This window comes from Pedobacter agri PB92 (genome assembly GCF_000258495.1).
Taxonomy (GTDB): Bacteria; Bacteroidota; Bacteroidia; order Sphingobacteriales; family Sphingobacteriaceae; genus Pedobacter; species Pedobacter agri.
Map to the genome: position 1 here is coordinate 1 of NZ_AJLG01000012.1, position 44383 is coordinate 44383.

The 44383-nt window shown below is 39.1% G+C and carries 44 protein-coding genes, 1 tRNA gene and 1 pseudogene; 30 read left to right on the forward strand and 16 right to left on the reverse strand.

Annotated elements, in window-relative coordinates:
• The 15 genes from ON09_RS03105 to ON09_RS03175 all read left to right on the forward strand — a co-directional run.
• The coding region (locus ON09_RS03105) for a hypothetical protein (protein ID WP_010599603.1) at positions 1-578 on the forward strand (578 nt) is incomplete at its 5' end.
• A gap of 4 nt (positions 579-582) precedes the next feature.
• The gene (locus ON09_RS03110; RefSeq protein ID WP_010599604.1) at positions 583-1713 is read left to right on the forward strand and encodes a plasmid transfer protein; all 1131 of its coding nucleotides are present in this window, start codon (positions 583-585) and stop codon (positions 1711-1713) included.
• 1 nt (position 1714) lies between these two features.
• Positions 1715-2338: a conjugative transposon protein TraK gene (gene traK / locus ON09_RS03115; RefSeq protein WP_010599605.1), complete on the forward strand. Its 624-nt coding sequence runs from the start codon at positions 1715-1717 to the stop codon at positions 2336-2338.
• Positions 2335-2721, forward strand: coding sequence for a hypothetical protein (locus ON09_RS03120; protein ID WP_010599606.1), 387 nt, complete (start codon positions 2335-2337; stop codon positions 2719-2721). Before traK ends, ON09_RS03120 begins: the two co-directional genes overlap by 4 nt.
• Positions 2722-2727: 6 nt before the next feature.
• Complete coding sequence (gene traM / locus ON09_RS03125; RefSeq protein ID WP_010599607.1) at positions 2728-3951, forward strand: conjugative transposon protein TraM; 1224 nt, start codon at positions 2728-2730, stop codon at positions 3949-3951.
• Positions 3952-3956: 5 nt separating this feature from the next.
• Complete coding sequence (locus ON09_RS03130; protein ID WP_010599608.1) at positions 3957-4796, forward strand: DUF4138 domain-containing protein; 840 nt, start codon at positions 3957-3959, stop codon at positions 4794-4796.
• A 6-nt stretch (positions 4797-4802) separates the two neighbouring features.
• Positions 4803-6842, forward strand: a complete 2040-nt coding sequence (locus tag ON09_RS03135) for a type IV secretory system conjugative DNA transfer family protein (protein ID WP_238533593.1) — start codon at positions 4803-4805, stop codon at positions 6840-6842.
• Between the two features lie 29 nt (positions 6843-6871).
• The gene (locus ON09_RS03140) at positions 6872-7294 is read left to right on the forward strand and encodes a hypothetical protein (protein WP_010599610.1); all 423 of its coding nucleotides are present in this window, start codon (positions 6872-6874) and stop codon (positions 7292-7294) included.
• Between the two features lie 79 nt (positions 7295-7373).
• A complete protein-coding gene (locus tag ON09_RS03145) occupies positions 7374-7898 on the forward strand; it encodes a M23 family metallopeptidase (protein WP_157258820.1) in 525 nt (174 codons plus the stop codon).
• On the forward strand, positions 7867-9102 hold the full coding sequence (locus ON09_RS03150) for an ArdC family protein (protein WP_162097931.1): 1236 nt from the start codon (positions 7867-7869) through the stop codon (positions 9100-9102). Before ON09_RS03145 ends, ON09_RS03150 begins: the two co-directional genes overlap by 32 nt.
• Before the next feature lie 7 nt (positions 9103-9109).
• Positions 9110-9910, forward strand: coding sequence for a DUF4099 domain-containing protein (locus tag ON09_RS03155; RefSeq protein WP_010599613.1), 801 nt, complete (start codon positions 9110-9112; stop codon positions 9908-9910).
• Positions 9911-9919: 9 nt separating this feature from the next.
• Positions 9920-10354, forward strand: a complete 435-nt coding sequence (locus ON09_RS03160) for a hypothetical protein (RefSeq protein ID WP_010599614.1) — start codon at positions 9920-9922, stop codon at positions 10352-10354.
• 359 nt (positions 10355-10713) lie between these two features.
• Entirely contained in the window at positions 10714-11574 is an 861-nt protein-coding gene (locus ON09_RS03165) for a hypothetical protein (RefSeq protein ID WP_010599615.1), read from the forward strand.
• A 278-nt stretch (positions 11575-11852) separates the two neighbouring features.
• Positions 11853-12134, forward strand: coding sequence for a helix-turn-helix domain-containing protein (locus tag ON09_RS03170; protein ID WP_029204074.1), 282 nt, complete (start codon positions 11853-11855; stop codon positions 12132-12134).
• Positions 12127-12408 carry a hypothetical protein gene (locus tag ON09_RS03175; protein WP_010599617.1) on the forward strand — a complete coding sequence of 94 codons (282 nt, stop codon included), beginning with the start codon at positions 12127-12129 and terminating at the stop codon, positions 12406-12408. The genes ON09_RS03170 and ON09_RS03175 overlap by 8 nt, the downstream gene beginning before the upstream one ends.
• Before the next feature lie 56 nt (positions 12409-12464).
• Here ON09_RS03175 and ON09_RS03180 read toward each other — a convergent pair whose 3' ends face one another.
• From ON09_RS03180 to ON09_RS03200, 5 genes and pseudogenes are all read right to left on the reverse strand, one after another.
• Positions 12465-13832 carry a site-specific integrase gene (locus ON09_RS03180; RefSeq protein WP_010599618.1) on the reverse strand — a complete coding sequence of 456 codons (1368 nt, stop codon included), beginning with the start codon at positions 13830-13832 and terminating at the stop codon, positions 12465-12467.
• Positions 13833-14160: 328 nt separating this feature from the next.
• Positions 14161-14245 (reverse strand) — tRNA-Ser (locus ON09_RS03185).
• Positions 14246-14286: 41 nt separating this feature from the next.
• Positions 14287-14493: a GIY-YIG nuclease family protein gene (locus ON09_RS03190; RefSeq protein ID WP_010599619.1), complete on the reverse strand. Its 207-nt coding sequence runs from the start codon at positions 14491-14493 to the stop codon at positions 14287-14289.
• A 194-nt stretch (positions 14494-14687) separates the two neighbouring features.
• Positions 14688-16117 (reverse strand): annotated as a pseudogene (gene pyk, locus ON09_RS03195) (pyruvate kinase).
• Positions 16118-16268: 151 nt separating this feature from the next.
• Positions 16269-16688, reverse strand: coding sequence for an IPExxxVDY family protein (locus ON09_RS03200; RefSeq protein WP_010599620.1), 420 nt, complete (start codon positions 16686-16688; stop codon positions 16269-16271).
• Between the two features lie 158 nt (positions 16689-16846).
• Here ON09_RS03200 and ON09_RS03205 point away from each other — a divergent pair, with 158 nt between their 5' ends.
• The 3 genes from ON09_RS03205 to rnc all read left to right on the forward strand — a co-directional run bounded on the left by ON09_RS03205 (position 16847) and on the right by rnc (position 19181).
• Positions 16847-17083, forward strand: a complete 237-nt coding sequence (locus ON09_RS03205) for an acyl carrier protein (protein ID WP_008508386.1) — start codon at positions 16847-16849, stop codon at positions 17081-17083.
• A 21-nt stretch (positions 17084-17104) separates the two neighbouring features.
• Positions 17105-18358, forward strand: a complete 1254-nt coding sequence (gene fabF / locus ON09_RS03210) for a beta-ketoacyl-ACP synthase II (RefSeq protein ID WP_010599621.1) — start codon at positions 17105-17107, stop codon at positions 18356-18358.
• A gap of 94 nt (positions 18359-18452) precedes the next feature.
• The gene (rnc, locus tag ON09_RS03215) at positions 18453-19181 is read left to right on the forward strand and encodes a ribonuclease III (protein ID WP_010599622.1); all 729 of its coding nucleotides are present in this window, start codon (positions 18453-18455) and stop codon (positions 19179-19181) included.
• Positions 19182-19286: 105 nt separating this feature from the next.
• Here rnc and ON09_RS03220 read toward each other — a convergent pair whose 3' ends face one another.
• Both ON09_RS03220 and ON09_RS03225 read right to left on the reverse strand, forming a co-directional pair.
• Positions 19287-19997 carry a hypothetical protein gene (locus tag ON09_RS03220; protein ID WP_010599623.1) on the reverse strand — a complete coding sequence of 237 codons (711 nt, stop codon included), beginning with the start codon at positions 19995-19997 and terminating at the stop codon, positions 19287-19289.
• A 5-nt stretch (positions 19998-20002) separates the two neighbouring features.
• A complete protein-coding gene (locus ON09_RS03225) occupies positions 20003-20677 on the reverse strand; it encodes a hypothetical protein (protein WP_157258821.1) in 675 nt (224 codons plus the stop codon).
• A gap of 203 nt (positions 20678-20880) precedes the next feature.
• Between ON09_RS03225 and ON09_RS03230 the strand changes: the two genes are divergently transcribed.
• The 3 genes from ON09_RS03230 to nadD all read left to right on the forward strand — a co-directional run bounded on the left by ON09_RS03230 (position 20881) and on the right by nadD (position 23084).
• Complete coding sequence (locus ON09_RS03230; RefSeq protein WP_010599625.1) at positions 20881-21744, forward strand: YicC/YloC family endoribonuclease; 864 nt, start codon at positions 20881-20883, stop codon at positions 21742-21744.
• 69 nt (positions 21745-21813) lie between these two features.
• The gene (gmk, locus tag ON09_RS03235) at positions 21814-22383 is read left to right on the forward strand and encodes a guanylate kinase (protein ID WP_010599626.1); all 570 of its coding nucleotides are present in this window, start codon (positions 21814-21816) and stop codon (positions 22381-22383) included.
• Between the two features lie 128 nt (positions 22384-22511).
• Positions 22512-23084, forward strand: a complete 573-nt coding sequence (gene nadD, locus ON09_RS03240; protein WP_029204076.1) for a nicotinate (nicotinamide) nucleotide adenylyltransferase — start codon at positions 22512-22514, stop codon at positions 23082-23084.
• A gap of 98 nt (positions 23085-23182) precedes the next feature.
• Here the strand turns inward: nadD and ON09_RS03245 are convergent, their stop codons facing one another.
• From ON09_RS03245 to dapF, 4 genes are all read right to left on the reverse strand, one after another.
• On the reverse strand, positions 23183-24583 hold the full coding sequence (locus ON09_RS03245) for an efflux transporter outer membrane subunit (protein ID WP_010599628.1): 1401 nt from the start codon (positions 24581-24583) through the stop codon (positions 23183-23185).
• Positions 24584-24594: 11 nt separating this feature from the next.
• The gene (locus ON09_RS03250; protein WP_010599629.1) at positions 24595-27774 is read right to left on the reverse strand and encodes an efflux RND transporter permease subunit; all 3180 of its coding nucleotides are present in this window, start codon (positions 27772-27774) and stop codon (positions 24595-24597) included.
• 49 nt (positions 27775-27823) lie between these two features.
• Complete coding sequence (locus ON09_RS03255) at positions 27824-28993, reverse strand: efflux RND transporter periplasmic adaptor subunit (RefSeq protein ID WP_029204078.1); 1170 nt, start codon at positions 28991-28993, stop codon at positions 27824-27826.
• 449 nt (positions 28994-29442) lie between these two features.
• Positions 29443-30222, reverse strand: a complete 780-nt coding sequence (gene dapF / locus ON09_RS03260; protein WP_010599631.1) for a diaminopimelate epimerase — start codon at positions 30220-30222, stop codon at positions 29443-29445.
• A 391-nt stretch (positions 30223-30613) separates the two neighbouring features.
• Between dapF and ON09_RS03265 the strand changes: the two genes are divergently transcribed.
• The gene (locus tag ON09_RS03265) at positions 30614-32167 is read left to right on the forward strand and encodes a trypsin-like peptidase domain-containing protein (protein WP_010599632.1); all 1554 of its coding nucleotides are present in this window, start codon (positions 30614-30616) and stop codon (positions 32165-32167) included.
• Positions 32168-32223: 56 nt separating this feature from the next.
• Here ON09_RS03265 and ON09_RS03270 read toward each other — a convergent pair whose 3' ends face one another.
• Positions 32224-32571, reverse strand: a complete 348-nt coding sequence (locus ON09_RS03270) for a four-helix bundle copper-binding protein (protein ID WP_010599633.1) — start codon at positions 32569-32571, stop codon at positions 32224-32226.
• A gap of 506 nt (positions 32572-33077) precedes the next feature.
• Here ON09_RS03270 and ON09_RS03275 point away from each other — a divergent pair.
• The 8 genes from ON09_RS03275 to ON09_RS03310 all read left to right on the forward strand — a co-directional run bounded on the left by ON09_RS03275 (position 33078) and on the right by ON09_RS03310 (position 40404).
• Positions 33078-33587 carry a hypothetical protein gene (locus tag ON09_RS03275; protein WP_010599634.1) on the forward strand — a complete coding sequence of 170 codons (510 nt, stop codon included), beginning with the start codon at positions 33078-33080 and terminating at the stop codon, positions 33585-33587.
• A 44-nt stretch (positions 33588-33631) separates the two neighbouring features.
• Positions 33632-34819, forward strand: coding sequence for a sensor histidine kinase (locus ON09_RS24030; protein ID WP_010599635.1), 1188 nt, complete (start codon positions 33632-33634; stop codon positions 34817-34819).
• Positions 34820-34826: 7 nt separating this feature from the next.
• Complete coding sequence (locus ON09_RS03285; protein ID WP_202947110.1) at positions 34827-35537, forward strand: LytR/AlgR family response regulator transcription factor; 711 nt, start codon at positions 34827-34829, stop codon at positions 35535-35537.
• A 183-nt stretch (positions 35538-35720) separates the two neighbouring features.
• A complete protein-coding gene (locus ON09_RS03290) occupies positions 35721-36344 on the forward strand; it encodes a tetratricopeptide repeat protein (protein ID WP_010599637.1) in 624 nt (207 codons plus the stop codon).
• A 112-nt stretch (positions 36345-36456) separates the two neighbouring features.
• Complete coding sequence (locus tag ON09_RS03295) at positions 36457-36648, forward strand: cold-shock protein (protein ID WP_010599638.1); 192 nt, start codon at positions 36457-36459, stop codon at positions 36646-36648.
• Positions 36649-36888: 240 nt separating this feature from the next.
• A complete protein-coding gene (locus tag ON09_RS03300; RefSeq protein ID WP_010599639.1) occupies positions 36889-37569 on the forward strand; it encodes a succinate dehydrogenase cytochrome b subunit in 681 nt (226 codons plus the stop codon).
• A gap of 19 nt (positions 37570-37588) precedes the next feature.
• Positions 37589-39568, forward strand: coding sequence for a fumarate reductase/succinate dehydrogenase flavoprotein subunit (locus tag ON09_RS03305; protein WP_010599640.1), 1980 nt, complete (start codon positions 37589-37591; stop codon positions 39566-39568).
• A gap of 65 nt (positions 39569-39633) precedes the next feature.
• Complete coding sequence (locus ON09_RS03310; protein ID WP_029204080.1) at positions 39634-40404, forward strand: succinate dehydrogenase/fumarate reductase iron-sulfur subunit; 771 nt, start codon at positions 39634-39636, stop codon at positions 40402-40404.
• Between the two features lie 367 nt (positions 40405-40771).
• Here the strand turns inward: ON09_RS03310 and ON09_RS03315 are convergent, their stop codons facing one another.
• From ON09_RS03315 to ON09_RS24715, 4 genes are all read right to left on the reverse strand, one after another.
• The gene (locus ON09_RS03315) at positions 40772-41203 is read right to left on the reverse strand and encodes an energy transducer TonB (protein WP_010599642.1); all 432 of its coding nucleotides are present in this window, start codon (positions 41201-41203) and stop codon (positions 40772-40774) included.
• 103 nt (positions 41204-41306) lie between these two features.
• Positions 41307-42023, reverse strand: coding sequence for an energy transducer TonB (locus ON09_RS25845; protein WP_010599643.1), 717 nt, complete (start codon positions 42021-42023; stop codon positions 41307-41309).
• Positions 42024-42047: 24 nt separating this feature from the next.
• Positions 42048-42707: a TonB-dependent receptor plug domain-containing protein gene (locus ON09_RS03330; RefSeq protein ID WP_010599644.1), complete on the reverse strand. Its 660-nt coding sequence runs from the start codon at positions 42705-42707 to the stop codon at positions 42048-42050.
• A gap of 10 nt (positions 42708-42717) precedes the next feature.
• Positions 42718-44383: TonB family protein (locus tag ON09_RS24715; RefSeq protein ID WP_010599645.1), on the reverse strand; the 1666-nt coding region annotated here is incomplete at its 5' end.

Below are 44383 nucleotides of genomic sequence, written 5' to 3' on the forward strand. Positions count from 1 at the left end.
CGAATTATCCCAAGACAGATCTAAGGCCACTTGGTCCTGTAGGGCCGCAAACTCAGCGGCTCCTTTTTGCTGCAGCCATGCAAAATTCAGACAATAGCTATAAAGTCCATGCTGATACTCTGCGCAATACTGCCCTTAGCGAGGCGGTAAACTATTCAGCGGCGCTGAGCGCTATAGACCCACTTTGGCAGATTTATTATAGAAAGGAGTTTGAAGAGCTGCTGAACCTTTCAGATGCTGATCTGCTTTCGGGGCTTTCTTCAGGAGAAAAGAAATATTTTGTCTCTAATGGTCTATACGATTGGTATTTGGAGGAAAGCAAAGCGTTACTGGAAAGACTCCAGCTGGCGAGAACAACAAGCGTTGACCGTGGCTCCAGGATAATGGCCTATCACAGGATGCTGGCGGAGTACCGCAAACTGAGGGCCGGATGGGAGATGAAAAAGTCGAGGGTAAAAACTTACCTGAATACTAAAGGCGTCGCGGAAAAGCTCAGGAATAGCGAAACCAGTTCCCCCGTGACTTCCAGAAGCGATATCCAGATTGCAAACGACATCCTGAAAAAATCAAAACTCTAATTTTATGGGCTTAACAAATGTTATGACCGGCACTGCCGGTTTTTTTGTGCAGTCTTCGCCCGATTCGTTTAAAGATACCTTCAATTTCCTGCAGGGAAATGGGGTATATGAAGAAGGGATGATGCATTTTTTGCATGAAATGAAAAATACAATCTGGACGCATTACGATGCATTTATCGCAGATGCGCAAGCACTGGCCGCCATTTTCATGCTTATTTTTTTTGCTATCAAGAGCTATGAAATGATTTCGGGCGATAAGCAGTTGGAGATTATGCCGCTGCTTCGCCCATTTGGCTTAACTATGGTTATTCTGTGGTGGAGCATATTCACCAGAATTCTTGCTTATCCTACTGATGTTGTCGAACAGAAGACCTCTGCGATGTTCGATGGCAGCCAGTCAGAGATAAATGATCTCAGGCTGCAAAGGGCAAAGCTGATGATGGAGGTCTCTGATCAGTTATTGAAGGTCCAGGCAGAGACCGAGACAGCAAAGACTGAAGCAGATACCTGGTATGAAAATGCCTGGGAATCTGTCAGGTCCTCTGTAAAAGAAGGATTTTCTGAGGTCTGGAATCCAATCGTAGAGATGAGAAACCGCCTGCAGGTAAGCCTTCAGCTGCTGGCGACTTCGCTCCTGGAAACCCTTGCCATCTGGATTTTGAGGATTTGTACCTATATCATCTTTATCATTCAGATTATATTTTCAACCATACTAATTATTCTGGGCCCTTTTTCCGTTGCAGTATCTATTTTACCTGCATTCAGGGATTCGTTTTCGACTTGGCTAGCAAGGTTCATATCGGTCAACCTGTATTCGGGCATCGCCTACTTAGTGATGTATGTTGCTTCACTTTTTCAGCATTATGCCCTGGAAGCAGAGATCACCAGGTATCAGGAGCTTGTTGGTACAGGCGGAGCGAGCCTGGAAAAACTGGGCTGGTTTGCAGGTAACGGCGTGCTTTCCTTTGGAATGGTGATTGTAACCTTTGTCATAGGCGCACTCACCATGCTCACTGTACCCAGCATATCCACCTGGATTGTATCAACCTCAGGGGTTTCTTCAGCAGCAAGTTCAATGGGTAGGGGCGCATCGAGTATGACCCGCGTCGCCGGACAAATGATGGGAGGGGTATAAGATGATGATAAAAAATATAGAATCAAAAATTCGCCTGGCGACTTTTATTTCCCTGGGCAGCTTCATTCTTTGCCTCTGTGTGGTGGCTACTGTTTCATTTTTTGCCTATGGCTATGTGAGCGATTCCAGAAAGCGCATTTATATCCTTGACCCCTCCGGAACACCGGTTATGGCAAAGCAAACTGATGTGCAGCTGAACCGGGCGGCAGAATACCGGGCACATATTGCAAGGTTCCATTCACTTTTCTTTTCACTCGTCCCGGATGATAAGTTCATAGAGTACCAGATGAAACAGGCCATGTATCTGATTGATGAAAGTGGTGCACTGCAGTACAATAATTTGAAGGAGAAAGGTTTTTTTACCTCCGTTCTTTCTTCATCCGCAGTATTGACCCTACGCACGGATTCCATTTTTTTAGATGAGAAAAAAATGTACTTCCGTTTTTACGGTACACAGAAGATTGACCGGCGCAGTTCTACAATAACCAGATCCCTAGTCACTGAAGGCACCCTAAAGGATCTGGAGACGCGTTCGGAAAACAATCCTCATGCCGTGCTCATCACGCGTTGGAAGACGCTGGAGAACCAGGATATTTTTACTACTGAAAAAAATGCTTTCCAATGAAAAAGGTAACGGTATTATCTGCGCTCAGGTCGGAGTTCTCTGGATTGATTGAGCGCATGCAAAGAGTTGTTGCTGCATTCACTATAAAAAATCCAAAGCCAGTTTTCTGCGTAATGGTAGCGCTGATGCTCTGCTCGCTTGTATTGTGCTTTACCCTGCTCAGGCTGGAGAGCCCAGCGCTACCCAAACAAAACAAATTTTTCAGCAAGATAGAGGGGAATCTTGGCGCAATCGGGAAAACGGCAGGCAAACTCCAAAGAGTCATCGAAATCAGGTCGGCTTTGGAAGTCCTACTTGCAAAAGATTCACTGGATAAAAAGGATTCCCTATTGATGGAGCAGTTGCTGGGAGAAATTGATAGCTCGGTGACCACCAAAAAATAATAAATTATGAAAAAAATAGATTTCAGAAAGCCGCGTTATGCGTTGCCATTAATCTGCCTCCCATTTTTAATGCTTTTTTTTTATGTCTATAAAAGCAGCTATGGCAAAGAGGGCGCTCAGGTCGTGGGGAAGGATTCTTTGCAGACCCAGGTGGCAGGCGTTTCAGCCCAGGTTCGCGAGCAGGCGATTTCGGGCAAGCTTGATGCCTTTAGAAGTAAATTCAAACAGGCCGATGGGTATACTGCAGTTGGTATCATTGGAGAAGAAAATATGCAGCCCGCAGAAGTGACTTCTTCCTACAACTCAAGGGAAAAGCGGATGCTGGATTCCATCGATCAGGTGATGAAGGCAAAATATGGGGTGCAGGGATCCGAAAGTTCTAAAGCAACCAGCCGTTTTTATTCCAGCGCAACGTATACCGGTGAGGGGACATCATCCAGCGCCCGGCAGGACAAAGCGCTAGCCGATGCGCTCTCAAAGATAAAACAGGGGAAAAAAGATGTCCAGGAACAAAGGTCTTCAAAGCAGGAGCCGGATCCCATGCAACTCTTTCGCCAGCAGATGGCGCTTGTCGACAGTATGGGAAAAGCAAACGATCCGGCTCTTGCTGAAAAGCGGGAGCAGGAAAGCCAAAGCAGGTTGGCTGAAATGGAAGAGAAGGGTAAAATAGTCATCCCGGTCAGGCGTTCTATTTCAGCATCAGGCGCTTTTAATACAATCGTTTCCTCCGAGCAGCAGCGGCCAATATCAGCAATTATCGATCAGGATATTACCGGTTTTTCCGGTTCACGTTTACGCATCCGCCTAACCGATGAAGTATTGGCAGGAAAATTCCTCATCAGAAAAGGTACTTATCTCTACGCCACGATTTCGGGCTTTTCGGCACAACGGGTTACACTACTAATCTCAAGTGTATTTCATGAAGGAGAGATCCTGCCGGTAAACCTGCAGGTTTATGACAACGACGGCCTTCCCGGAATTTATGTTCCCTCATCAGCATTTCGGGAGTTCACCAGGGATTTAGGCGCTTCCAGCTCGCAGGGGATTACCATTCAACAGATGGCTGAGAATAACAATCAGCTGGTGATGGGGGTGCTTTCCAAGATGTTCCAGTCCACCACAACCGCGGTTAATAAACTCATCCGGTCTAACAAAGTAAAGGTTAAGTACAATACCCAGATTTTTCTTGTTGATCCAGCTGAGCTAAAAAGAAAACAACAATCCTATTGAATTATATGAAAACATTATTATTAATTGCCCAGATGCTTCTGCTGAGCGCAAGTCTTCGGGCGCAGCAAACTGATGCGGTAAATCTCAGCCAGGTTCCAACAGTGGGAATTTCTGGCTCGGTTTCACTACATTTTATTTCTCCAGAAAAAATCTCTTATGTTGATCTGTCCAGTGCGGCGATGATTGGCGATCTTCCCGAAAAGAATATACTAAGGGTCAAGGCAGTTCCGGATTCAATATCCTCACTGCTGTCCGGCAACGATGCCGGCCTGGTGACAATAGTCGGGGAAAGTTTTATTGCCCAATATAAGCTGGTTTTTCTCAAGGCTTCCGATTCCGGGCAAATATCCACCCAGGTAAATATTTTGCCCTCAGCTATCCGGCCACTGGATATTTCTGGCATTAGTCTTACCCAAAATGATTTCAGGATGAATGCCTTACGGTTATTAAACGAGCCAAACAAGAAGCCGATTAGCATGCAATCGATGTTTGGGATTTCAATAACGGTGAACCAGATACGCGCTCTGGGGGATTTTGTGCTGCTTGATCTTGGCTTCAGCAATGAAACTAATTTACCATTTGATGTAGATGAACTCAGGTTTAAAATTGAAGACAGGAAAATCAATAAGTCTACCAATGTTCAGTCAGTGGAGGTCAGCCCGGTTTATAAGCTTTATCCTTTTGAAAGGTTCAAAAAATCCTACAGGAATATCTATGTGCTGAAGAAGGCAACTTTTCCCGGTGACAAGATATTCAATATTGAGCTTTCCGAAAAGCAGATTTCAGGTCGAAACCTTCGCGTGGCGCTCAGATACTCGGATATGCTGGAGGCGGATACTTTTTAGGGATGCATGATGGAAGAAAGCAAAGAGCAACAAAGTTTGCACCACTTCCTCCAGTTCGCGATTTATCTGGCAGTATTGCTTGACATATTGATGTTCGTTTATGCGCCGAAATTGTTGGTGGATAAAGTCAATTTCCTTAATGGCTTGTCAGGGTTACTGTTTCGCATGTCACGGATAGCGATATATGAAAATCCCTTCTATAGCCGCTTTTTCCTTTTGCTGCTTATTTCCTTGGTATCTATTGGAACCTTAAGTAAAAAGGAAAAAGATTTAAAACCTACGAGAGCCATTATTTATCCTCTGACAGCTGGACTTCTATTGATGGGATCCAGCATCTTTTTCTTTGGCGAGGCTGGTAGGGAGATTTATTACCGTACAAGCTTTTGTGACCTGGGCTATATTGTGAGCTTGCTCGCAGGAACTGTTCTGGTGCACCTCGCGATGGATAATGTTTCCAAGATCATCAGTTCCTCTTTTGGAAAGGATAAATGGAATACCGAGGAAGAGTCATTCATGCAGGCTCGGAAACCGGTGAAAGGACCATTCGCGGTAACCATTCCTTCCCTTTTTTATTACCGAAAGAAAATTCATTCAGGGTTTATCAATATTGAGAATATCTTCAGGGGTACCCTGCTCATTGGCACACCTGGCTCTGGAAAAAGTTTTGGGATTGTGATGCCTTTTATCAGACAGCTCGTCGCCAAGCAGTTTTGCATATGCTGTTACGATTATAAGTTTCCCGATCTTGGCCAGATAGCATATTATCATTACCTGCTCGGAAAGAAACAGGGAAGGTTATCTGTTTTTGGTTTTCATGTAATCAATCTGACCCAGGTTGAGCGAAGCAGAAGAATAAATGTACTCCGGCCAGACTATATCCTAACCCTGGCCGATGCCGGAGAGACAGCGGAAGCACTTGTGGAGGCACTCAAGAAAGGCGATAAATCAGGGGGAAGCGATCAGTTCTTTACACAGAGTGCGGTCAACTTTCTTTCCTCCTGTATCTACTTTTTTTCGCAGTACGAACACGGTAAATATTCAACCTTTCCCCATGTGCTTTCCTTTTTGAACTGCAGCTATGAGCAGATCTTTTCGGTGCTTTTCTCAAACCCTGAACTTAAAAGCCTGCTTTCGCCATTTGCAACGGCCTGGCAGGCAAAGGCTTTTAACCAATTGGAGGGACAGATTGGAACACTAAAGGTATTTATATCCAGGCTTGCCACTAAAGAAACGTTTTGGGTTTTCTCCGGTGATGACTTTAATCTAAAGATTTCTTCAAAGGAAGAACCCTCAATTTTAGTACTGGCCAATGATCCCAATACCCAAAATATCAATTCTGCATGTTATTCTGTGGTACTCAACAGGCTCACCAGGCTCATCAATTCCAAAGGCAACCTTCCTTCCGCGCTGATCATTGATGAACTGCCGACGCTATTTGTGCATCGAATTGAAAATCTCATTGCAACGGCAAGATCAAACAAGGTAGCGGTTTTAATGGGACTTCAGGAATTGCCCCAGTTTCAGCAGCAATATGGAAAAGATACCGCTACTACGATTATTTCTGTGGTTGGAAACGTGCTATCCGGTTCGGTAAGAAACAAGGACACCCTGGAATGGCTGGAGCGGCTTTTTGGTAAAGTTAAGCAGCAATCGGAAAGCCTTTCTATCGACCGGGCCAAGACGTCAGTATCGCTTTCAGAAAAACTGGAATCATTAATTCCGGCAGGAAAAATTGCCTCGCTAAAAGCAGGTGAGCTCGTTGGGATGCTCGCAGCGGATGCTGTTGAGGATTATACGGGGAAATATGAAACCTCGGCCATCAATTGCAGGGTAAACCTGGACATGGATGAGATCGCCAGGGAAGAAAAGTCCTATGTGCAGATGCCGGTCTATTACGATTTTGGCGGTAAGAAGGATCAAGTCTTAAAAGAGAATTTTACACGTATCAATGAAGAGGTCAGCCAGCTCATAAAGCAGTTCAAATCTGAAGGAAGTAAAGTTGCTGAGACGCCAAAATCCTCCATGGCCGGGGGAATAAAAAGGTAACCAATCAATAATTTTTAAATCCTATTACCATGGAACAACTAACAGGTAAGCTCGTGGCCATTAGCCCCGCGCTTGCCAATGATCCTATCTTTAAGCAGGGCCAAATTGGAATTATCGCGATGGCCGATTTGAAATCTGGCACCGCTAACGTTGTCTTTTCATCCGGCGAATTGGGCCGGTATTCTTCAGATGCGCTACTGGTCCTCAAGGATAAAAGGGACCTCTATCAGGATATTATGACCGGGGTGAGGGAAATGGATGGCGATACATTCAGGCAATTGCTGGACATCAATATGAAGCAGGAACACGCTGATTACCTTCATCAGTCTGCAGCAATGAAGATTGCGCTCAGCAATCCCGAAGTGCTAAAGCATAGCACAGTCTCTCTGGAAGAGCATCTTTCTATAGACCTCGGCAAAGATATCAATCATGACAAGGTTTTTGAACGCTAGCGGTCGTATCCCGTTAGTTTTTGTGTTATCGGTTCTGGTATTGAAGGCGAACGCACAGCTAGCGATGCCGCTGAATGCCATGAGGATAAATAGCGGTTTTGGAAAAAGAATCCACCCGGTTACGCATAAGCAGGATTTTCACAGGGGAATTGACCTTCAGGCGAGAAATGAGCCTGTGTATGCGTTTTTTGCGGGAAGGATATCAGAGGTAGGTTATAACCCAATCCTGGGAAAATTTATCAGGATCGAAAAAGACGGACTGGAGTGCATCTATGGGCATCTGTCGATTTTGCTGGTCTCCAAGGGCGAGCAGGTTGGATCCGGCGAGTTTGTAGCTGTTACGGGAAGTACCGGGCGGGTAACAGGGGAGCACCTTCATTTCTCACTTAAATCAAATGGTACTTATCTAGACCCGGTTTCTTTCATCCAGCGCTATTACCAGGCCAGTATCAATAAAGAAAATATTATGGAAAACTCGACTTACCTAAACTTGCGGCAAAAACTAGAACTGCTCGTGATGATGGAAGAAGTTGCGCTAAACGAGCAGGAATCTATTCTGTACGGGGTTGACTTTGCGGACCGGGAGGATCCAGAGGATGAATAAGAAGGAGGTCACTAAGCCAATGCACGTTCAGGTTGCGCAAAGAGTTGTAGAAGCTTTAAAGGCTGGTACCGCCCCATGGCAGATTCCCTGGGATGCAGGCGGACTGCCCTTTGAATTGCCTTATAATCTGCAGAGTGGAAAGCGATACCGGGGCATAAATTCAATATCATTATTGATGAGCGGTAGGGAAGATCCAAGATGGATGACTTATAAGCAGGCCGAGGAAGGCGGGTTTCAGGTTCGCAAGGGGGAAAAATCGATGATGATTCAGTTCGTTAAAACCACCGACGAACGGACCAAGCGTGATGCATCAGGTAAGGTGTTACATGATGAACTTGGTAAACCAATCACAGAAAAAATGCAGCTTTCCCATGCGATAGTGCGCAATGCCTATGTTTTTAATGCGGACCAGATTGAAGGAATGCCAAAGCTTGAACTTGAAAAGGCAGGCAGACAATGGGAGCCACTTGAGCGTGCTGAAAAGCTGATTTCCTCCTCGGCGGCGGTTATCAACCACCAAAACTTAGGCAATGCTTTCTATGATCCCAGAAACGATGCTATAACCCTTCCTCATCAGGACTGGTTTTCTGCGGGGGACAAATATTATGCTACGTTGTTGCATGAGCTTGGTCATTGGACGGGGCATCCCGAGAGGCTAAACCGCGATATGGGTGAAGGATTTGGAAGTGAAAGTTATGCCAGGGAAGAACTCAAGGCAGAGATTGCATCCATGCTCTTGGGTCAGGAACTGGGTATCGGGCATGATCCTGGGCAGCACTATGCCTATGTGGAAAGCTGGATATCAATTTTGGAGAATAACCCATTTGAAATATTTTCCGCCTCAATGGATGCTGAGCGGATTTTCGGTTACGTAATTGGCCTGGAGAAAGGAAAAGAACTTTCGAAAGAGGATCATTCATTGAGCGCTTTAAACGCCCCGCCCTCAAAACCAATTAATTATTTAACCACCGGAGATAAAATTCAGTACAATGGATCAGTTTACGAAGTGCTCGGACACTTAAAGCAAGGAAGGCTTAAGATGGTAGAAAGCCTGAACGGTCATGCTTTCACCTTGTCCCAGCAGGACAAGCTTTATAGTGCCCTTTCCTTTTTAAAAACGCAGATGGGCAGAGAAGAATCTCAGGTCCACCAGCACGCTTTTCCTGAAAGGTCCGATGACCACTCTTCTGAAATAAATAGATAAATGTGTTATGGAAAAAATGAATATCCTGGAAGCTTTGCCAGTGGCAGAGCTCTCCAGACTTGGGCTTTATGAGGATGGCAAGCATTTGCTATCCGTGGAAGATATTACTGCCTTGCTCGCAGGGAGACGTACTTCGCTGGTCAACTTAAAAAACCTGATTGGTGAGGCTTTCACTATTGAAAGCCTGGATGTGAAACTTTCCCTCCACCAGAGTGAGCGTTGGGGTGATGAGCTCATGCTCCATCCGATCTATAAAGAAATTACAATGGCTAAGGGAATGACTGAGGAAGAGCTGTGGCCGATATTGACAGGTGAGCAAACCAATCTGGTTAAGGTCGTTCACGATGCTGAAACAGGAGCAGATCAAACCCTTGTATTTGAATATGATGGCGAAACGAAAGAATTTATCTCTTATGATCCCCAAAGGGTAATGGTACCGTTTCAGGTTAATGGTGAAAAACTTGCTCAGCAACAGCGTCAGGATTTTGCGCATGGAAAAATTGTTGAGCTCAGCGATGGAACTAAGTTTCAGTATATCTCTTCGCTTCCTAAAGGGATTATATCCACCCGCTCAGCTTTGATTTTTTCAATGTCTGATGGAGAGAAGTCGCCATGTTTTCTCTTAGAAAATATTGCGGCATTGAAGATATCCACCGCTCAGGAGCAGCCTTTCTCACCGGCATTTGAAGCTGCATTTTTGGAAATGAGGAAATCGGAAGGCGTACAATCAGAACAACAGGTGCAAGTTGAGCTTGAATATCTGAAAAAGGATTATTATAGCCCTCTGGGCCTGGGATCGAGCCGGTAAGTGGAAGCGATGTGGACAGAAGTTGATGGGTTTCGCTATTATATTCCGTCGGATCTTCCGGAAGTGGCCATTAAGCATGCGTATCTTTTCTATGAAAAAAGGGATGTGCCGTTTAAACTGATTGACAAAAATATATCTTCCGATAACGCGATTGCCATAGTTTTGCTCGGCATCTGTCCGGATATGGAAACCATTTTAGTTATTGCCGGACTTTTTTTCAATGCAAGATTTAAGACTGGATTCGGGAAGGATCTTCCGGCACGGGTGTTAACATGCCGGGTTTCCCTCTGGCTTGAAAATACCGATGCTCTATTTTTGCTGGTATCTACCCGCATTCATTTTTGTTACCGGTCAAAGGCGTTTTCATGTCCCGTTGAAATGTTTTCATTAAGCAGATTTTGCAGGATTTCGGGTTTTAGAACTAACCTGAATATCTTCCTTTAATTATATCTTCCAACCTATGATTTCGAATTTTCAAGCAGAACCAAAACGTTAATGTCCGCGTGTTCGTTTTTGAGGTGAATGTAGACTATTACTATTACTGGCCATCTCCAAGGTTAGATGGAAAGGAACCCTTAGCTGTTCACCTTGAGTTTCGTTCAAAGTCCACTATCATTTCCCCAACCGGATATAAATCACACTTTCTTTTCTCGGCCATTCTAAGGGAATGTGGATATACTTCTATCCAGGGCCTCTGTACTGTCCTTGGCGAGCATTTGGCCAGAGAGAATGGATACCATCCCCCCGAGCCTAAGCAGCAGCTCAGGCTTTTTTAATTTATTAACTACAATTCAATATTATTTATGAATGAGCAAAATTTAGAATACCTTAAAAAAAGCCTTGATTATCTTGGCTTTGGAACAAAGTTGAACGATGTGCTCGAGTCAGCAATCTCAAGGGAAATTCCTGCCTTTACACTTGGCATAAATCAAAGTTACACCCCTGCGCAGGCGCAAAAGGGGACCACAGTTGGCAGTGATCAAATGCGGGTGCTGCTCAATTTTAACCGTTCCAAGCAAAGTGACATGTATTTTCTAAACGATTATGAGGTGACGCTGCTCAAAGCTGGAGGTGCTTTGCCGATTAAACAAGTCTTCGATTTGGAAAGAGACAACCGAATCACCGCTTTACAAGCTTATAAATTATTATCAGGAAACTCTCTAGAGCGTGATGTTTATTCGAAAAGCGAAAGCGGTGAAGCAACTGAAAAGAAAAAAGTGTGGTTTAAGCTGAGCTTAGATGTTCAGGATGCCTATGGTAACCATCCGCTGAAAAAGTTTTATCCCGAGTTTAAATTTGACCTGTCTGAATCAATCGATAAATATCCATTTAAGGGGTTAACCGAAACCGGAAAGGAAGGCATGATGAGGATGTTGAGGAATGGTAATCTTGCCCAGGCCGATATTGTTATAGGAAAAAAATCTGTCGCCGTATTTGTTACAGCAAATCCACAGTTCAAAGGGCTTGATGTTTATGATAAATCTATGGCCACGATCCGACAGGATGAAATATTTCCTAAAAAAGTTGAGGAGAATAAGGCTGACGTTGTTGAATCAAAAGAGACTGCATTGGCGAAAGAAATCAATACCAGAACGAGTGAGGATAGGTTTCCCTGGGAAGATGGCCAGAATTTAAGTTCGTCTGGCGAAGGTATAGAGCGTTAACTGCAGACACAATTTGAAATTTACCAGTTGAGCCAAGTAAGAATGGCTCAAAACATTCGGTTAATAATAGATGGTCACCAGTAATGGTGGCCATCTATATCTTGTATTGATGAATGATTACAAGGATTCCTTTTAGAGATTTTAGTGAATGTTTGGCTATACAAGCGGGCATTCAGGAAATCACTTATTCTGGGTATGGTATTACTTCTGGAAATAAGGAAAAGCAAAACTCGCAACTATGCGCAGAAATTCACTTTTAAATTTAATACATAATGTCTATGGAGCAAGAGATTACAAAGGACGACCTGCATCAGTTTAGCCTGTTGTTGACAAACGTCCTACGGGAAGAAATTAGAAAAATACAAATACCAACATCTGTTCCGGAACCATTACAGGACTGGATTAAAACGACGAAAGTCCGTAAGCTGCTGGATATGTCACCCGGAACTGTCCAAAACTTAAGGATTGAAGGTAAGGTGCGTTATAAAAAGATCATGGGTACTTATTACTATAATCTAGCGGACTTGGAAAAACTTTTTAAAGATCGAAAGAATGAATAGTGAAGAGACGATAAAGAAAATTCAGGCGCTTATGAATGATGAAAACTTAAATATCTACCATCTTGTAATGATGTTAGCCATATTGCAACTTGCTTATTTTCAGTGTGAAGTTAAGGTTATACATGTGAGCCGTCGAAATATAATGAAGTTAGCCCATTTACAAAGTTTGCCAACCTATCACAAATATTTGAAACAGTTGCAAGCGCTTGGATATATTGAATATTTTCCATCATACCATCCGGGATATAAGAGTACTATAAAACTTAAATTTTAACCAAGAAAAAAGATCCTGAGCCAACAAGTCAGGATCTTTTAGATGACGACAGTAGATTAAATCGGATTGGCGAGTCGTTCCTCGATTTGCGCTTTGAGCCTTTCCATTTCTTGCATAAGCTCTTCCAAGCTCATATTCCGGTCTTGTAGCTCGCCTTTATCCAGGCTTATGTTCTTACGTTTCTCTATTGTAAGTTCGAGTGTTTGCATTTCGGCATGTACAAAATCTTTTTCTGTTATTGCATATTCCTCCGTTTGCTTCACAGTGGCATGACCAAGCATTTCCTTCACTGCTACAATCGAAACACCATTATTTAAGGCTACGGTGATGGCAAATGTCCGCCTGGCCATATGTGTGTGGAGATCAGGAATGAATAAGTCGCTCATTTTTAATGCACAAATTGTGGCGATTTCCTTTAGATAGGCATTCATTTTTTGATTTGATATCACTGGCATTGCCCTACCGGTAGATTGGCAAAAGGGATGGATCTCGTATTTTTTCAGTAGCCGTATCGGGGTAGGCAGAAGCGGAACATCAAAGTCTGATTTTGTTTTGACTCTCATGGAATCAATATACAGCTTTCCTGCGCGGTCTTTTATAATATCTTTTTTCTTAAGGTTTCTTACATCTGCATACGCCAGACCCGTATAGCATTGAAAAATGAAAATATCCCTGACTTCTGAAAGTCTTTCAATGCTAAAAGGATATTCTTCAATCACCCGAAGAGCTTCCCATGTCAGCGGATTTTTTTTATTCTTTAGCTTTTTTCTCTTATACCTCGCAAAAGGATCATCTCTGATTATTTTTTTGTCTTTTGCAATTAAAACAATCTTTTTGAAATTGGCTATGTACTTCAAGGCCGTGTTGTGCGCACATTTCCTTACTGTTTTAAGATAGAACTCATAGTCTTTGGCAAATTGGTAATCAATGTGGGCAAATTCGAGATCATCCCTGTCATATTTAAATTTGATAAATTCAGCCACGTGTGATTTCGCTGTTACATAACGCTCATAAGTACCGGGCGCGAAATCTAAATTTGGATTTTCTTTGGTACGAACCAAGGCCTTCATCTGGTCATTATGTACCTGAAATTCCTCTAAAACCTTGGTTTTATTTCCACTTCTTCCATTTATAATGTCAATAATATCCTGAGCGGATATTGGCATTTCTTCTCTGAGTAAGGTCTCTCTGGCCTTGAAAACTTCAATTTCTTTGGATTGGAGATAGGTGTTAAGTATCCGTGCATCTTCCTTAGTTCCTATTGCTCGCCCCAATTTTTGATCCCACCTATCTGCTGGCCATTTTCTCTTTGTTGAGTTTTCCCTAGCAATCCCATCAACCAGTACACGCAAATATATGTACCGAATCTTTTGTGGTTTTCTCGGTGTCTTTTGAAAAAAAAACACACTTACATCTTGTAACATAGTTTCTAAAATTTTTTAGTTATTAAATTTAGAAATTCGGTCTTTTAACGACAAGATGTAAACCTGTTTTACTGCTTGATAATCAACTCCTTGAGCTGTTTTTTGTGGCACTTTTTTCTAAAAACAAATGTGCCACAAATAGTACACAAATTTTCTGGGTGAATTTGCAAAATTTGAGTGTTTCAAAGGAAAAATAGTATCTCTTAAATTTTAAATTTTCACACAGAGTGATTGATGGAATGTGCCCTCTAAGCGGTTTAAAGCCTAATTTTAGATATCAAAGCTTATTAAGTAGAATAAATCAATAGATGATTTAAAGTCTTAAAAGCGGAGAGGGCGGGATTCGAACCCGCGGTACCGTGAAGTACACACGCTTTCCAAGCGTGCTCGATCGACCACTCTGACACCTCTCCGGATTATATAATGTTTTGTTCTTTCAAATAAATGTAACCATTTACTGATTTGTAATATTGTTCTCTTTTTTGAAAGCCTCACTTCTTGTACCAAACACTTCGTAAAAATGAATGATAAAAGGTCTTCTTCCTTTTGTTGATTTCACATCTCCCTTATTATGCTTAATCAATCTCAAATCTAGGTTTTCGGTACTACCGTAATAATATCTTCCGTCTTTTAAGCTTTTTAAAATGTAACTATAAAACATAACACATTTTAAGCAAGTATACTACTTTTTTAAAAAGTTGTAGTAAATTTTCCAAGCGTGCTCGATCGACCACTCCCCATAGGGGTCCTTTGGATAGACACCTTCCCGGAATGGATTGCAAAAATATATTTTTTATTCAAAAAAAATGCTCCCAAAATGAATTGGAAGCATTTATTATTTTAATGATGTTGGAATTAATCAACAACCGTAATTTTTAACATATTGGTTTTACCTTTAGCCTCAATTGGAATCGCAGCGGTGTTAATTAAAATATCACCTTGTTTAACCAATTTCTTGCTTTTTAAGAATTCGTTAACTTCAATAATGGTGTTATCTGTGCTTTCCCACTTATCATAGTAAAAACCTCTAACTCCCCAAAGTAAGCTCACTGCATTTAAAAGCGCTCTATTGCTTGTAAAAATGAATGTTAAGGCCTCTGGTCTGTGACTAGAAATTTCAAAAGCTGTATAGCCACTCAATGTCATCGAAACAATACCAACTGCATTGGTTTGCTTAGCTAAGAAACAAGCAGAGTCACAGATTGCATCGCTTAAAAACGAAGGTGATTTCGGTTTAAGGAATTTATCAGGATTGAATGGATAGTTATTCTGCTCAATGTTTTGAATAATTTTTGCATCGTTTCGATCACGATCAATGGAAATTCTCCAACTGAAGTTTCACCACTTAACATCACAGCATCAGCACCATCTAAAACAGAGTTAGCCACATCGTTTACTTCAGCACGAGTAGGGCGAGGTGTCGTGATCATGCTTTCTAACATCTGCGTTGCTACGATTACAGGTTTTGAAGCTGCTCTACATTTGGCAACAATCATTTTCTGTAACAAAGGAACTTCCTCCATCGGACATTCTACACCCAAATCTCCACGGGCAACCATAATACCATCCGTTACGGCGATGATTTCATCAATGTTCGCAATGGCTTCTGGTTTTTCAATTTTTGCAATTACACGAGCTGTTTTGCCACGTTCAGCAATAATATTTTTAAGTTCGATAATATCTTCAGCTTTACGAACGAAAGACAAACCGATCCATTCTACATCATTTTCAAGAACAAATTCTAAATTTTCACGATCTTCTGGAGTTAAAGACGGAATAGAAACTTTAGTATTTGGAAGGTTTACCCCTTTTCTTGAAGTTAAAATTCCACCGTGAACAATCTCGCAAACCACTTCATCTTTAAGATTGGTTGATAAAACTTTCATTTGTAGCTTACCGTCATCCAAAAGAATGATTTCGCCTGCCTGAACATCCTGAGGGAAGTTTTGATAAGTGATATAAATACGCTCTTCATTACCAATACATTCTTGAGTAGTGATAATGGTAGTTTTACCGTTAATCAGGTTAATTCCACCTTCTTTTACTAATCCGATACGAATTTTCGGACCTTGTAAATCAGCAAGAATACCAACGTTATAATCGTATTTCTTGTTTAAATCGCGGATGGTGTCTAAAACTGCCTGATGATCTGCCTGAGAACCATGTGAAAAATTCAGACGGCAAACATCCAAACCTGCGTTAAACATACTATATAATACATCTGGTTTTGCTGATGCCGGGCCAAGCGTGGCTACAATTTTAGTTCTGGAATGAAAAGGTTTCATTTAATTAATTGATTTTAGCAATGCAGTTTCAGAAAGCGCTAATTAATTATCTAAAGTAATTAAACTGCATTAAATTTTATATATTTTGTTTTTTTGTTCGTTGTTTATAACCCTCAAATATAGTGTATTTAATACACCAAGTATATAATTTTTATATTACCAAATTCTCTTTGCTTTTTAATTTAGTAGGGTCTATTTTTGCAGCTACCTGAATATCAGGTAGTTTGTTTAATCCGTTTATCAAATAATTGAGATCTTCCTTATCGATAAATTCTTTAATTATAATAAAAAAATCAACATTTCCCATCTCCGGAACCAGTAATCCATCGCTGCTTCTGTTGCTAATCAGATAATATTCAACTTCTCCCTGCTCCACAAAAAAGTAATATTTCGAAAAAGACCAGGCAGGTTCATCAATGTTAAAAAATATTTCGTGGTCATCAATTTTCTCAAATTGCGTATTTAACCTCGTATTAATTTTGTGGCAAAGCACATAGTCTTTCAGGGGCGCAGTAATCGCAATTAGTATAAAATCAAGGTCTAACGTTAATTTCAGGTAAGTTCTGTTCAAATCGAAATAAATTATTTACAGAACGAAATTAAAAAACTAATTCTATATTCGCTGTGTTATTAAGACACCAAAAATACGTGTCGAAATAAAAACATTTGAAAATTGTAAGAATTTATTTTTCTTTGCACAGAATTATTTAACCATTAAATTATAAAATTATGTCTGATATTGCTTCAAGAGTTAAGGCTATTATCGTAGAAAAACTAGGTGTTGACGAAAGCGAAGTTACGCCAGAGGCTTCATTCACCAACGATTTAGGTGCAGATTCTTTAGATACCGTAGAGTTAATTATGGAATTTGAAAAAGAATTCAATGTAGCTATTCCTGACGATCAGGCTGAAACCATCGGTACAGTTGGTCAAGCAATCGCTTATTTGGAAAAAAACGTTAAATAGAATTACGCTTTTTCAGTATAAATGGAATTAAAAAGAGTAGTAGTAACAGGGTTGGGTGCGCTCACTCCTATAGGCAATAATGTTCCTGATTTTTGGGAAGGATTGACTAACGGGGTGAGTGGCGCTGCTCCTATTAAAGGTTTTGATACTGAGAAGTTCAAAACCAAATTCGCATGTGAGGTAAAAAACTTTAATCCGGAAGATTTTTTGGAGAAAAAAGAAGCCCGCAAGCTTGATCCGTTTGTACAATATGCGTTAGTTGCAACAGAAGAGGCTGTAAAGGATGGTGGTTTTGATTTCGAAAAATTAGACACCAACCGTATCGGCGTAATCTGGGGTGCTGGCATAGGTGGATTGAAAACTTTCTTAGATGAAATTTCGAATTTTGCTAAGGGAGATGGTACGCCAAGATACAATCCATTTTTTATTCCGAAGATGATTATTGATATCGCTCCAGGGCATATCTCTATCAAATATGGCTTACGTGGGCCAAATTTTGCAACTGTTTCGGCATGCGCTTCATCTACCAATGCGATGATTGATGCCTTCAACTATATCCGTTTGGGTATGGCTGATGTGATTATCAGCGGTGGTTCTGAAGCCATTATTAACGAAGCAGGAATGGGTGGTTTTAATGCCATGCATGCATTATCTACACGTAATGACGATCCTCAAACAGCATCTCGTCCTTTTGATAAGGATCGTGATGGTTTTGTGGCTGGTGAAGGTGCAGGAACTATTATTTTGGAAGAACTTGAACACGCAAAAGCAAGAGGTGCAAAAATTTATGCAGAACTTGTTGGTGGCGGAATGAGTGCTGATGCAAATCACATCACCGCTCCGCACCCGGAAGGTTTAGGTGCCAGAATGGTAATGACTAACGCTTTAAAAGACGCTGGTTTAACTACTGCCGATATCGACTACATCAATGTTCATGGTACTTCTACGCCGCTTGGCGATATTAGCGAAACCAAAGCCATTGCTGATCTTTTCGGTGAAGATGCCTACCGCTTAAATATCAGTTCTACAAAATCAATGACTGGTCACCTATTGGGTGCTGCCGGTGCTGTTGAAGCGATTGCCGCAATTCTTTCTGTTCAAAATGATATTGTACCTCCTACAATTAATCACTTTACAGATGATCCTGCCTTTGATCCTAAACTAAATTTTACTTTCAACAAAGCTCAAAAACGCGAAGTTAGAGCTGCATTAAGTAATACTTTCGGTTTTGGTGGTCACAATGCTTCAGTGATTTTCAAGAAATACGAAGATTAAAATACGCAGCTTTGCTATATAATTTTGTATGCTAATTAAAAATAGATAACTTAGTTAAATATGCTAATTAGCCGCTAATTGTGTTATTTATTTAATGCCGATATTAAAATTATATAAACTTTATCTCTCTCCCGAAAAGGAGTTTGTAAAAAAGCTGAAGAATATTTTGGGCTTTGTACCTGGTAATGTTACGCTATACAAAATGGCGTTCAGACATCGTTCTGTGGCGAAGGTTTTAAAAAACGGTAGCAGAAGTAGCAATGAGCGTTTAGAGTTTTTAGGTGATGCGGTTCTGGGTTCTGTAATAGCAGAATTGCTTTTCAAACACTATCCTTACAAGGAAGAAGGTTTTTTAACCGAAATGCGTTCTAAAATTGTGAACCGGGCAAACTTAAACCAGTTGGCAAAAAAAATTGGATTTGATAAGCTTATTCAATTCGATCAGCGTTCGGTAAGTATTCAAACCAAGCATAATTCGATGTTAGGCGATGCTTTTGAAGCCATTGTCGGTGCTATCTACATGGATAAAGGATACAATTTCACCAAAGAATTTTTATTGCGTAGAATTGTTAAACCGCACATCGATATCCATACTCTAGAACTTACCGAAACAAATTTCAAAAGTAAATTAATCGAATGGTGTCAGCGCCACGGTAAAGATGTGACCTTTGAACTTGTACAAAATGGAGAAGGTGAAAGTGCAAAACTGTTTACCATCAGTGCCATAGTTGATGGAGAAAAACATGGTACAGGTAGAGATTACAACAAAAAGAATGCAGAAAAACTGGCTGCAGAAAAGGCATGTGAAGCACTTTCTATATAAGCTTGATCGCTTATTAGCTTATCTTAGTTAATCGGGTAAAGTGGTTAACTGAAAAATGTAAACTTACAAGCTGAAAACTGCGATTCGCAGATTGCCGACTGGAAACTACTTTCCTTTTCCTAAAGTATCTGTAAATTTCTTTGATGATTCTTTTATGTATTTGATATAATCGTAACTATTCCAGTATTGCGCTTTGTCAAATTCCGGACGACAATCCAACATGTACCGCTCAAGTGTATCGCCAGTTAACTGCGTATTATTTTTGATGATAGTTTGATTAAAATACACATCAATCTGCGACTGTTTCAGTTCATTATCAGCATATCTTCCAAATCTTCTGGCATTTTTTGGCTCCTTGCCAATCAAATTGTAAAGGCCGTTTAAAGGTTGGAAAATAGCAGACAGAAAGGATGATTTGCCACCATTGTACACACCCTTATTCTGAAACTCTCGCTTTAGATCTTCAAGATCCTGTTTTTTTGTATTGCCGACAATGGTCACTTCATTTAGCATTGTACTTTCCCTAACCAAATAAATCAGGATATCTTGCGTTCCAAGCACAACAATCCGTTGATCGGTTAAGTTCCGCTTAGTAATTAAAAGTGTATCTCCAACCCGGGCTTTAAGCTGAAAAAAACCAAGGTCGTTACTGCCAACGCCCATTTGCGTACGTTCATTGGTTATTTCTGCCAGTGCTACGCGGATGTTAGCCCCTTTCTCAAAAACCACGCCTTTAACAATAAAGTCCTGGGCCTTTAAACTGAAGCTAATGAGGATTAATATTAGCGGTAAGATTGCAAGTTTTAAAAATTTCATTCGTATTAATTTTTTAAAGTATCTGCGAATTTTTTAGCAGATAACTTTATATAATTTACAGCATCGTAATTGTTCCAGTGTTTCACCATTTCAGCTGTAGGTGAATATTCAAGCATAAATTTGTCTAAATTTTTTCCTTCCAGAGGCGTATGCTTACTAACCAGGGTTTTATTAAAAAAATTATCCACTTGCATTAACCTTATTTCTTTATCATAGTACCGTTTAAAACGTCGTGCTTTAGCTGGTGTTTTGCCGAATAGTTCATAAAAGAAAGTCAACGGACTTCCGTTTAGTGGATTAAGCAAAGCTAAGGGTGGTTTACCTTCGTAAAAAGAACCCTGGCGCTTAAATTCTCTCCTGATTTCTTGCAGGTCTTCAATTTTTGTTTTCCCTTTTACTGTTACTTCATCCAGGGTAACGCTTGATCTAATTAAATAAATCAGAATATCTTTATTGCTATTCACCACAATTTGCTGAGAAACAAAGTTTCTCTTTTCAATTAATAGGGTATCTCCCAAATTAACTTTGATATTAAATAGGCCTAAATCATTACTGCCAACCGCTTTCCCCGAATGCTTATTGGTTATAACACCTAAAGCGATCCGAATGTTCGTACCTTTCTCTATGATTACTCCTTTGACCAAAACATCTTGTGCATAAATTCTGCTGCCAATTGTCATCAGCATGAAGACTAACCATAACAGAAAAAATGCCCTCATTTTAGGTTTAATTTTCCTGTAAAATTAACATTTGTTAACCTTTAATTTGTTAAATAAACGTTAATGCATGTACCGGATCATCCAGTTTATTCGCTATGATATAAGCGCAAACCTCATCAATAAACTCTAAACTAATTTTTCTATCTTTGCGCATGATAAAATCCATGACAGGATACGGCTTAGCAACAGCCGATTATGCAAATGCAAAGTACAGTGTCGAAATCAAATCACTCAACAGCAAATTTCTTGAGCTGAATTTAAAATATCCTAAAGCTTTTTCCGATAAAGAATTAATTCTACGCAACGTTTGTAGCAAAGATATCGAACGTGGTAAAGTGAGTTTGAGCATTAACGTAGAGCGATCGAGTGGAGAAGTTACCGGGGCTACTATTAATACTGCTTTATTAAGTCATTATTACAATCAACTGGTTTCTGTCAATTCGGAATTAGGTGCAAATAGTACTAACCTCCTGCAAACGGCTTTAACCTTTCCCGATGTAATTTCTTACAAAGAAGAAAGCGTGAGTGAAGATGAATGGAATCATTTATATCAAATATTTACTCAGGCCCTGGCCAATTTTAACAGATTTAGAGAAGATGAGGGAGCGGTTTTGAAAGCCGATTTAGAGTTAAGAATCAAAAATATTCTTGCTTACTTCAAATCAGTAGAGGAACTGGAACCGAAAAGAATTGCAGCAATCCGCGATAAATTTTCTCAGTTTTTAGAAGATGCAGTAGGTAAGGTTAATATCGATCAGAACCGTTTTGAACAAGAGCTGATTTATTATATCGATAAGATTGATATCACAGAAGAGAAAACACGGTTAAAAAGTCATTGTGATTATTTTTTGCAAACCTTAGCCAGTAAAGAAGCAAACGGTAAAAAAATGGGTTTCATTTCGCAGGAAATAGGAAGAGAAATTAATACAATGGGTGCAAAGGCAAACGATGCACAAATGCAACAATATGTTGTTGGCATGAAAGAGGAGTTAGAAAAAATTAAAGAACAGTTATTAAACGTATTATAAAAAGCTTAAAGCTTAAAGCTCAAAGACTAAAGCTTTGGGCTTTCTGCTTTTCTCTTTATGCTAAACAGAATGAAACAAGGTAAATTAATCATATTTTCAGCGCCATCAGGAGCAGGTAAAACAACTATTGTACACCACTTATTAGCTAAGTTTCCTGAACTAAGCTTTTCGATTTCAGCAACTACACGCGAATCAAGGGGCGCAGAAACTCACGAAAACGATTATTATTTTATCAGTAAGGAAGAATTTCTTCATAAAGTTGCCCGCCAGGAATTTGTAGAGTTTGAGGAAGTTTATAATGGAACTTTTTACGGCACCCTACGTTCTGAAATTGAGCGCATCTGGAACGATGATAAACATGTAATTTTCGATATTGACGTAGAAGGTGGCCTTCGTTTAAAAAGAAAATACGAAGAAGATGCGCTGGCTATTTTTGTTCAGCCACCATCGTTAGCGGTTTTAAAAGAACGTTTAAGCGGCAGGGGAACTGATAGCCCTGAAAAACTGCAGGAACGTTTTGTTAAGGCAGAAAAGGAATTAACCTACGCTGATAAATTCGATGTAGTTCTTAAAAACTATGATTTGGCTACGGCTTGTGCTGAAGCAGAAGAGTTGGTGAGAAGCTTTTTGCAGCGTTAACAAGTCCACTTCTAGGTCGTCATAGCGAGGCACGAAGCAATCTCATTTTGACGATCTACATTTGAAATTTCAATAAGATTGCTTCGTGCCTCGCAATGACGAATTTGGTTTAAACTGAAAACTGTAAATTGAAAACTGGTCTATTCTTCGGCTCCTATAACCCCATTCATACCGGGCATTTGATTATAGCCAACTATATGGCAAATCATACTGGCCTTGATGAAGTTTGGTTAGTGGTTTCGCCTCATAATCCTTTAAAAGATAAAGGTGGTTTATCAAACATGTACGACCGCCTGGAAATGGCAACCCTTGCTACCGAAAAAACGGAGAACATAAAAGTGAGCGACATTGAATTTTCGTTGCCTCAACCATCCTACACTATTGATACATTAACACACCTTCACGAACGTTACCCTACCAAAGAGTTTGTTTTGATTATGGGAGCAGATAATCTGGTATCGTTTAAAAAATGGAAAAACTATGAAGTACTTCTGAAGAATTATCAAATTTATGTTTATCCACGCCCTGGAGCAGATGTGAGCGAATGGCAAAACCATCCGGCGATAACTTTTACAGATACGCCTTTGATGGAGATTTCTTCAACGTTTATTAGAAAAGCAGTTAAAGACGGAAAAAATGTACAATTCTTTTTGCCGGATAAGGTAATTGATTTTATCGACAGTAAGGGTATGTATAAATGATTTACGATTTTAGCATTAAGATTAGGGAATCAATTATACTCCATCTCTAAATTCTTTTAAATCTAAAATCGTAAATCATAAAATCTAAACTTAATTGGTTATTTCCAACCACCACCAAGGGCACGGTATAAATTAACCACCGACTGTAGTTTTTGTAATCTGTCGTTTATCCCACTCAACTGAGCAGTTAATAAACTTTGCTCTGAAGTTAAAACGTCAGTATAATTTGTTGCCGAACTGTAACGCAATAACTCTTTAGTAAAATCAACTGCTTTAGTTAACGAAGCAATTTGCTTGGCTCTGGTTTCTTCTTTTTCAGCAGCAGTTTGATAGGCATACAAAGCATTTGACACTTCTTGTCCGCCAGTTAAAAGCGCTTGTTGAAAAGTATAAAAAGCAATTTGTTGATTGGCCTGCGCTGTAGTTAAACGAGCTTTATTTGCCCCTTTAGCAAAAATAGGCTGCGTTAATCCGCCTACCAGGTTGTAAAAGATAGAATTGTCGAAGAAATTACCCAATTGTAAACTGGTTAATCCACCGGTAGCGGTTAAAGTTAAAGCAGGGTAGAAATAAGTTTTTGCTACGTTTGTATTTTCAAAAGCAGCTCTGAAACCAAATTCAGCGGCGATTACATCCGGACGGTTTTGTAAAAGCTGTGCCGACACACCAGTTTGTAAATTTGTATACGGCAACTGTTGATCCAGCGTAGTTCTGTTGATTGTTCCTGGTGCTTTAGCCAACACCACATTTAAAGCATTTTCCGCTTCTTTAATACTTCTTTTTAAATCAGGGATTGTTACCTGAGCAGCGTATAAATTTGCTTCACTCTGAACAACTGCAGCTCCATTTACAACCGCACCCTCTTTCAGTGCTTTCATGGTTTCAACATCCTCTGTTCTGATTTTAATCGTTTGTTCTGTAATCGCCAGTTGTTTATCTAAAGCAAGCAAAGTATAGTAGCTATTGGCAATAGTGGCAATCAACTGTGTTTGAACGGCTCGTTTTGTTGCATCACTCTGGAGCAAAGTTGCGAAAGCACCACGTTTAGCGCTGCTCAGTTTCCCCCAGATATCGGCTTCCCATGCTGTACTTAAAGCGGCTCGGTAGGTTTGCGTTTCCAGGTTAATGTTAATCCCGGCAGGAAAATTTAATGCCGCTTGTGATTGCTTTGCGTCAGTAACCGATACATCAGCCTGCAAACTTGGTAACAATGCTGCACGACTTTGACGCAAGGTAGCTTCCGAAATCCTGATGCGCTCAATAGCTTGTTTCAGATCAAGATTTTCATTTATCCCCTGTTGAATTAAAGATTGTAATGTCGTATCAGAGAACAGGCTTTTCCATGGCAAATCTGCTATGGTTGTTGTATCGGTGGTATTAATATCTCGGTATAAACCCTCATTCTTAACCTGTGGGCGAGTGTATTTTTGAGTTACACAAGCGCTTAAGCTAAGGATGGTAAAACCGATAAAAATGGAATGCTTATATGTGAATTTCATGTTCGATTTAATTAATGTTTACTGTTAGCCGTTGCTAATTCGTATTCTTCTGGCGTTTGCTCTTTCTCAATTCCTTCATCGAAAGGCGACTTGTTACTTATTCTTTCCTGTAAAGATTGGAACACAATAAATAAGGCAGGAATAACGAAAACTCCGAAGATGGTACCAATTAACATCCCGCCAACCGCACCTGTACCAATTGATTTATTTCCTGATGCACCTACACCAGAGGAAAGCATTAAAGGCAATAAACCTAAAATAAAGGCGAACGAAGTCATTAAGATTGGACGCAAACGGGCGGTTGCACCATCAATTGCGGCATTAACAATACTCATTCCTTTGCGGCGTCTATCTACGGCATATTCTACAATCAGAATGGCATTTTTGGCTAATAAACCTACAAGCATAATCAGTGTAATCTGCGTGTAGATGTTGTTATCGATACCGAAAATCTTATCAAAAATAAACGTTCCGGCTAAACCAACAGGAAGAGATATTAAAACAGCCAGAGGTAAGATATAACTTTCATATTGAGCAGCCAGCAAAAAGTAAACGAAGATCACGCACAATAAAAAGATAAAAATAGTTTGACTGCCACTGCTCATCTCCTCACGGGATAAACCGGAGAATTCATAACCATAACCTGCAGGTAAATGCTTTGCCGCTTCTTCCTGAACTGCTGCCAATGCATCACCCGAACTGAAGCCAGCATTAGGGTTACCCGTAACAGCAATAGATGTAAATAGGTTGAAACGGGAAATTGCTTGCGGACCGTAAACTTTCGATAACGTGATAAACTCTGAAACCGGCGCCATTTGTCCATCTTTGTTTCGCACAAAAATACGGGTTAGCGTTTGCTCATTCGCACGATATTGGGCATCTGCCTGATACATTACCCTAAACTGTTTACCAAACTTGTTAAAGTTTGAGGCATAAACACCACCGTAATAACCTTGCATTACTCCTAAAACATCGGCAACTGTTAAACCTGCCTGTTTCACTTTAGCAACATTTACATCAATTTGATATTGTGGAAAGTTAGGATTAAAAGAGGTAGAGGCATATTGGATTTCCGGACGCTGACTCAATGCGGCTAAAAATGTGTTACCTACCTCATTAAATTTCTTGATATCGCCTCCGGTTTTGTCCTGTAACTGAAATTCAAAACCACCGCTCGTACCAAAACCCTGGATGGTTGGTGGAGCAAAGAAAATGATTTTTGCACCCTTAATAGTTGCTGTTTTGGCGAACAATTCACCAATAATAGCTTTCACATCACGTTTACGCTCATCCCATGGAGATAAACGGGCAATTACCATTCCGTAAGAACTACCCGAACCCGAAATCATACTACGGCCTACTACACGTAGTGAGTTTTTAATTTCAGGGATTTTATGTGCAATACTATCAATTTTGGCAATTACAATACTGGTTTCTTCCTGCGATGTTCCTGCTGGTAATGAAATGTCAGACATAATGGTTCCTAAATCTTCATTCGGTACGAAACCTTTTGGAGTCGTATTCATTGTCCAAACTAAAACAACAGTAAACAAGGCAATTCCTAAACCAACAATCCATTTCTTTTTAGCTAAAAAGCCGATTGACTTTTTGTATTTACCTGTTACCGCATCAAATGAAGTATTGAAGGCGCCATAAAAGCGCTCAAGGAAATTTTTCTTCTTGCCGTGATCATCTTGATGAGGTTTTAAAAATAAGGCACACAAAGCCGGACTCAACGTTAGGGCATTAATCGCAGATAAAATGATCGAGATGGCTAACGTTAAACCGAATTGTTTATAGAACACCCCAGATGAACCTTGAATAAAACTCACTGGAATAAATACCGCTGCCATTACGAGGGTAATCGAGATGATTGCTCCACTGATATCGTCCATGGCATCAACAGTTGCTTTTTTAGCATCCGTGTAACCTTCATCGAGTTTGGCGTGAACCGCTTCTACTACCACAATCGCGTCATCCACTACGATACCGATGGCAAGCACCAAGGCAAATAAAGTTAATAGGTTTATGGTGAAACCAAATAAACTCAGGAAGAAAAACGTACCCACAATTGCTACCGGAACACTAATCGCCGGAATTAAAGTAGAGCGGAAATCTTGCAAGAAAATGAAAACCACCAGGAACACTAAAATAAAAGCTTCGATTAAGGTGTGGATTACTTTCTCAATCGATGCATCAAGGAAGTCGTTTACGTTAACCAAAGTAGCGTAGTGTACTCCTTTTGGAAACGATTTTTGCGCTTCATCAAGGGTAGTAATGGAGTTTTCTATTACCTCTTTCGCATTAGATCCAGCCGTTTGGTTGATGGCGATACCTAAAGCAGGTTTTCCATTGAATCTCACTGAACTGGCATAACTCTGTGCACCAAGTTCGATTCTGGCAATATCTTTCAGGCGCAGAATCTGCCCATTGGCATCGGTTTTAATGATGATATTGCTAAACTGAGCTTCATCTTTTAACCGGCCTGTATATTTCAAAGTATACTGGAAAGCCTGATCTCCCTGTTCACCGAACTGGCCCGGCGCAGCCTCAACGTTTTGATCGGCCAGGGCAGTATTTACATCGCTGGGTACCAAACCATAAGTTGCCATAACATCTGGTTTTAACCAAATACGCATGGTATAGTCAAGTGTACCGAATGCACTCGCATCTCCTACACCATTAATACGCTTAATTTGCGGAATGATATTGATGTTGGCATAGTTCTGTAAAAACTTTTGATCATAAGATGGATCATCACTGTATAAACCGAAGATTAAAACGTTACTGGCCTGTCTTTTAGCGGTGATTACACCCGATCTTGTTACCTCTGCAGGTAGTAAACTTGTTGCCCTTGCTACCCTGTTTTGAACGTTTACGGCAGCTAAATCGGGATTGGTGCCTAATTTAAAGTTGATGGTTATGGTTGCAGTACCATCGTTACTTGCGGTAGAAGTCATATAAGTCATGTCTTCTACACCATTAATTTGTTCTTCTAGCGGAACAACTACGCTATTCATTACCACATCAGCGTTCGCACCCTGGTATGAAGTAGAAACCTGCACCGTTGGAGGCGCAATTTCCGGATATTGTGAAACCGGCAACGTAGCTAAACCTAAAACACCGAGAATAACGATGATGATGGATATAACAGTTGATAGAACCGGTCTTTCTATAAATTTCTTAAACATAATATTAAATTATCTCAAAGGGATGCCTTTGGCTCAATTAGCAATAAAACTATTTTTTAATATCAGCATAAACTGAATCGGCACTTTGTTCTTCGGGTTTGATTTTTGCACCATCTTTTAAAGATTGGAAACCCTCCAGCACAATTTTATCGCCGGCTTTTAAACCCTTTGTTACCACATAAAACTTATCCTTGGCCAAATCCATAATCTGAATTTCAGTGCTAATGATTTTAGACGAATCGCCCAAAACATAAACAAATTTCTTTCCTTGTAAATCGATAGTTGATTTCTGCGGTACAAGAATCGCGTTTTCAACTTTTTGTGGTATTCTAACCGAAGCACTTGCGCCAGATTTTAAAAGAGAAATTGGATTTGGAAAAGTAGCTCTCAAACTTGCTGAACCAGTTGCGGTGTTAATTTGACCGTTAATAGATTCGATTTTACCATTTTGAGCATATACATTTCCATCAGCCAGCACCAGGCTTACCGCTGGAATATTCTTCATTTGCTGAGCCAAAGTATTTCCTTTATAGGTTTTCGAAAAGTCTAAAAGTTGTTTCTCATTCAATGAAAAGTAAGCATAAACCTTTGAGGTATTGGAGACTGTAGTTAAGGGTTCAGTGCTTGAACTGCTTACCAAACTACCATTTCTGAATGGGATACTGCCCACAACGCCATCAACCGGACTTGTGATGGAGGTATAGCCTAAATTAACCTCTGCATTAACTAAAGTTGCACGAGCTTGAGCCAAGGCAGCTTTTCTGCTTTGTAAGGTTAATTGAGCTGCATCTAAATCATACTTGCTAATAATATCTTTTTCAACCAACGGCTTGGTTTTGTTTACCTGCAATTGTGCGGCATTTACATCAGCTTCGGCGCTGCTAATGGCTGCTCTGGCTGTTCTCACTTCTTGTTCATATTGTGGCGCCATGATGGTAAACAATAATTGTCCTTTTTTAACAACCTGACCTTCATCTACCAATATTTTCTGAATAAAACCATCAATTTTTGGGCGGATATCAATATTTTGAATTCCTTCAATGGTAGCAGGGTAATCTGAATTTAATTCTGTTGTTTGTGCATTAACCGTAAAAACAGGGTAGGCTTGCGGGCCAGCTGCCGCGGCGGCCGCTGCCTTCTTTTGTTCATCATTATTTCCGCATGATGCTAAAAGCATAGCGAGGCTCATGCTAAAAAAGAGAGTTGTTACTTTTCTCATGGACTGTTTCTGTGTGTTTAAATTTAATTTCCGGAGTTTGAAAACGTTGTTAAAATTTGGTTTTTAACCTGCCGATTTCTGCCCAAAAATAAAGCCTAAAAAAAAATATGTCTGTCCAAATTCTGTCATTTAATCAATCGATTGATTTATTTTTTAAATTAAAATGCCATTAGATTGGGTTAAACTATTGTTATAGAGTAATTTGATTGATATTTTACAACTTTATGTTGTGTGTAAATATCTTGCGACACATTGTTAAAGCCTGTTAAATTGGTTTAAATCAGAATAAAATATTGTTTAGCTGACGCTTAAAATAGCCAGTTTTTGGGATACTGTTAGTGTAGATTATACACTTTATGGATTTTAAGATCTTATTTAGAAATCAGACAAGTTTAAATCAACTTGCAAAAAATACAATTTTGTTAAAAGTGAATAGATAGTTCGGCCATTTACAATTGCCCTTCGAAAACCAATTTAGCTGGTCCGCATAAAAATACATTTGTAAAGTTAGCTCCATCGTAATCAAATTCGATTTTAATATCGCCACCCAAAACTTTAATGTCTGTTTTAATGTGGCCCGTTTGCGATTTGTGTTTCGCCATCGCCATTGCAACTGCAGTTACCCCTGTACCACAAGCGTAAGTCTCATCTTCAACACCGCGTTCATAAGTTCTTACGAACAAGTGGTCGCCCATATCTTCCACAAAATTTACGTTAATGCCTTTGGCGCTGTAAATCTCGTTATAGCGGATTTTCTTGCCTTCGGTAAAAACGTCAAAATTCTTCAAATCTTTCTGGAAGGCAACATAGTGAGGAGATCCTGTATTTAAAACAAAGGCATCAATATCATTTGTGATGCTATCCACATCAATCATTTGTAGTTCTACCCAATCACCAGATGCTGAAATTCTGGCATAATGCGGACCATCTACTGCCAAAAAGTTTGTTTCCTTATCAATAATGCCAAGGTTTTTGGCGAAAGCAACAATACATCTTCCACCATTGCCACACATACTTCCTAATTTACCATCGGCATTGAAATAATGCATCTCGAAGTCGAAATCAGGATGTTTTGTTAAGAACATAAGGCCATCTGCACCAATACCAAATCTTCTATCACAAAGCTGCGCTATCCAATTATTGTCAATGTCTTTTAACGGACTTAGCGTATGATCTATCAAAATAAAATCGTTACCTGCGCCTTGATATTTAAAGAAGTTAATTTTCATTGGATATTATTGAAAAGAGCCTAAGGGATTAATACATGATGTAAATTTGTCAGTAAACTTAATAAAGCATTTGCCGGATTTCATGAAACCTTCATTTTTAAATGCAATATTTGAGTTGCAAAAGTTACTTAAATGCAGCCGTTAATTGATTTAACATTTTTTAACACGACATTAAGTGCTTTAGCAATACAAATATCGTTTATATGGTATTAAATTTGAATAATCTTACGAAAGAAAATTTGAGCAGATAAAAACTGCTGGAGCATTCTGCTTAAACAAAGTGAATAAATGCTCTCGCAAATTTGAAAATAATGAATTATCATAAGCAAACAAATCGCTAGCAATAAGGCTTATCATAGTTCATGACCATTAAAAAACAATATACAAACACATGAAAAAAATATTAGGAATTACCGTGTTAGCTGCTTTTATAGGTGGGGCAGCAGCAATTGGAGGTTACAAACTATTTGAGCGTAACCAAACTGGAAGTACAATTTCTGAAAAACAGAACCTATACTTTGCCAACAATCCTCTAAAAGTTTCTTCGGCTGGTACCGCTGATTTTACACAAGCTGCAGCTGCAGTTGCTCCTGGAGTTGTCCATATTAAAACAACTTATGAAGCGAAAAGCGGTGGTGGCAGCAGAAGTTCTTCGCCATTTGATATGTTCGATGATTTCTTCGGTGGAGGAGGCCGCCAAATGCAGCGCCAACCAAGGGCAGCATCTGGTTCAGGCGTAATCATCAGTCAGGATGGCTATATCGTAACCAATAATCACGTTGTAGAAAATGCATCAAAAGTAGAAGTGGTTTTAACTGACAGACGTAAAGTTGAAGCTACAGTAATCGGACGTGACCCAAATACTGATTTGGCCTTAATTAAAGTTAATGCGACAGGATTACCTGTAGTGAAAATGGGTAATTCTGACAATGTTCAGGTAGGGGAATGGGTATTGGCAGTGGGTTTCCCGCTCGATTTACAAACTACCGTTACTGCTGGTATTGTGAGTGCAAAAAACAGAAGCATTGGTATTATTGGTCGTGAGCAGCAAGGCAATGAAATCACTGAAGAAGAATATCGCGAATATCAACGTACTGGTAAAAGACCACAGGCTCCTGCTAATACCAGTATCGAATCATTTATTCAAACAGATGCAGCCATTAACCCTGGTAACAGTGGTGGTGCTTTAGTTAATGCGAATGGCGAGTTAGTGGGTATAAATTCTGCAATCGCTTCACAAAGTGGCTACAACCAAGGTTATGGTTTTGCTATTCCAGTAAACCTAGCCCGTAAAATTGTAGATGATTTTATGAAATATGGATCGGTTAAACGCGGTTATATTGGCGTTAACTTTTATCCGTTAAGTGGAGATGAGAAACCAGAAGGAATTACTACTTCTGAAGTAAGTGGTTTATATGTAAGTGATGTTGTTGCTGGTGGCGGTGGTGCTGCTGCAGGAATTAAAAAAGGTGATATCATTAAGAAAGTTGATGGCACAGTAATTAATGATTCGCCTGATTTGCAGGAAAGAATTGGCCGTTTAAATCCGGGTGATAAAGTGAAGTTAAGCGTATTAAGAGATGGTTCACTAAAAGATATTACGGTAACCTTAAAAGGCGAATCAAGTGTAGGCTTAACCGCAAACAATACCGCTGCAAAAAGCGTTGAAGTTTCTAAATTAGGCGCAACATTTGCACCGGCGACTCAGGCACAAAAAACCAAGTTCGGAATTAATGGTGGTGTTGTGGTTACTTCAGTAGTTACCGGAAAAGCTTTTGATAATATAGGTGTAGAGAAAGGTTTAATCATTACTAAAGTGAATGGTCAGCCGGTAAATTCAGTAGCCGATGTACAGAAAGCCTTGCCTCAGGGAAGAAATAATATGATCAGTATTTCTGGTGTAAGCGAGCAAGGGACTTACAACTTTAGCTTCCCAGCTCAGTAGTAGCATTTAGATTTACAAAAAATGTCCCGATGAAAGTCGGGACATTTTTTTTGCAATTAATCTTGCGCAATAGGTTCGTGATTGGCGTGGCATGCATCAGCACATTCTTCACAGGCCACTGCACACTGTCTGCAATGTTCATGATCGTGATTTCCGCATTCTTCTGCACAAAGGCGGCAAATTTCTTCACACAACAATAAATACTGGCGTCCAATAACCGAATCACGTTGTAGCAACCTGGCAGCCTGGGTGCAGATATCAGCACAATCTCTATTTAACTTGATGCATTCAATCATCATGTTAATATCCGTTTCTTCTTTTAAACTCGATGACCCGCAATGCTCACAAGCCATAGCGCAGTCTAATAGTGCCTGAATTAAGGCATGGTTGTTTCTTGTTTCCATATTGCTCATTTTTAATGATATATATTGCTTTGTTACTGATTTAACCAGTGAGGATATAAAGTGTTTTGATAACTTGTGATAAATAATTTAAGTTTCGCTAATACATAAAAATTGCAGCACTCTTGAAAACGATCATGAGAGGAATTAGGTAAGCTATTTAGATGACCTTGTGCAAATGACATTACGAAGATTTTCTTGTTAGCTTTAAGTTTCCTGCAGGTATCTGAGTTCTCGAAACTAATATCAGCATGCATCCTAAATTTTTCCAAATAGAACGGTTGGCAGGACTTTAATGACCGAAAATTGCTTTTCAAATCATTTTTATTTTTCGCTAATGAAGCGAATTCGCTATTTCACTCGTTTTGTTTAACAAGACGTGTTCATTTTAAATTCATGATCTCCGTCTAGTTTCGCATTTGCCGATTGATAATCAGCGTTTACCGATACTTTGTCGATTGACATATTTTATTATTTCATATTTGAACCAGCAATTAAAACCGAATTTTATGGCTTTAGCTTACATCAACCTTAGTGCTAAGCAGTATTTCAATTTCATGTGCAAAACAGATTTTGAACGCAGAATTTTTCACGATACTTACAAAGAATTTCAAAAAAAATCGAAACCATATAACCCTGGGCAAAGTTTGCATACCTTCTCGGAAATGTGCCAGGCAAATAATAAAGCAGTTCATCTGCATCAACAAGTTTATTATGCGGTGATGGATACGATACAGGCCTTAGATAATAAGATGCCTGTGTTAAATGATATGGCCGGGAAAGCCATATTGTTTGATTGGGCTGAACTGAATATTTATCAATCTGATTTGCTAAACAAAGCGGCCCATGTAGTTACGCTTACCTATTCAAGCCCGAAATTAGTTTTACACGAAATGGTGAATGATTTGTTGATTTTGAGCTATGATATTAAAGGGCAATTTAACGAAACTTTTATGCTTAAAATCACAGATGATTTGATTATCAATGATCAGCAAAAAAGGCAATTGCTGTATAGTTAAAAGTATCGTAGCCAAATAGCCTAAAAATATTATTAATTTGTAGCATGCAACACTTTAAAACGCCAACTTTTATCATTCACGTAGCAGGCTGGCTTTTGTTTTTAACTTTTCCTTTAGTGTTCATGAATAATGAGCAATCTGGGCAAAGTAGTTTGCTGTTATTGGCTTCACCATATTATTGGTTGTTTTGCCTTACCTACATACTCATGTTTTACTTAAACGCATGGGTGATGGTGCCCTGGTTAATGTTTAAGAAGCGATATCTGGGATACAGCGGTGTGGTTTTGCTATTATTTGCATTTGTTTATTATGCCAGGCCTTACGATAAGTTATTAGGGCATAACAAAAATGTGATGGGTATTATGCCCCGACCATCAGATGCGCCACCTAGAGGACTCAATCAGGCGCTACAGTTTGGCAGGGATACCAGTAGGAGGCCCCATGCTGAGATGCCATTTGGCCCATTACCTAATGAACATTTACGCATGGAGGAACCCGGTTTCGGAAGGATGGATCCTTTTTTTGATTTCCGCAGACCGATAAGGATTGATGTGATTAGTTTATTTATTTTTTTCATGATCATGGGTTTAAGCATTGCCACCAGTACGGTTCAGCGTTGGCAAAATGCAGAATCGAAAGTGGTGAAGGCTGAAGCTGAAAAAGCAATGGCAGAATTATCTTTCCTTAAAGCGCAAATTAATCCTCACTTTTTGTTCAATACGTTGAATAATATTTATATGTTATCAATGATGAACAGTGAGCATACTTCAGAAAGTATAATGAGACTTTCGAACATTATGAGGTATGTAACTGATGATGCTGTACAGGATTTTGTGCTGTTAAAAGATGAGATTAACTGTATACGCGATTATATTGAATTGCAGCGGTTGAGGCTTGGCGCTGATGCTGAAATCAATTTTAAGGTTACCGGCCAACCGGGACAGAAGAAAATCGGACCTATTATTTTGATGACTTTTATTGAAAATGCATTTAAATACGGCGTAACTAAAAAGGAAAAAACGGTCATTAATATCAGCTTGATTATCGAGGAAGACAGCGTTCATTTCTTATGCGAGAATAAAATTTATCCCAATACCACGAAGTTGGAGCGTGCAGGAGTGGGAATAGATAATACACAACGGAGATTAAAACACTTATATCCAAATAAGTTTGAACTAAATATTAACCAGAATAATGAGCTTTTTTCTGTAAGGCTTTCATTAGATTGCTAATTCCAGAATGATGATTTTAAGATGTGTTGCTATTGATGATGAGCCACTTGCGCTTCAGTTAATTCAAACTTATGTTGCCAGGTTTCCCGGGTTGGAATTGGTTCAGGTTTTCGAAGATGCACTCTCCGGCGTAGAATATTTAAAACAAAATTCAGTTGATTTATTGTTTGTAGATGTTAATATGCCAGATATTACCGGAGTAGAATTGGTGCGAAGTTTAGTGACACGGCCTATGGTTATTTTTACAACCGCGTACCGCAATTATGCTTTCGAAAGTTATGAATTGCAAGCTATCGACTATCTTTTGAAACCAATTGATTATAGCCGTTTTGCGGCAGCGGTAGAACGAGCTATAGATTTTCACAAATATAAAAACGCTACACAGGAAGCCATTAACGATGAAAGTATTTATGTGTATGCTGAATACAAAATGATTAAGATTCTGTTGAGAGACATTGCTTATATAGAAAGCATGGGCGATTATTTGAAAATCTATCTTGCGGGGAGTGAGAAGCCTATTTTGACTTTAATGACCATGAAAAAAGTTTTGGAAAAGCTACCTGAAACGCAGTTTGCCAGAATCCACCGCAGCTTCATTGTGGCTTTGGGCAAAATCAAATCCATCCATAACAGAAAGGTGAATTTAAACAATGCAGAATTACCTATCGGAGATGCATATAGCAGTTTTATCAATCAACAAAAAGGAAACGTTGGTTAGTACCTATGGCTACCTTTCTGTTGCCTGTAAATTCTATCTAAGCATTTTATCCTCAGCCAAAAGCTGTTTGTTATTTTTTGTTAAAACACATCCTACTATACATTCGGAGTGATACATTTGAATATTATTTGATAATGTATTTAGATTTAGCTATTTACAATATTCAGTTTACGATTGTCCGATATGAAATTTTTAAAACCGCTTACCGTATTTGCAATTTTAAGCTTATCTGTTTTTCAACTTAGTGCGCAAAGTACTTTAGCTTTACAAAAGGCATTTCAAGATAGCTATTACGAGGAAAGTAAAAAGAATTACAACAAAGCAATCAACCATATTATTCCATTTTATGAACAAGGAAATTATGAAACTAATCTTCGGATAGGTTGGCTGTATTATTTGGCTAAAAACTATCATGCTTCTCAAAGCTATTATATTAGGGCAGTAAATCTCCGTTCAAATTCAATTGAAGCTAAATTTGGGCTCGTTAAACCACTATCTTTTTTAGGTAGTTGGGATAAAGTAATCGATCAATATAAAGCCATTCTAAAAATTGATCCACAAAATAAGCAGGCAAATTATTGGTTGGGGGTAATGATGTACAATAAGAAACAATATGCAACATCGGCAAAATACTTTGCAAAAGTTGTTAAAGCTTACCCGTTTGATTATGATGGAAACCATATGTTGGCCTGGTCGTTGCTTCTTTTAGGAAGAAAAGCAGAAGCCAAAGCTAGTTTTGAGCGTGCTTTACTCGTTAAACCTGGCGATTTCTCAAGCAATGATGGATTTAATAAGGCATTGAAATAGGGCTTAATGTCCAATCAGTCAATATATTTAGAATTAATTTAAATAATTAAAAATAAAAAATTGATCTATAGGTATTTAACCATACCTTTGGTTCAAATTAAAATACAATATAATGCAACAAGGAACAGTAAAATTTTTTAATGAAACTAAAGGTTTCGGATTCATCACTCCATCTAATGGCGATGCCGAAATTTTTGTTCATGCTTCAGGCTTAATCGACAACATTCGCGAGAATGATACCGTAAACTACGATGTAGAAGAAGGTAGAAAAGGCCTAAACGCGGTAAATGTAAAAGTAGCTTAAGAAAACTCGAACACATAAATCGTAAAAAGTCCCAACGCAAGTTGGGACTTTTTTTATGTCCTAAAGTTTTGGCTGTTGCTACAAAGTTGAAAGATAACTATAAACCAAGCCCACAGAATTACGAAACCGCTTTAGAATGTTTCTAAATAAATGTTTTATCGATGTTTTGTCATAATCGTTTATAAATTAAACTCATAATTAGATACTTTTGCAAGAAATTTAGATATAAATCCTAATCAAATGAGTGGTTTCGGAAATGCTCTTTCTTCATCAATAGGAAAGAAATTCATTATGGGTGTTACAGGAATATTCCTGATACTCTTTTTAATTGTACACGCTGGTATAAATGCCTTGATCTTTTTAGATGATCAGGGATTAACTTTTAACATTGGTGCTCATTTTATGGCTACCAACTGGATTATCAGAGCAGGTGAGGTAGTATTAATGTTGGGTTTGTTAACGCACATTTTTCAAGCCTTGAGGTTAACTTTACAAAATCAAAAAGCGAGACCTGAAAAATATGCTGTTTATAATGGCTCAGCTAATAGTAAATGGTATAGCCGTTCAATGGGCTTATTAGGTACTTTGCTCCTTATTTTCCTGGTTGTTCACTTGAAAGATTTCTGGGTGGTATCTCGCTTTACAGGTATTCCAACTGTTGATGCAAATGGTCATGAAGATTTATTTCAAGTGATGAAAGTTAAATTTCAGGATCCGGTAAGGGTTGGAGTTTACGTATTGGCAATGTTCTCACTATGTTATCACTTGTTACATGGTTTCGCTTCGGCATTCCAAACCATGGGTTGGAACCATTCAAAATACAATGGAATCATCAAAAATACTGGCGTTTGGTATTCGATCATTATTTCGATAGTATTCGCAGCAATGCCGATTGCAATCTATTTCGGTATTATTCAATAATTTTTAGCACAAAAGAGATATGTCAGATATTAATTCAAATATTCCAGAGGGCGAATTAACAAGCAAATGGACTAAATACAAGTCTTCTGTGCCTTTGGTTAACCCATCGAACAAAAGAACTATTGAAGTAATTATTGTAGGTTCTGGTTTGGCAGGTGCTTCGGCAGCTGCAACTTTGGCCGAAATGGGTTATAAAGTTAAATGTTTTTGTTTTCAGGATTCTCCACGCAGAGCGCACTCTATTGCAGCTCAAGGGGGGATCAATGCAGCAAAAAACTATCAAAACGATGGTGATAGTACTTACCGTTTGTTTTACGATACGATAAAAGGTGGTGATTACCGTGCCCGCGAAGCTAATGTGCATCGTTTGGCCGAAGTAAGTGCTAACATTATAGATCAATGTGTGGCTCAAGGTGTGCCTTTAGCTCGCGAATATGGTGGCTTGTTAGATAACCGCTCGTTCGGTGGTACACAAGTTCAACGTACTTTTTATGCTGCGGGTCAAACTGGTCAGCAATTATTATTGGGTGCATATTCTGCTTTAGAACGCCAGATTGGTATGGGTAAAGTAGAAATGTATACACGTCATGAAATGCTTGAGGTTGTAAAAATTGATGGCAAAGCACGTGGTATTATTGCCCGTAACTTAATTACAGGAGAAATAGAGCGTCACTTCGGTCATGCAGTTGTGTTGGGTACAGGTGGCTATGGAAACGTATTCTATCTTTCTACCAACGCCATGGGAAGTAATGTTACAGCAGCCTGGAAAGCGCACAAACAAGGTGCATATTTTGCTAATCCTTGCTACACGCAAATCCACCCAACCTGTATCCCGGTTTCTGGCGATCATCAATCTAAGTTAACTTTAATGTCTGAATCGTTGCGTAACGATGGACGTATCTGGGTTCCGAAAAAGAAAGATGATAACCGTAAAGCTTCAGAAATTCCTGAAGAGGAAAGAGATTATTATTTAGAGCGTCGTTACCCTGCTTTTGGTAACCTGGTTCCTCGTGATGTGGCATCTCGTGCGGCTAAAGAACGTTGTGATGCCGGTTATGGCGTGGGTGCTTCAAAGCTTGCTGTTTATTTAGATTTCAAAGCAAATACTGAGCGTTACGGAAGAATTGAAGCTTCAAAATCTGGTATTCATAATCCAGATAAAGAAACTTGCATGCGTTTAGGTACCGAAGTAATTAAAGCGAAATATGGTAACCTGTTCGATATGTATGCGCAAATTACGGGTGAGAATCCTTACGAAACGCCAATGCGTATTTATCCTGCAGTTCACTACACCATGGGTGGATTATGGGTTGATTATAACTTAATGACTTCAGTTCCTGGTTTATACTGTACAGGAGAGGCAAACTTTTCTGATCACGGTGCAAACCGCTTAGGTGCATCTGCGTTAATGCAAGGTTTAGCCGACGGTTATTTCGTACTTCCTTATACGATTGGTGCTTATTTATCAAAAGAAATTTCGGTAAAAGCAATTCCAACTGATCATCCTGCATTTGCAGAAGCTGAAGAAAGAGCTGTAGGTATTTTAAATAAACTGATTAACATCAAAGGAACAAAATCCGTTGATCATTTCCATAAGCGTTTAGGCCACATTATGTGGGAGAAATGTGGAATGGCTCGTAACGAAAAAGGATTAAACGAAGCTATCGAAGAAATCAGAGCCTTACGTGCTGAATTCTGGAGCAATGTTCGTGTTCCTGGTGCAGTTGGTGAACTTAATCCTGAATTGGAAAAAGCTGGTCGTGTTGCAGATTTCATTGAGTTAGGCGAATTAATGTGTATTGATGCCTTAAACCGTAACGAAAGCTGTGGTGGTCACTTCCGTGAAGAATATCAAACTGAAGAAGGTGAAGCATTGCGTGATGATGAAAACTATGCTTACGTTGCCGCATGGGAATTTAAAGAAGGTGTAAACTTCGAGCTTCATAAAGAAGAATTGAAGTTTGAAAATATTAAAGTAGCACAAAGAAGTTATAAATAGCAGAGGGCACTGTGCATGGAGCTTTCAGCCCTATGCCCTATGCTCCCCGCCTAAATCTCAATATCATGAGTACAGGAAATATGAACTTAACGCTAAAAGTTTGGCGTCAAAAAAATAACAATACCAAAGGTGCTTTGGTTGACTATAAATTAGCTGGCATTTCGCCAGATATGTCTTTCTTGGAGATGTTCGATGTGTTAAACGAAGAGCTGATCAATAAAGGTGAAGAACCAGTTGTATTTGATCACGATTGCCGCGAAGGGATTTGCGGTATGTGTTCAATGTTTATCAATGGTCGTCCACATGGTCCGAAAGACTTGGTGACTACTTGCCAATTGCACATGCGTTCATTCAACGATGGAGATACTATTGTTGTTGAGCCTTGGAGAGCAGCAGCTTTTCCGGTAGTGAAAGATTTAACTGTAGATCGTTCTGCATTTGACAGGGTTATAGCCGCTGGCGGATTTATCTCTGTAAATACGGGTAATGCACAAGATGCAAACAATTTACCAATTCCTAAAATGCAGGCAGATGCGGCGTTCGAAGCTGCTGCGTGTATTGGTTGCGGTGCTTGTGTAGCTACTTGTAAAAATGCTTCAGCTATGCTTTTCGTATCTGCTAAGATCTCACAATTGGCATTATTGCCACAAGGTCAGCCAGAGCGTTATCGTCGTGTGCAAAGCATGGTAGCGCAAATGGATGCAGAAGGCTTTGGTAACTGTACCAATACTGGCGCTTGTGAAGCTGAATGTCCTAAAGGCATCTCATTAGAAAACATCGCCCGAATGAACCGCGACTTCGCTTCTGCAAAATTCATTTCAGAAGAAACAGTTTAAAAAATATACTGTGCATTCCAATTTATTGGAATCTTGAGCCTCCACGTTGTGGGGGCTTTTTTGTTGAAGCATATTTTCAGATAACTGGTTGATATGACCAAAGGTGAAAACATTTGAAACACTTTTCCATCTTTTTGAAATCATTATTAACACTATTTTGCAAAATAAAAGTTTGCGGAATTTGTTATTTTTCTATGTTAGCATATTAAAAAGTTTCGTAAATAGAAATTTTATTCTGTAATATTTGTATATACTTTAAAAATTTTATAAATTTAGTCTTCCGAGACAGGAGAGAAAACATAAAACCCCGGCTAATTTTAGCTGGGGTTTTGTGGTTTAGGTTAATTTTGTAAACGCGGCATTTTAGTTATGGTGCAAAATTAACATTGATGTTGTATTTCACTCTAACTGGTTTTCCATTTTGGATTCCAGGATTCCATTTAGGCGATTGCATGATAACTCTTATGGCCTCGGTATCTATATCATCCCTTACGCCCCTTACAACTTTAGCATTTGTTAAACTGCCATCTTTTTCTACCACAAATGATAAAACTACTTGCCCGCCAACCTTATCTTTGTAGGCTTGCTTAGGGTAGCGTATACTGTTTCCAAGATACTGATAGAAATTTTTTAAACCACCTGGGTATTCAGGCTGCTTCTCAATTGAGAAGAAATCAAATTTCTCTTTAGCTAAAGAATCAATATGAAATGAACTTTTTTGCTTTTTTACCTCATCTTGCGCAAAGGCAGAAGTGATACACGCAATAGATACAATGAGCGTAATTGAGATTTTTATCATTCGCAAATATATCTCTTCTATTCACAAAAATAGAAAAATCGCAAATCCTAACATTAAGTTAAAGATATTGCGATTTTAAAAAGATTTGAGAACGAATGACTAACTAGCTCATGGTAAAGTTCACTGCCATTTGGTATTTTACCTTAACGGGATGGCCATTCTGATCAATTGCCGGATTCCATCTTGGAGCCGATTTCATCACACGAACCGCTTCTGCATCTGTTTCTTTTGATAAACTGTTAATCACTTGAACATCTGTTAAAGCACCATCTTTTTCTACATTAAAAGCAAGCATTACTTTGCCTTGTGTGTTATTCTTTTTAGCTTGTTCAGGGTATTTAATATTTCGGGCTAAATAGCTATAAAGCTTATTTGTACCACCAGGAAACTCCGGTTTTATGCCACCTTTTACAGCAGCCTTTTTCTCTGTTCCTGAAGACAAATTGAAGTTAACGTTTAAGTTGTATTTTACTCTTACTGGTTTGCCATCAATTAAACCTGGATTCCATTTCGGGGAATTTTTAATTACCCGTACAGCTTCTGCATCTGTTTCCTTAGTTAAACCTTTTGTAATCACTACGTCTTCGAGCTTGCCGGTTTTTTCTACGGTAAAGCTTAGAAATACTTTCCCTTGTGTTTTATTCTTTTTGGCAACTTCAGGGTATTTAATTTCCTTTCCCAGGTAATCATAAAATTTTCTAATCCCGCCTGGATATTCTGGTTGTTTGTCAACAGATACAAAGTCGTAAATTTTTTGTGCTTTTACCGAACTGGTAAACATGGCGATGCCCGTTAGGGCTAAAATCATTAGCTTTCTCATAGTTAAATGTTAATAAATTGTTATTTAGTTTTTCTTTTGAAATTCTTTTTTAGGGGCTTTCGTCGTAATAATCACGACTCCGTTTTCTGCTTTATCTCCATAAAGCGATTTTCCAGCTGCATCTTTAAGTACACTAATCGATTCGATAGAATTTTGGTCTATACTTTCAATGTTATCTACTTCTTTTCCATCAATAATATACATAGGCTTAGCATTTGGATCAATGTCTTTTTGCAGTAAGTTCCTGAAAACAACCTTAGGATCAGACGGCTTTCTCTGTAAATCCCTTACATTGCCTTTTGATAAGGACGGGCGGATAATCAGACTTGTTACTTTTCCGGTTAAATTTAAACTGCCTGAATCTATAGGTTTATTATAAATCCCTTTTAAACCATTTTTGGTTTTAATTTCAATCACGCCTGCCAAACCATCTGTTCCGTATTTTGGGATGCTAGAGGCATCTTTCAATACATTAATCGATTCTATATTGTTAGGATCAATACCATTCATAGCTGAAGTTCCTCTAAAATATTGCTTGTTTCCATCAATTACAATAAGCGGTTCTGTAACGATTGATGGAGAATCGCGTAGCGTTATTCTCGGGGTTTTTGTACTATCAGTCTTTTGGGCAAAGCTACTTAAGGCACAACCCAAAACAGTTATTAAAATCATTATGCTTTTCATAATCAAATATTTATCTAATGCCAGTAATCGGTGAACTTTTATCTAGTTTAAGCCCGGTATCTTCAGCTTTTCTGAATAGATTATTTTTAGTGCTAATAATCATTACTCCCTTTTTTCCTTTATCTCCATATAGGCTTGTTGCCGCTACATCCTTTAAAACGGAAACGGATTCTATATCTTGATTGTTAATTTTAGTAAAATCAAAGCCCATGCCTGCATCTTTACCATTTAAGATAACTAAGCCATCAAATTTAGCTCCTCTAAATACCAGACCTGGAATTTCCTTATAGGTAACTTTTGTTTTATCCGTTTTCAGGTCCTTATGTGTATCGTTATTTAATGCGAAATTAACATTGATGTTGTATTTTACCCTCACTGCTTTGCCTTCCGCAAGACCAGGATTCCATCGTGGTGAACCGCTAATTACCCTTATTGCTTCCTCATCTGTGCCACTTCCCAAACCTCGTGTAATTTGTATATCACTTAATGAGCCATCTTTTTCAACAACAAATGATAGAAATACTTTTCCCTGTACATTATTATCTAATGCCGCTTTAGGGTATTTAATGCTTCTTCCTAAATACTCATAAAACTTGGTAATACCTCCCGGAAATTCTGGTTGTTTTTCTATTGAAACGAAGTCGTAAACCTTTTCATTTTTATTATCTTCCTGGTTTGCCGATGCACGGAATGCGATAATTGTAATGTCTGCAAGTTTTTGATGGTTTGGCAATGTTGCGATTTTAGCTTTTGGTGAGCTCGTTTCATGGCCTGATAACTTAAAGTTAACGTTAAGTGAGTACTTTCCATTTGGTAAATCTTTAAAGCCTTTATAAGACAACAACACTCTCATTACCTCTTCATCGCAGCCGTCGCCTAAACCCGATACAGTGCTTACGTTAATTACCTTATTGTTTTGGAGGGTGAACTTTACCTGAGCATTTCCTTGCAAACTGTTTTTAACGGCTTCTGCAGGATATTTTATTGATCTGCCCATGAAACGATAAAAATTATCCCAATTTGGATCAGATTTCTCCGTTGCTGTAGCGATTTCAGTTTTTGATAGTTGCTGATCAGCCAAACTATCTTTTTGAGTAACCATCTCCTGAACAGCATCAATAGGTTTTTCTAAGGGTATTTGTTCCGATATCGAAATCAATTTTTCGTTTTTTCGAACTGTTGCAGATGAAAAAATGATTAGCAGTGCAAATAGTGGAATAAAGATGCCGTATTTCATGATTGCAATCTTTTTCGATCTTTCTTTCTGCAGCATATAAATCCGTTTTTTTATTAATGATTTATCGAAAAATCCATTGGTTAACCGATTTGGTGAGATACCAAATGACTGACTTAAAATGAGCATCGCATACTCTGCTTTATCGCCCTGAAACCGGGCTGCATGCTCATCTGCTAAAAATTCGTGAATATTTTTAATTGATTTTTTATAGAAATATATGGCAGGATTTAGCCAGGTGAAAATGCCTAAAATCTCAAAAAATAAGATATCAGCACTGTGCCATTGTTTAATATGTGCTTCCTCATGCACATCTATCACTCCAATTAATGGCAAATCATGGTCGACAACTTTGTTTTTGAAAAAAGAAAATGCAGATCCTGCCCTGGCGTTTTTAATTAATTTTTGAACAGACAATAAATTGTACACTAACCTGCCAAAG

Bases quoted from the DNA above. Each gene is read 5' to 3' on its own strand.
- ON09_RS03110 (WP_010599604.1), top strand. From the start codon at position 583: ATGGGCTTAACAAATGTTATGACCGGCACTGCCGGTTTTTTTGTGCAG.
- traK (WP_010599605.1), top strand. From the start codon at position 1,715: ATGATGATAAAAAATATAGAATCAAAAATTCGCCTGGCGACTTTTATT.
- ON09_RS03120 (WP_010599606.1), top strand. From the start codon at position 2,335: ATGAAAAAGGTAACGGTATTATCTGCGCTCAGGTCGGAGTTCTCTGGA.
- traM (WP_010599607.1), top strand. From the start codon at position 2,728: ATGAAAAAAATAGATTTCAGAAAGCCGCGTTATGCGTTGCCATTAATC.
- ON09_RS03130 (WP_010599608.1), top strand. From the start codon at position 3,957: ATGAAAACATTATTATTAATTGCCCAGATGCTTCTGCTGAGCGCAAGT.
- ON09_RS03135 (WP_238533593.1), top strand. From the start codon at position 4,803: ATGATGGAAGAAAGCAAAGAGCAACAAAGTTTGCACCACTTCCTCCAG.
- ON09_RS03140 (WP_010599610.1), top strand. From the start codon at position 6,872: ATGGAACAACTAACAGGTAAGCTCGTGGCCATTAGCCCCGCGCTTGCC.
- ON09_RS03145 (WP_157258820.1), top strand. From the start codon at position 7,374: ATGAGGATAAATAGCGGTTTTGGAAAAAGAATCCACCCGGTTACGCAT.
- ON09_RS03155 (WP_010599613.1), top strand. From the start codon at position 9,110: ATGGAAAAAATGAATATCCTGGAAGCTTTGCCAGTGGCAGAGCTCTCC.
- ON09_RS03160 (WP_010599614.1), top strand. From the start codon at position 9,920: ATGTGGACAGAAGTTGATGGGTTTCGCTATTATATTCCGTCGGATCTT.
- ON09_RS03165 (WP_010599615.1), top strand. From the start codon at position 10,714: ATGAATGAGCAAAATTTAGAATACCTTAAAAAAAGCCTTGATTATCTT.
- ON09_RS03170 (WP_029204074.1), top strand. From the start codon at position 11,853: ATGGAGCAAGAGATTACAAAGGACGACCTGCATCAGTTTAGCCTGTTG.
- ON09_RS03175 (WP_010599617.1), top strand. From the start codon at position 12,127: ATGAATAGTGAAGAGACGATAAAGAAAATTCAGGCGCTTATGAATGAT.
- ON09_RS03180 (WP_010599618.1), bottom strand. From the start codon at position 13,832: ATGTTACAAGATGTAAGTGTGTTTTTTTTTCAAAAGACACCGAGAAAA.
- ON09_RS03190 (WP_010599619.1), bottom strand. From the start codon at position 14,493: ATGTTTTATAGTTACATTTTAAAAAGCTTAAAAGACGGAAGATATTAT.
- ON09_RS03205 (WP_008508386.1), top strand. From the start codon at position 16,847: ATGTCTGATATTGCTTCAAGAGTTAAGGCTATTATCGTAGAAAAACTA.
- fabF (WP_010599621.1), top strand. From the start codon at position 17,105: ATGGAATTAAAAAGAGTAGTAGTAACAGGGTTGGGTGCGCTCACTCCT.
- rnc (WP_010599622.1), top strand. From the start codon at position 18,453: ATGCCGATATTAAAATTATATAAACTTTATCTCTCTCCCGAAAAGGAG.
- ON09_RS03220 (WP_010599623.1), bottom strand. From the start codon at position 19,997: ATGAAATTTTTAAAACTTGCAATCTTACCGCTAATATTAATCCTCATT.
- ON09_RS03225 (WP_157258821.1), bottom strand. From the start codon at position 20,677: ATGACAATTGGCAGCAGAATTTATGCACAAGATGTTTTGGTCAAAGGA.
- ON09_RS03230 (WP_010599625.1), top strand. From the start codon at position 20,881: ATGACAGGATACGGCTTAGCAACAGCCGATTATGCAAATGCAAAGTAC.
- gmk (WP_010599626.1), top strand. From the start codon at position 21,814: ATGAAACAAGGTAAATTAATCATATTTTCAGCGCCATCAGGAGCAGGT.
- ON09_RS03245 (WP_010599628.1), bottom strand. From the start codon at position 24,583: ATGAAATTCACATATAAGCATTCCATTTTTATCGGTTTTACCATCCTT.
- ON09_RS03250 (WP_010599629.1), bottom strand. From the start codon at position 27,774: ATGTTTAAGAAATTTATAGAAAGACCGGTTCTATCAACTGTTATATCC.
- ON09_RS03255 (WP_029204078.1), bottom strand. From the start codon at position 28,993: ATGAGAAAAGTAACAACTCTCTTTTTTAGCATGAGCCTCGCTATGCTT.
- dapF (WP_010599631.1), bottom strand. From the start codon at position 30,222: ATGAAAATTAACTTCTTTAAATATCAAGGCGCAGGTAACGATTTTATT.
- ON09_RS03265 (WP_010599632.1), top strand. From the start codon at position 30,614: ATGAAAAAAATATTAGGAATTACCGTGTTAGCTGCTTTTATAGGTGGG.
- ON09_RS03270 (WP_010599633.1), bottom strand. From the start codon at position 32,571: ATGGAAACAAGAAACAACCATGCCTTAATTCAGGCACTATTAGACTGC.
- ON09_RS03275 (WP_010599634.1), top strand. From the start codon at position 33,078: ATGGCTTTAGCTTACATCAACCTTAGTGCTAAGCAGTATTTCAATTTC.
- ON09_RS24030 (WP_010599635.1), top strand. From the start codon at position 33,632: ATGCAACACTTTAAAACGCCAACTTTTATCATTCACGTAGCAGGCTGG.
- ON09_RS03285 (WP_202947110.1), top strand. From the start codon at position 34,827: ATGATGATTTTAAGATGTGTTGCTATTGATGATGAGCCACTTGCGCTT.
- ON09_RS03290 (WP_010599637.1), top strand. From the start codon at position 35,721: ATGAAATTTTTAAAACCGCTTACCGTATTTGCAATTTTAAGCTTATCT.
- ON09_RS03295 (WP_010599638.1), top strand. From the start codon at position 36,457: ATGCAACAAGGAACAGTAAAATTTTTTAATGAAACTAAAGGTTTCGGA.
- ON09_RS03300 (WP_010599639.1), top strand. From the start codon at position 36,889: ATGAGTGGTTTCGGAAATGCTCTTTCTTCATCAATAGGAAAGAAATTC.
- ON09_RS03305 (WP_010599640.1), top strand. From the start codon at position 37,589: ATGTCAGATATTAATTCAAATATTCCAGAGGGCGAATTAACAAGCAAA.
- ON09_RS03310 (WP_029204080.1), top strand. From the start codon at position 39,634: ATGAGTACAGGAAATATGAACTTAACGCTAAAAGTTTGGCGTCAAAAA.
- ON09_RS03315 (WP_010599642.1), bottom strand. From the start codon at position 41,203: ATGATAAAAATCTCAATTACGCTCATTGTATCTATTGCGTGTATCACT.
- ON09_RS25845 (WP_010599643.1), bottom strand. From the start codon at position 42,023: ATGAGAAAGCTAATGATTTTAGCCCTAACGGGCATCGCCATGTTTACC.
- ON09_RS03330 (WP_010599644.1), bottom strand. From the start codon at position 42,707: ATGAAAAGCATAATGATTTTAATAACTGTTTTGGGTTGTGCCTTAAGT.